This window comes from Sphaerisporangium perillae (assembly GCF_023276435.1).
In the GTDB taxonomy this organism is placed as follows: domain Bacteria; phylum Actinomycetota; class Actinomycetes; order Streptosporangiales; family Streptosporangiaceae; genus Sphaerisporangium; species Sphaerisporangium perillae.
In genome coordinates this window covers 56,490-114,160 of the sequence record NZ_JALLPO010000032.1, presented here as the reverse complement: position 1 = coordinate 114,160, position 57,671 = coordinate 56,490, and the positions used below count along the sequence as shown (strand labels likewise).

At 68.1% G+C, this 57,671-nt stretch carries 47 protein-coding genes and 2 pseudogenes; 15 read left to right on the top strand and 34 right to left on the bottom strand.

What is annotated here, in order from left to right; genetic code table 11:
* Nucleotides 1–523: 523 nt before the first annotated feature.
* From MYF83_RS43130 to MYF83_RS28855, 3 genes and pseudogenes are all read right to left on the bottom strand, one after another.
* Nucleotides 524–1,285, bottom strand: coding sequence for an RICIN domain-containing protein (locus MYF83_RS43130; RefSeq protein WP_279340196.1), 762 nt, complete (start codon nt 1,283–1,285; stop codon nt 524–526).
* A 63-nt stretch (nt 1,286–1,348) separates the two neighbouring features.
* A pseudogene (locus MYF83_RS43125) lies at nt 1,349–2,347 on the bottom strand (alpha-L-fucosidase); the annotation flags it as partial.
* 24 nt (nt 2,348–2,371) lie between these two features.
* Nucleotides 2,372–2,503: a twin-arginine translocation signal domain-containing protein gene (locus tag MYF83_RS28855; protein ID WP_248963878.1), complete on the bottom strand. Its 132-nt coding sequence runs from the start codon at nt 2,501–2,503 to the stop codon at nt 2,372–2,374.
* Between the two features lie 424 nt (nt 2,504–2,927).
* On the opposite strand from MYF83_RS28855, the gene MYF83_RS28850 reads away from it, so the two are divergent.
* Nucleotides 2,928–3,647, top strand: coding sequence for a FadR/GntR family transcriptional regulator (locus MYF83_RS28850; RefSeq protein WP_248963877.1), 720 nt, complete (start codon nt 2,928–2,930; stop codon nt 3,645–3,647).
* A 102-nt stretch (nt 3,648–3,749) separates the two neighbouring features.
* Here MYF83_RS28850 and MYF83_RS28845 read toward each other — a convergent pair whose 3' ends face one another.
* The 4 genes and pseudogenes from MYF83_RS28845 to MYF83_RS28830 all read right to left on the bottom strand — a co-directional run bounded on the left by MYF83_RS28845 (nt 3,750) and on the right by MYF83_RS28830 (nt 9,923).
* Nucleotides 3,750–5,528, bottom strand: coding sequence for a family 43 glycosylhydrolase (locus tag MYF83_RS28845; RefSeq protein ID WP_248963876.1), 1,779 nt, complete (start codon nt 5,526–5,528; stop codon nt 3,750–3,752).
* 381 nt (nt 5,529–5,909) lie between these two features.
* On the bottom strand, nt 5,910–6,275 hold the full coding sequence (locus tag MYF83_RS28840) for an RICIN domain-containing protein (RefSeq protein WP_248963886.1): 366 nt from the start codon (nt 6,273–6,275) through the stop codon (nt 5,910–5,912).
* Between the two features lie 117 nt (nt 6,276–6,392).
* Nucleotides 6,393–7,302: pseudogene (locus MYF83_RS28835) on the bottom strand (glycoside hydrolase family 10 protein); the annotation flags it as partial.
* A gap of 236 nt (nt 7,303–7,538) precedes the next feature.
* Complete coding sequence (locus MYF83_RS28830) at nt 7,539–9,923, bottom strand: ricin-type beta-trefoil lectin domain protein (RefSeq protein ID WP_248963875.1); 2,385 nt, start codon at nt 9,921–9,923, stop codon at nt 7,539–7,541.
* A gap of 1,090 nt (nt 9,924–11,013) precedes the next feature.
* On the opposite strand from MYF83_RS28830, the gene MYF83_RS28825 reads away from it, so the two are divergent.
* Nucleotides 11,014–13,014, top strand: a complete 2,001-nt coding sequence (locus MYF83_RS28825) for a lectin (protein WP_248963874.1) — start codon at nt 11,014–11,016, stop codon at nt 13,012–13,014.
* Between the two features lie 109 nt (nt 13,015–13,123).
* Nucleotides 13,124–14,722, top strand: a complete 1,599-nt coding sequence (locus MYF83_RS28820) for a lectin (protein ID WP_248963873.1) — start codon at nt 13,124–13,126, stop codon at nt 14,720–14,722.
* A gap of 197 nt (nt 14,723–14,919) precedes the next feature.
* On the opposite strand, the gene MYF83_RS28815 is transcribed toward MYF83_RS28820, so the two are convergent.
* Complete coding sequence (locus MYF83_RS28815; RefSeq protein WP_248963872.1) at nt 14,920–16,218, bottom strand: extracellular catalytic domain type 1 short-chain-length polyhydroxyalkanoate depolymerase; 1,299 nt, start codon at nt 16,216–16,218, stop codon at nt 14,920–14,922.
* Between the two features lie 260 nt (nt 16,219–16,478).
* On the opposite strand from MYF83_RS28815, the gene MYF83_RS28810 reads away from it, so the two are divergent.
* Nucleotides 16,479–16,949, top strand: coding sequence for a MarR family winged helix-turn-helix transcriptional regulator (locus MYF83_RS28810; RefSeq protein WP_248963871.1), 471 nt, complete (start codon nt 16,479–16,481; stop codon nt 16,947–16,949).
* Nucleotides 16,950–17,304: 355 nt separating this feature from the next.
* Here the strand turns inward: MYF83_RS28810 and MYF83_RS28805 are convergent, their stop codons facing one another.
* Entirely contained in the window at nt 17,305–18,333 is a 1,029-nt protein-coding gene (locus tag MYF83_RS28805; RefSeq protein ID WP_248963870.1) for a LacI family DNA-binding transcriptional regulator, read from the bottom strand.
* Nucleotides 18,334–18,533: 200 nt separating this feature from the next.
* Here MYF83_RS28805 and MYF83_RS28800 point away from each other — a divergent pair, with 200 nt between their 5' ends.
* From MYF83_RS28800 to MYF83_RS28785, 4 genes are read left to right on the top strand one after another with little or no spacing between them, the layout of a single operon-like run.
* On the top strand, nt 18,534–19,784 hold the full coding sequence (locus MYF83_RS28800) for a sugar ABC transporter substrate-binding protein (protein ID WP_248963869.1): 1,251 nt from the start codon (nt 18,534–18,536) through the stop codon (nt 19,782–19,784).
* A gap of 19 nt (nt 19,785–19,803) precedes the next feature.
* On the top strand, nt 19,804–20,769 hold the full coding sequence (locus MYF83_RS28795; RefSeq protein ID WP_248963868.1) for a carbohydrate ABC transporter permease: 966 nt from the start codon (nt 19,804–19,806) through the stop codon (nt 20,767–20,769).
* A complete protein-coding gene (locus tag MYF83_RS28790) occupies nt 20,766–21,584 on the top strand; it encodes a carbohydrate ABC transporter permease (RefSeq protein WP_248963867.1) in 819 nt (272 codons plus the stop codon). The genes MYF83_RS28795 and MYF83_RS28790 overlap by 4 nt, the downstream gene beginning before the upstream one ends.
* Nucleotides 21,585–21,616: 32 nt before the next feature.
* A complete protein-coding gene (locus MYF83_RS28785; protein WP_248963866.1) occupies nt 21,617–23,344 on the top strand; it encodes an amylo-alpha-1,6-glucosidase in 1,728 nt (575 codons plus the stop codon).
* Between the two features lie 80 nt (nt 23,345–23,424).
* Here MYF83_RS28785 and MYF83_RS28780 read toward each other — a convergent pair whose 3' ends face one another.
* From MYF83_RS28780 to MYF83_RS28725, 12 genes are all read right to left on the bottom strand, one after another.
* Nucleotides 23,425–23,613, bottom strand: coding sequence for an arabinofuranosidase catalytic domain-containing protein (locus MYF83_RS28780; protein ID WP_248963865.1), 189 nt, complete (start codon nt 23,611–23,613; stop codon nt 23,425–23,427).
* A gap of 175 nt (nt 23,614–23,788) precedes the next feature.
* A complete protein-coding gene (locus tag MYF83_RS28775; protein ID WP_248963864.1) occupies nt 23,789–25,672 on the bottom strand; it encodes an RICIN domain-containing protein in 1,884 nt (627 codons plus the stop codon).
* A 272-nt stretch (nt 25,673–25,944) separates the two neighbouring features.
* Nucleotides 25,945–27,384 (bottom strand): lectin, encoded by a 1,440-nt coding sequence (locus MYF83_RS28770; RefSeq protein ID WP_248963863.1) that lies wholly within the window; start codon nt 27,382–27,384, stop codon nt 25,945–25,947.
* Nucleotides 27,385–27,512: 128 nt separating this feature from the next.
* A complete protein-coding gene (locus MYF83_RS28765; protein ID WP_248963862.1) occupies nt 27,513–27,788 on the bottom strand; it encodes an RICIN domain-containing protein in 276 nt (91 codons plus the stop codon).
* A 920-nt stretch (nt 27,789–28,708) separates the two neighbouring features.
* On the bottom strand, nt 28,709–29,416 hold the full coding sequence (locus tag MYF83_RS28760; RefSeq protein WP_248963861.1) for a FadR/GntR family transcriptional regulator: 708 nt from the start codon (nt 29,414–29,416) through the stop codon (nt 28,709–28,711).
* A 145-nt stretch (nt 29,417–29,561) separates the two neighbouring features.
* Nucleotides 29,562–30,104 carry an RICIN domain-containing protein gene (locus MYF83_RS28755; protein WP_248963860.1) on the bottom strand — a complete coding sequence of 181 codons (543 nt, stop codon included), beginning with the start codon at nt 30,102–30,104 and terminating at the stop codon, nt 29,562–29,564.
* Nucleotides 30,105–30,500: 396 nt separating this feature from the next.
* Nucleotides 30,501–31,337: an SAM-dependent methyltransferase gene (locus MYF83_RS28750; RefSeq protein ID WP_248963859.1), complete on the bottom strand. Its 837-nt coding sequence runs from the start codon at nt 31,335–31,337 to the stop codon at nt 30,501–30,503.
* Between the two features lie 683 nt (nt 31,338–32,020).
* Nucleotides 32,021–34,852, bottom strand: coding sequence for an NEW3 domain-containing protein (locus MYF83_RS43930; protein WP_248963858.1), 2,832 nt, complete (start codon nt 34,850–34,852; stop codon nt 32,021–32,023).
* A 213-nt stretch (nt 34,853–35,065) separates the two neighbouring features.
* Nucleotides 35,066–36,247 carry a mandelate racemase/muconate lactonizing enzyme family protein gene (locus MYF83_RS28740; RefSeq protein WP_248963857.1) on the bottom strand — a complete coding sequence of 394 codons (1,182 nt, stop codon included), beginning with the start codon at nt 36,245–36,247 and terminating at the stop codon, nt 35,066–35,068.
* Nucleotide 36,248: 1 nt separating this feature from the next.
* Entirely contained in the window at nt 36,249–37,076 is an 828-nt protein-coding gene (locus tag MYF83_RS28735) for a carbohydrate ABC transporter permease (protein WP_248963856.1), read from the bottom strand.
* Entirely contained in the window at nt 37,076–37,903 is an 828-nt protein-coding gene (locus MYF83_RS28730; RefSeq protein ID WP_248963885.1) for a carbohydrate ABC transporter permease, read from the bottom strand. The genes MYF83_RS28735 and MYF83_RS28730 overlap by 1 nt, the downstream gene beginning before the upstream one ends.
* Before the next feature lie 166 nt (nt 37,904–38,069).
* On the bottom strand, nt 38,070–39,221 hold the full coding sequence (locus tag MYF83_RS28725) for an ABC transporter substrate-binding protein (protein WP_248963855.1): 1,152 nt from the start codon (nt 39,219–39,221) through the stop codon (nt 38,070–38,072).
* Between the two features lie 263 nt (nt 39,222–39,484).
* On the opposite strand from MYF83_RS28725, the gene MYF83_RS28720 reads away from it, so the two are divergent.
* The 6 genes from MYF83_RS28720 (at nt 39,485) to MYF83_RS28695 (ending at nt 43,931) form a co-directional block, all read left to right on the top strand.
* Nucleotides 39,485–40,255, top strand: coding sequence for a FadR/GntR family transcriptional regulator (locus MYF83_RS28720; RefSeq protein WP_248963854.1), 771 nt, complete (start codon nt 39,485–39,487; stop codon nt 40,253–40,255).
* Between the two features lie 325 nt (nt 40,256–40,580).
* Nucleotides 40,581–41,429, top strand: coding sequence for a fumarylacetoacetate hydrolase family protein (locus MYF83_RS28715; RefSeq protein WP_248963853.1), 849 nt, complete (start codon nt 40,581–40,583; stop codon nt 41,427–41,429).
* A gap of 82 nt (nt 41,430–41,511) precedes the next feature.
* The gene (locus MYF83_RS28710; RefSeq protein WP_248963852.1) at nt 41,512–41,769 is read left to right on the top strand and encodes an SDR family NAD(P)-dependent oxidoreductase; all 258 of its coding nucleotides are present in this window, start codon (nt 41,512–41,514) and stop codon (nt 41,767–41,769) included.
* On the top strand, nt 41,766–42,677 hold the full coding sequence (locus MYF83_RS28705; protein ID WP_248963851.1) for an aldo/keto reductase: 912 nt from the start codon (nt 41,766–41,768) through the stop codon (nt 42,675–42,677). The genes MYF83_RS28710 and MYF83_RS28705 overlap by 4 nt, the downstream gene beginning before the upstream one ends.
* Complete coding sequence (locus tag MYF83_RS28700; protein ID WP_248963850.1) at nt 42,667–43,080, top strand: lactate racemase domain-containing protein; 414 nt, start codon at nt 42,667–42,669, stop codon at nt 43,078–43,080. Before MYF83_RS28705 ends, MYF83_RS28700 begins: the two co-directional genes overlap by 11 nt.
* Nucleotides 43,077–43,931, top strand: a complete 855-nt coding sequence (locus tag MYF83_RS28695) for an amidohydrolase family protein (RefSeq protein WP_248963849.1) — start codon at nt 43,077–43,079, stop codon at nt 43,929–43,931. The genes MYF83_RS28700 and MYF83_RS28695 overlap by 4 nt, the downstream gene beginning before the upstream one ends.
* A 428-nt stretch (nt 43,932–44,359) precedes the next feature.
* Here MYF83_RS28695 and MYF83_RS28690 read toward each other — a convergent pair whose 3' ends face one another.
* From MYF83_RS28690 to MYF83_RS28660, 8 genes are all read right to left on the bottom strand, one after another.
* On the bottom strand, nt 44,360–44,749 hold the full coding sequence (locus MYF83_RS28690; RefSeq protein WP_248963848.1) for a GH39 family glycosyl hydrolase: 390 nt from the start codon (nt 44,747–44,749) through the stop codon (nt 44,360–44,362).
* Nucleotides 44,750–44,764: 15 nt separating this feature from the next.
* A complete protein-coding gene (locus MYF83_RS43115; protein WP_279340172.1) occupies nt 44,765–44,890 on the bottom strand; it encodes a hypothetical protein in 126 nt (41 codons plus the stop codon).
* A gap of 202 nt (nt 44,891–45,092) precedes the next feature.
* A complete protein-coding gene (locus MYF83_RS28685; RefSeq protein WP_248963847.1) occupies nt 45,093–45,821 on the bottom strand; it encodes an ABC transporter ATP-binding protein in 729 nt (242 codons plus the stop codon).
* A complete protein-coding gene (locus MYF83_RS28680; RefSeq protein ID WP_248963846.1) occupies nt 45,814–46,569 on the bottom strand; it encodes an ABC transporter ATP-binding protein in 756 nt (251 codons plus the stop codon). The genes MYF83_RS28685 and MYF83_RS28680 overlap by 8 nt, the downstream gene beginning before the upstream one ends.
* Nucleotides 46,566–47,888: an ABC transporter substrate-binding protein gene (locus tag MYF83_RS28675; RefSeq protein ID WP_248963845.1), complete on the bottom strand. Its 1,323-nt coding sequence runs from the start codon at nt 47,886–47,888 to the stop codon at nt 46,566–46,568. The genes MYF83_RS28680 and MYF83_RS28675 overlap by 4 nt, the downstream gene beginning before the upstream one ends.
* 2 nt (nt 47,889–47,890) lie before the next feature.
* Nucleotides 47,891–48,934: a branched-chain amino acid ABC transporter permease gene (locus MYF83_RS28670; protein ID WP_279340171.1), complete on the bottom strand. Its 1,044-nt coding sequence runs from the start codon at nt 48,932–48,934 to the stop codon at nt 47,891–47,893.
* An 11-nt stretch (nt 48,935–48,945) separates the two neighbouring features.
* A complete protein-coding gene (locus tag MYF83_RS28665) occupies nt 48,946–49,881 on the bottom strand; it encodes a branched-chain amino acid ABC transporter permease (protein ID WP_248963843.1) in 936 nt (311 codons plus the stop codon).
* Nucleotides 49,882–49,964: 83 nt separating this feature from the next.
* On the bottom strand, nt 49,965–51,077 hold the full coding sequence (locus MYF83_RS28660) for a Gfo/Idh/MocA family protein (protein WP_248963842.1): 1,113 nt from the start codon (nt 51,075–51,077) through the stop codon (nt 49,965–49,967).
* Between the two features lie 84 nt (nt 51,078–51,161).
* Between MYF83_RS28660 and MYF83_RS28655 the strand changes: the two genes are divergently transcribed.
* Nucleotides 51,162–52,328: a XylR family transcriptional regulator gene (locus tag MYF83_RS28655; RefSeq protein ID WP_248963841.1), complete on the top strand. Its 1,167-nt coding sequence runs from the start codon at nt 51,162–51,164 to the stop codon at nt 52,326–52,328.
* Between the two features lie 319 nt (nt 52,329–52,647).
* Here the strand turns inward: MYF83_RS28655 and MYF83_RS28650 are convergent, their stop codons facing one another.
* From MYF83_RS28650 to MYF83_RS28630, 5 genes are all read right to left on the bottom strand, one after another.
* Nucleotides 52,648–53,352, bottom strand: a complete 705-nt coding sequence (locus MYF83_RS28650; protein WP_248963840.1) for an ABC transporter ATP-binding protein — start codon at nt 53,350–53,352, stop codon at nt 52,648–52,650.
* On the bottom strand, nt 53,349–54,125 hold the full coding sequence (locus MYF83_RS28645; RefSeq protein ID WP_248963839.1) for an ABC transporter ATP-binding protein: 777 nt from the start codon (nt 54,123–54,125) through the stop codon (nt 53,349–53,351). The genes MYF83_RS28650 and MYF83_RS28645 overlap by 4 nt, the downstream gene beginning before the upstream one ends.
* Nucleotides 54,122–55,069: a branched-chain amino acid ABC transporter permease gene (locus MYF83_RS28640; RefSeq protein WP_248963838.1), complete on the bottom strand. Its 948-nt coding sequence runs from the start codon at nt 55,067–55,069 to the stop codon at nt 54,122–54,124. Before MYF83_RS28640 ends, MYF83_RS28645 begins: the two co-directional genes overlap by 4 nt.
* 177 nt (nt 55,070–55,246) lie before the next feature.
* Entirely contained in the window at nt 55,247–56,122 is an 876-nt protein-coding gene (locus tag MYF83_RS28635) for a branched-chain amino acid ABC transporter permease (protein WP_248963837.1), read from the bottom strand.
* 12 nt (nt 56,123–56,134) lie between these two features.
* Nucleotides 56,135–57,325, bottom strand: a complete 1,191-nt coding sequence (locus MYF83_RS28630; protein WP_248963836.1) for an ABC transporter substrate-binding protein — start codon at nt 57,323–57,325, stop codon at nt 56,135–56,137.
* Nucleotides 57,326–57,671 lie beyond the last annotated feature (346 nt).

Genomic DNA, 57,671 nt, shown 5'->3' with positions numbered 1-57,671 from the left:
TGGTCTGGGAATGCCAGACCAATGAGATGCGCCTCCACGGTGGACGTCGGCCCGTCCGGGCGTGTACGGCTGGTCGAGCGAAATTGTGTTTGCGCTAACATTCAACCGAGTGGCGAGTGCTCCTCTCGTGCGATTTGACCGGAGGTGACAGTGCAGCGGAGCAAATATGACCGCGACGAGATCTGTCAAGAATCGGCCTTTCTTCTCACGCCGTGCTCGCCCGCGACGATCCATTAATTCCACTTCCGACCAGGGAGGCGGTCGAGATCACCGCTGATGTCTCAGGTTGAAAATTTCACCGACGGACGGCTCGGCCTGGTGTCGGCCCTTGCGTCGAATCGATTCCGAGCGGACATGGGTTAGGGCATGCCTGCGGCGGTGGCCGCCGTCGCGGCGCGGGAAGGCGCGGTCGCGCATGGCAAGCTACGTCGTCGTCAGCTCCTGGCGGCCACGGTCGGTGGGGAGGTGTCCCTCTGGGGTCGGTCAGGCGAGGCCAGCAGTGATGCGGGCCGGGCGAAGCCGCTCAGACCGCGGTAATGGTCCACTGGTTGTTGGTGCTGGAGTTCGGTGTCCACAGCTGCACGGCGGAGCCGGCCGTGGTGATGCCGGCGCCGTCCAGGGCGGTGCCGGTGCCGCGGTTGATGATCTGGTAGCGGCCGTTGCCGAGGCTGTTGAGCCGCCACTGCTGGTTGTTGCCGCCGTTCCAGGTCGTCTGCGGGCAACTGGCGCCGTTGGCGGTGTTGCCCCAGCTGTCGGCGACCATACCGTTGGTGCGGTTGACGATGCGGTACCAGCCGCCGCCCAGGTCCACCAGCTGCCACTGCAGGTTGGTGCTGCCGTCGTAGTTCCACTGCTTGAGCGCCGACCCCGAAGCGACGTTCCCGCCACTGTCCAGGACCAGGTTGGTGGTCACGTTGGTGATCCGCACATAGCCGGTGGGGGTGGGGCCGGAGCCCAGGGCGGGGATCTGGCCGGAGAAGGTCAGTTTGACCACGTAGGCGGGGGCGCTGAACGGGGCGTTGGACGAGGGCATGGTGATGTGCAGGCCGGAGCCGTCCTGGGTGCGGGTGGGCAGGTTGGTGTACTGGCCGGCCGTGGAGCCCAGTAGCTGCACCGAGGCCAGGGTGCTCAGGTTGATCTGGTTCGAGCCCAGGGTGCCGATGTTCAGCGTGCCGCCCGGCCAGCCCAGCACGGTGGCGTACAGGATGGTGTTGTTCTTGCTGCGGGTGAACCGGATGTCGCGGTTGGTTCCGGGCCGCGGCGTGGTGAAGGAGCCGCCGCCCATCTGTGTCGGGCCTTCGCCGTAGGTCGCCCAGGCGCGGGTGGCGTAGATGGACTCGCCGAAGCGCTTGAGGTAGTCCCCGATGCCGAGCAGGATCGTCCGTTGCCCGGAGGGAATGGTGCCGTCGGCCATGGGGGCGATGTTGAGCAGCATGTTGCCGTTCTTGCTGACCCGGTCGATCAGCGAGTGCAGCATGGCCTCGAGCGAGTAGTAGCCGATGCCGATGGTGTAGCACCAGCTGGAGCTGGAGATGCTGTCGTCGGTCAGCCAGTAGGGGGTCTGGATGGCGGCCGGGCCGCCGCGCTCGTAGTCGACGACTTCGCCCCGGGTGTTGAACCCGTCTTTGTAGGTGGCGACGACGTCCTTGTTCCAGGCGACCGCCTGGTTGTAGTAGTACGACAGGAAGTTCAGCCGCTGCGACTCGGGGAGCTGGCTCAGGTTGAAGTCCTGCCAGATGACGTCGGGCTGATAGCCGTCGATGACCTCTTTGAGTTTGTCGTACCACAGCTGGTTCTCGGTGGTCCGGTCGAGCTGGCCGTACAGCTTCTTCAACGACGTCGTGGACTGCGCGGGCGCCCACTGGTAGAAGCCGGTGAAGTTGTAGGTGTGGTGCAGAGCCGTCAGGAGCTTGAGCCCCTTGGCGCGGATGGCGTCGGCGTGCAGCCGCAGCAGGTCGAGCTTGGGTCCGGTGGCGACGGAGTTCCACTCGTTCACCCTGCTGTTCCACATCGAGTAGCCGTCGTGGTGCTCGGCCACCGGCCCGGCGAACCTGGCCCCGGCGTCGGCGAACAGCTGCGCCCACTCGTTGGGGTCGAAGTTGCCGCCGGCGGACCTCAGCTTGGGGGCGAACTGCACCCAGTTGCCCGCCTTGTCGCGGGCGCCGTTGATGAAGTTGTGGTACGGCCACACCGAGGGATCGCCGTAGACGCTCTTGTGGTGGTTGTTCTCATTCGACCCGTTGTTGTACATATTGCGGGGGTACCACTCGTTGGCGAACGCAGGGACGCTGAACACTCCCCAGTGGTAGTAGATGCCGAACTTGGCGTCCTGGAACCACTCGGCAGCGGGCGGGTGCTGGTCGACCGACGCTCAGCTCGCGGTGTAGCTCTGCGGCCCGTCGGTGGCCCACGCGGTGCGCACCCCCAGCAGGCCGGCGGCCGCGACGCCTCCGGCCCCCGCGAGCAGTGTGCGGCGGCTGAACTGGAATGAGGACGAGGACATGGGGAACCTCTCGAGAGCTGGAGGAGCTCTTCCAGGTCGCACGGAATCCTGCGCCCGCACGCTGGGCGCGCAACCCATGCACGTCCACCGGCGCAGAACCCTTGGGTGTTGGCGAACGTGAAGAGACCTTCACAGTTTGGACATGGGATGTATTTGTAAGCCAGGCGCAGGGGAATGTCCAGACCTGTTGCCGGCCAATGTCGCGGAGACGGCCTGAGGCCGAGGCCGCCGGGGCGGTCCCCGAGTCCTCTCAGGACCTTATATCGCCACGTCAGACCTAGTTTTCTGGCCGCTTCCCCTTCTTTGATCCTTCTGCTGGGGATACCCTCGTGTCTGCTGAGTCTTTCATTCCTTCTTTCGAGACATGGGATGTCTGTACTCCGCTGGCTTCGACCGCGTGGCGGGGAGGTAGGAAGATTCGGTTATGTCTCTAACCGAGCAGGCGATCGAGCACATCAGGCAGCTGATCAAGGACGAGGCCCTTCCGCCAGGGGCGCGGCTGCCTTCGGAGCAGGATCTGGCCGCCGAACTGGGCCTGTCCCGCAACCTGCTGAGGGAGGCCGTCCGGTCGCTCATCACCACACGTGTCCTGGAGGTGCGCAGGGGCGACGGCACCTACGTCACGAGCCTCAAGCCGGAGCTGTTGCTGGAGGGGGTCGGCCTCGCCGTCGAGATGATGCGGGGTGACGACCTGCTGGAGGTCACCGAGGTGCGGCGCCTGTTGGAGCCGGTCGCGACCGGCCTCGCGGCCACGCGCATCTCCGCCGACCAGCTCCGGGAGGTCGAACACCACCTCAACGCGATGATCGACGCACAGGACGACGTCGAGGCGCTCAACCGCCATGACGACGACTTCCACCGTGCCGTGCTCGCGGCGACGGGGAACACGGCACTGTGCACCCTGCTCGCGGGCATCGCCGGCCGGACGCTGCGCGCCCGCGTGTGGCGCGGGTTAATCGACGACGACGCGGCCGGCCGCACGGTCAACGAGCACGTCGCCATCTACCGGGCGCTGGCGAGCCGCGACGCCCCTCTCGCCCAGGCCGCGGCGCTCATGCACGTGAGCACCACCGAGACCTGGCTGCGGGAGAACCTCGGCCGTCCGGCGTCCGGCCCGGCCTCCCGGGTGCGGGCCGGGTCGTGACGGCCCCCACCCGGGCGATCACGCCGCCTCGGCGTCACCCCGACCACGACGCGGGGTCGGTGATCGTGATGGAGCGGCGCGTGCGCGACGGTCTGCGTGGGACTACTGGAACGAGGCGTCATCGATGGAGAAGCCGTCGGTGCCCGCCGCCGTCTCGACGTAGAAGGTGGCGCCGGTCAGCGTCCCGCTCCACGACACGGTCGCCGTGCCGGTGAGCTGGGTCCAGCCGCCGGAGTTGACCGTCGTCGCCGGCGTCAGCTGGAGGTAGTTCGTCGTGCCGTTGGCCGTGACCGCCAGGGTCGCCTTCGCGCTCGGCGTACCGCTCTGCGACCGCACCCAGACGCTCGTCGTGTAGCTCTTGCCGTTGGTGAGCTTGGCGGTCACATCCTGGGTGGTGCCGTTCCACGACGCCGTGCGCCCGGTGATGGACAGCGCCCGCGCGCCGCCGTGCACGGCGCTGGTGTCTGACGACAGGGTTCCGCCGGACGCGCCCCAGCCCGTCGTGCCGCTCTCCATGTCGCCGTTGGTCAGCAGGTTCCCACCGGTACCTGTGCCCCCGTTGAACTGCCACCAGTTCACGTTGAACAGGGTGCCGCTCCCGCCGGTGTACTTGAAGTACAGGTCATGGGTTCCCGTCGCGCCGTTCACCGGGCAGGTGACCGTCGTCCACGTCTGCCAGCCTCCGGTGCCCGGGACCGTGCACGTCCCCACCAACGCGCCGTTGACGCCGTCCAGGTGGAGCTCGATCCGGCCGCCGCTGGTCGCCGAGGCCACCCGCGCGTTGAAGGACGTCGCGTCCGAACCGAAGGCGACGCCCTTGACCTTGACGTAGTCTCCGTTCTCGATCCACCCGACGTTCATGCCGCCCTCGCTGGAGGGTTCGGTCTCGACGCCGGACTCCCAGGCGACCGTCTCGGCCTCCTGGCGGACGTAGGGATTCAGGGTGCCCACCTGCGGCGCCCCGGTCGTGGTCATGTTGATCGTCGGGATGGTGCCGTCGGCGTTGTAGTTGAACTTCTCCACCGCGACCGAACGGGTGTAGCCACCACCGCCCGGCAGAGCGCCGTTGTGGTAGAAGAAGTAGGAGCCGCCGTTGAAGTCGATGACGCCGGGGTGGTTGGTGAAGCTGCTGCCCTGGGTGGGCATGACCGTGCCGCGGTAGGTCCACGGGCCGGTGGGGCCGGTGGCGGTGGAGTAGCCGATGAACTCAGAGCAGCACTTGGCGGCGAACACGTTGTAGTACAGGCCGCCCCGCTTGTAGACCCAGGGCCCCTCCTCGAACAGGGTCGGACGGTTGGCGTCCCCGGTACGGGTGCCGAACCCCGCGGTGGTCAGCGGGATCTGCGTCACGCTGCCGGAGTAGGAGATCATGTCGGTGTTCAGCTTCACGTACGACAGATGCGGATTGCCCCAATACAGATAGGCCTGCCCGTTGTCGTCGATGAACACCGTGGGATCGATCTCGCCGTTCTCCACCAGCGGATGGCCGATGGCGTCGGTGAACGGCCCGGTGGGACTGGTGGAGACCGCCACCCCGATGGCCATCCGCCCGGTCGACCGGTTGGTCGTCGGGACATACCAGTAGAACTTACCGTTCCGGTAAATGGCCTGGCCCGCCCACGCGTCCGACTTCGCCCAGCTGAAAGTGGCGACGCTGAGCGGAGAACCGTGATCGGTCCAGTTCACCATGTCCGCCGACGACCACACCCGCCAATCCTTCATCGTAAAGTACGTCGAACCGTCCTCGTCGTGCCCCGTGTAGAGGTACACCCGGCCGTTGTAGACCAGCGGAGCAGGGTCGGCGGTATAGATGGTCTGGATGATCGGATTGTCCGCCCGGGCCGTGCCCGGGATCATCGTCACAGCGCAGAGCAGTGCCATGACCAAAAGCACACCGCGCCTGGATATGACATCGAGCCGGAGGGGAGATGCGACTTTCATGATCACCTTCAGAATTGGGGCGGGCACATGTGCGACCGCCGTCTGGAGAGGGGTTCGCCGGTCTCGGGGATCCTGACGGAACCGATTCCTGCCACTGCCTGAGAAGAACGGGGACACCATTCACCGCTCGACTGTGAGCATTAACATGCTGTCGAAACGGCCTCCATCTGTGTCACTGAAGGATGTCGGGACTTCTCGCCGTGACTGCGGATGAAGGCCGCATCGTTCTTCTCCTCGGTAGTGCACCGGCGTCGGCCGCCGCCGGACTCGGGAACCTTTGCCAGGGGCGGTCGTGCGTCCCGGACGTAAGGCTGCGGTGTGTCAGGTGCGGGTCCAGCGTTGGTTGGTGCCGCCGCTGCAGGACCAGATCTGGAGCTTGGTGCCGTTGGCGGTGGTGTTGTTGGGTATGTCCAGGCACTTGTTCGCGCCGACCGCGGTGATGCTGCCGTCGGAGTTGAAGCGCCATTGCTGGTTGTTCTGGCCGTTGCAGTCCCAGATGATGACGCTGCTCCCGTCGGCGGTGCCGCGGTTGTTGACGTCCAGGCACTTGCCGCCGTAGACGCGCAGCTCGCCGGAGCTGGTCGGCGTCCATTGCTGGTTGGCCTGCCCGTTGCAGTCCCAGATCTGCGCCTGCGCGCCGTTGGCCTGCGAGGCGCCGGAGACGTCAAGACACCTGCCGGACGACACACTCTTGATCGCCCCGCCGCCGGAAGGTGGTGGGGTGGAGGTGCCGCCGTTCAGCGCGGTGAGGACGGCATCGTAGGCGGGTTTCTTGTTGTAGTTGCCGTCGAACAACAGTGGGGTGTCGCCACTGCGCCACGAGTACTTGTCGGTGATCCCCCAGACCGTGATGCCGGTGCAGCGGGCGACGGCCATGCAGACCTGGGTGACGCGGCGGTAGGCGTCGGCCTGGGTCGAACCGCCGCCGCCCACGTCAAGCTCGGTGATCTGGACGTCCACCCCCAGGGCGGCGAACTGGGCGATGTTCTGCTGGTAGTTGGCCGGCGGGTTTCCGAAGTGGGACTGCAGGCCGACGCAGTCGATCGGCACGCCCCGGGCCTTGAAGTCGCGGACCATGTTGTAGACGCCGCGGGTCTTGTTGGCGTCGGCGTCATCGATGTTGTAGTCGTTGTAGCAGAGCTTGGCGCCCGGGTCGGCGGCGCGTGCGGCGCGGAAGGCCTCTTCGATGAAGCCGTTGCCGAGTTTCGGTGAAGACCGAGCTGCGCAGGCTGCCGACCGCGCCGCCGTCGGCGAAGGCCTCGTTGACCACGTCCCAGGCGTAGATCTTGCCCTTGTAGTGGCCCATCACGCCGTTGATGTGGTTGGTCATCGCAGTGCGCAGGTCGCCGGCCGACAGGTTGCCCACCCAGCCGGGCAACTGCGCGTGCCACACCAGAGTGTGCCCGCGAACCCTCATGCCCTTGCTCTGGGCGTGGTTGGCGATCTGGTCGCCCGGTCCGAAGTTGAACGACCCGCGGGAGGGTTCAGTGGTGTCCCACTTCATCTCGTTCTCGGGGGTCACCGAGTTGAACTCCCGGTCCCACGTCGCCACGTACGTCGAATCGCCGAGATGGCCCGCCGCCACCGCGGCGCCGAAGTAGCGGCCGCTCTGTGCGGCCGCCGCGCCCAGGGTGCCCGCGGCGGCACCGGCGGAGGTGGGGACCGCCAGTGCCGTGGTCACGCCCAGGACACCGAGAGCGCCGGCGACCACCATCCGGCGGATGCCGCCGCCTGGTCGCCGGGCTTGGTCTGGGGGTACGGCGTTTTCGCGCATGACTAAGCCTTTTCTGCCGAAGCTGATGAGATCTGAGGAGTAAGGGAGAAGGCGCAGCTCCGCTGAACCCCACCTCCACGCGGCACGAGGAAGAGGGGATTCGTACGAAGATCAGTTGTTACCGCTCACGAAGCGAACTGGGCGCAGCTATGGCAGCGCGATTCGTCGGCGCGGTGTCAGGTGCGGGTCCACTTCTGGTTGGCGCCGCCGGTGCAGGTCCACAGCTCTACGAGCGTGCCGTTGGCGGTCGCCTCGCCGGTGACGTCCAGGCACAGGCCCGACTGCACGCCGGTGACCGTGCCGTCGGCGTTGAGGTTCCACTGCTGGTTGGCGCCACCGCCGCAGTCCCAGATGATGACCCTGGTGCCGGGAGCCGTGCCGCTGCCCTCGGCGTCCAGGCACTTGTTGCCGTACACCTGGAGCTGCTTGCCCGCGGTCAGGTTCCACTGCTGGTTGGCGCCGCCGTTGCAGTCCCAGATCGCCACCTGTGTGCCGTTGGCCTGTGACTGTGCGGGGACGTCCAGGCAGCGGCCTGACGCCGCGCTTCGCAGCACGTTGGACGGGCCGCCGCCCGGGCCGGGCGTGATGGACAGGTTGTCGAACTGCGCCGTCTCGGTCGCGCCGGTGCCGATGCCGACCTGGCCGGCGCCCCACATCGCGTCGGTGACCGTGCCCACCGTCGCGCCGTCGATCTTGGCAGTGATCGTGGAACCCGAGAAGCCCAGGGACAGCGTGTGCCAGCGGTTGGTGCCGAGCGCGGCCGCGGTGCCGCTGCGCAGTGTCGTGACGACGTTGGCGGCGGTGTTGCGCTGGATCGACCAGGCGCCGGCGTCGGTGACCTGCAAGTAGTAGGCGTTCTGCCCGGCCGGGCCGTAGTGCTGCGTGCCCCCGCGCCCGATGAGCTTGACGTAGCCCGCCTGCTCCAGCAGGACGTCGGAGGAGACGGTGTAATTGCTCCAGTTCACGTCGCCGAGCAGCGCGTACGGATCGTAGTCCCCGTCCCATGTGATCGGCATGCGCGGCGACATCTGGCGCACGCACCTGCCCGCACGGCCCGCACCGCAGGCGGTCACCTCGAAGGCCCCCTGCTGGTCCATCAGGTACTTGGCCTCCTTGCCGACCGCGTACCCGTCGTAGTCGTCCGAGTACGGGAGCGCCATCGACCCGGGCGCCGGGCTCGTGGCGGTGCCCTTGCCCTGGCCCGTCGTGGTCGTGACGGTGTATACGCGGCCGGGCTGGACGGTCAGCGAGTACGCGCCGCCCGAGGGTGTGATGTCACTTCCGCGTACCATGTGGTCGGCGGGATTGGCGGAGTTGAGGTCGGTGGACCACACGTGCACGGCCCCGGTGGGCAGACCGCCGGTGACGGTGAAGTTCAGGGTCTGGGCCGCGCTCGCGTCCACGGTCTCGATGATCGTGCTGTAGCCGGAGTTGTCGGGGGACTTCAGCGAGACATAGCTGCCGTTGGTGCGGACGCCGCCGATGTAACCGCTGGAGGAGTCCAGGTACCGCCAACCCGGCGCGGTGAACTGGGTGGTCTGCGCCATCGTCCAGGCGTTCTTGCCCACTGCGTAGTACCCCGACCACGGCTGGGGCGCGATGGCGACGCCCATCGTCGGCCACGGGATGTTCGGGGTGATGGCGGCGACGATCGGCCAGTTGAGGTAGGCGGTCATCTTGCCGTCGATGTAGTCGCGGTTGATGCCGCGCGCGAGGGCCTTGGCGCCGTCGTTGTAGTCGTCGGATCCGTTCTCGCTGGCCCACAGCTGCTTGCCGGAGTTGACCGCGTTGGTGGAACTGGGGCAGTTGGTCTGCGCGCTGCGATAGCCGCACACGTAGTGCGATCCGAAGATGTCCACGGCGTTGCGGAAAGCCGCGTTGTTCACCGCGTCGTCGGCCGCCCCCCAACTGGTGTCGTCGGCCACGATCTTGACGTTGCCGAAGCCGTTGGCGTCCAGGGCGGTGTTCAGGTTGATGTACCAGTTGAGGTCACGGCCCCGCTCGTTCCAGCCGCCGAGATAGTCGATGGTCAGCCCGTGGCTGTTCTTCGCGCACTTCAGCCAGTCGACCAAATAGTTGATCATGTCCTGTGACCAGAAGTTGCGGTTGCCGATCCAGCCCGGCGCGCCCCACGCGAGGCCGGCCAGCTTGACGTTCGGGTTGCGCGCCTTGGCCTGCTCCATCAGCCACCACTCGTAGCCCCGCCCGCAGTCCAGGTCGGCGGCGGTGTGCCGGTGGCTCGGCTCGGCGCCGCTGGTCGAGTTGGTGTCGCCGCCGATCTCCACCTTCAGGATCTGCACGGCCGCGCCGTAGCCGGGCTTGAACATGTAGTCCAGGATCTGCCCGCGCTGGGGCTCGGGGTAGTCGACGAGCAGACGGCTGTTGCCGCCGCCGCCGCTGATGGCGCCCACGCCGTCGAGCGTACGGCCGCCGGAGCCGCCGTTGATCGTGATCGCGACGGCGGCCTGCGCTGACGAGACACCGATCAGGGAGATCGCGGCCGTCAGCAGCGCGACCACAAGAGTCGAGGCGAACGCCTTGGTCCTTCTTCGCCGGCTCATGAAGCGGACTCCTTTCGATGCGGGTAGGTGATGGTCGACTGGCCTTTCACGCATGACGTGCCCCGGACCGGCGTCCAGATCAATGTGGTGGGACGGCTCCGTGGGGGAGGACGGCTCGGATCGCTCGCTTCGGAGAAGCGCAGGGCGAGGGGCGGCCGGCTGAAGGTGGCCGAGCTTGATCTGGGGGTATGGCGTTTTCGCCCATACCTGAGCCTCCAGTGCTGGGATTGATGCGAGACATGGGGGAGACCCGCGCGGTCCACGACGGGATCGTCGCCGACCCGTATCGCAGCCGGGGGCTCCTGCCGCTCACCACCGACCCCGGCAGGAGGAAGCCGCCTTGGGGACTCAGTGTGGAAACCACCACGAAACATGTCAAGACTGTCGACGAATCGGTTCGACGAGATTATCCGGGCTCCCGGCAGGCCTGTGCACTCGTGTGACTCGGTTCCGCACGTCGTCGGGCGAGTACACCGCCCGTCACGCCCCGCCACGAACGTATGAACGTTTCACACCTCGCCCCCTCGCGGAAGTGCGACCGCGGTCTGTTAGGGCTGATGACGCCCCATCGGCGGGTCGAAAGGCCATGGCGGACAAGAGACGGAGCCTTGACGGAGTCTGTCGCGTCGTATTTGCTCCGCCATACCACCACCTCAGCCGGTCCGAGTGAGAAAGGCGCCAGATTCGCCCTAAATTTGTTAGCGCTAACAATTAGGTGTCGCAGCCCAACGGGCCGAGCTCGCCGGGCGCCCACGACCACGAGTGAACAAGTGCCTGGACGTGCCCGGCAACGCCACCGCCAACGGTGCCAAGCCGGCCATCTGATCCTGCGACGGCGGCACAGACCAACGCTGGGCCCGCACCTGACACGCGACACATCTATGCCCGGGGACCGGCGGCCGCCTCCGGCGAAAGCCACGTCGTCCCATCAAGGTCCGCTCGTGCCGAATCCGTGCGGTCGCGCGGGCACGACCGCTTTCGCCAGTGTCTACTCCACCTCCAGGAGAAGAACATGCATTATTCCCCCCTTCGCCCGTCCGGCCGCTCGGACCGCCGGCGACGCTCACCGGTGGCTGTCGCAGCGTGCTTGGTGGCCGCGTTCGCGACGTTGCTCGCGACCGCGCTCACTTGGTCCGTGCCGGCCTCGGCGGCGGCGACGCCGCTGGTCGGTGCCGCTTCCGGACGCTGTTTGGACGTCAAGGGCAACGTTGACACGCTGGGTACCGCACTGGATATCTGGGACTGCAACGGTCTGGCCAACCAGGCGTTCGAGTTCACCTCCGCGGGCGAATTGCGGACGTTGAATGGCACGCGATGCGTCGACGCGTACAACAATCAGACCTCGCCCGGCACGCAGGTGATCATCTGGTCCTGTAACGGACAGGCCAACCAGAAGTGGCGGCAGAACTCCGACGGATCCATCGCCGGCTCGCAGTCGGGCCTGTGCCTGGATGTGAACCAAGCAGGCACCGCCAACGGCACCGCCGTCATCCTGTGGACCTGCAACGGGCAGGCCAACCAGAAGTGGAGCGGCACGACCGGCGGCCCGAGCCCGTCGCCGAGTCCCACCGGTGGACCATGGCCACCGTCGTCGCAGTTCTCCAATCCGGTGTTGTGGCAGGATCTGGCGGATCTGGACATCTTCCGGGTCGGAGATACGTACTACTACTCGGCTTCGACGATGCATTATTCGCCCGGGGCCCCGATCCTGCGTTCCTATGATCTGGTCAATTGGGAGTTCGCTGGTCACTCGGTGCCGAAGCTTGATTTCGGCTCTAAATATGACCTGAACGGTGGGCGTGGGTATGTGCGGGGGATCTGGGCGTCGTTCTTGAACTATCGCAAGAGCAACAAGACGTTCTACTGGGGCGGTTGTATCGACTTCGCCAAGACCTATATCTACACCGCCACCGCGGTGGACGGGCAATGGAGCAGGCACACCACGATCGACAACTGCTACTACGACGCCGGGCTGCTCGTCGACGACGACGACAAGATGTACGTCGCCTATGGCAACACCAATATCAGCGTGGCCGAGCTGTCGGCCGACGGACGCAGCCAGGTGCGCACCCAGCAGGTGTTCAGCACGCCGTCCAACATCGGCACCCTTGAGGGGTCACGCTTCTATAAGATCAACGGAAACTACTACATCTTCCTCACCCGCCCGGCCAACGGCCAGTACGTGCTGAAGTCGACCAGCGGCCCCTTCGGCCCCTACACCCTGCGCCAGGTGCTGCTCGACCTGCCCGGCCCGATCTCGGGAGGCGGAGTGCCGCACCAGGGCGGGCTGGTGCAGACCCAGAGCGGCGCCTGGTACTACATGGCCTTCGTCGACTCCTATCCCGGCGGCCGGGTTCCGGCGCTGGCCCCGGTCACCTGGACTTCAGACGGTTGGCCCGTCCTGCAGACCGTCAACGGGGCCTGGGGCACGTCGTACCCCTACCCCAACGTGCCCCGCCCGCCGCGCCAGGTGAAACCCCCCACCGGAGCCGACACCTTCGCCGGCACCACCCTCGGCCCGGAATGGGAATGGAACCACAATCCCGACACCACCAAATACTCGGTGAACAACGGCCTGCGCCTGCAGACCGCCACTGTCACGAACGATTTGTACTCCGCCCGCAACACGCTGACCCACCGCATCCAGGGACCCCGCTCCACCGCGACCATCAGCCTGGACTACACCGCCATGAACGATGGCGACCGGGCGGGGCTGGCCATGCTGCGCGACTCCTCGGCGTGGATCGGGGTCAAACGCGACGGCACCCTGACCAGAGTGGCCATGGTCAACAACCTCACCATGGACGGCAACTGGAACACCACCGGCACCGGAACCGAAGCGGCGAGCGCCCCTGTCTCCGGTGGCCGGATATGGCTGCGCGTCAACGCCGACATCCGTCCCGGCACCGGCCGGCAGGCCCGTTTCTCCTACAGCACTGACGGAGTCAACTTCACCGGCCTGGGCCCCGCATTCACTCTCAACAATGCCTGGCAGTTCTTCATGGGCTACCGCTACGCCATCCTCAACCACGCCACCAAAGCACTCGGAGGTGCCGTGACCATCAACCGATTCGACATGACCGTCCCCTGACCCGCCACCGGACCGCGTCCTACGAGCGAGGCAGAAGCACGCAGCATCACACGACATCATCCGCTCGATTGTCCGGATATCTCTCCGACCCCCCACGTAGAGGAATCAGATGCGAAGAGTTCTTGGATTGACACTGGCGGCGGTACTGGCCGCCGCGTCCATGGTCGCGATAGGCGGTGAGACGTCGCCGGTCGCCGCTCTGGACAACGGTCTGGCCCGCACTCCTCAGATGGGGTGGAACGACTGGAACAGCTTCGGCTGCAACGTCAATGACGGCCTGATCCGGCAGACCGCGGACGCCATGGTCTCCAGTGGCATGGCGGCGGCGGGGTACACCTACGTCAACATCGACGACTGCTGGTCCACCAGGAGCCGCAACGCCAACGGGGACCTGGTGCCGGACCCGCAGAAGTTCCCCAACGGCATCAAGGCCATGGCCGACTACGTCCATGGCAAAGGGCTGAAGCTCGGCATCTACTCCTCGGCCGGAACCACCACCTGTGCGGGCTACCCCGCCAGCCTGGGCAACGAGCGGCGGGACGCGGCCCTGTGGGCGTCCTGGGGGATCGACTATCTCAAGTACGACAACTGCGGCGACCACCAGGGCATGAACGGGCAGCAGCGGTACACGGCCATGCGGGACGCCCTGGCCGCCACTGGGCGTCCGATCGTGTACAGCTTGTGCAACTGGGGGCAGGAGAGCGTGTGGACCTGGGGGATGCCGGTGGGCAACTCCTGGCGCACGACGGGTGACATCGCGGCGAACTGGGGCTCGATCACCGGCATCCTGGACCAGCAGGTCGGGTTGGAGGCGTACTCGGGGCCGGGGGGCTGGAACGACCCCGACATGCTGGAAGTCGGCGTCGGCTCGCTGACGGGGACCGAGGGCCGGGCGCACTTCAGCCTGTGGTCGCTGCTGAACGCACCGCTCGTCGCCGGGAACGACATCCGCACGATGAGCGCCGACACCCGCACTATCCTCACCAACACCGAGGTCATCGCGGTGAACCAGAACTGGGGCGGCAGGCAGGGCCACAAGATCAGCGACGACGGGAACCTGGAGGTGTGGCGCAAGCCGATGTCCAACGGCTCGGTCGCGGTCGTGCTGCTCAACCGGGGTACCGCGACCTCGACGGTCTCCACCACCGCCTCCGCCCTGGGCCTGGGGTCGGCGTCCTTCTACTCGGTGCGCGACCTGTGGGCGCACACGACGTCCTCCTCGTCCGGGACGATCAGCGCGTCGGTGCCCGGGCACGGGGCGGCCATGTACGTCGTGAGCGGAGGGGGCACCCCCAGTCCCACCCCGACGCCCACTCCTCCCGGTACGGGGGCGATCAGAGGTGTGGGCTCGGGTAAGTGCCTGGATGTCACCGGCGCCTCGCAGGCCAACGGTACGCAGGCGCAGATCTGGGACTGCAATGGGCAGGCCAACCAGCAGTGGGCGCCGACCGGCTCCGGGGAGCTGCGCGTCTACGGCGGTAAGTGCCTGGATGTGTACAACCGGGGCACCGCCGACGGCACGAACGTGATCATCTGGGACTGCAACGGGCAGTCCAACCAGCAGTGGCGGTTCAACGCCGACGGCACCATCACCGCCGTCGGCGCGAACAAGTGCCTGGACGTGCCCGACAACGCCACCGCCAACGGCACCAAGCTCGTCATCTGGTCCTGTAACGGCGGGACCAACCAACGCTGGACCCGCAGCTGAGACACCCATGACCACCTTCGCCGGGGGCGGCCGTCCGCCCCCGGCGAAGGCCATCACCTGGGTCGGCGTCGCGACGCGGCCTCAGCGGATCCACGCAGCGGGAGCCGCGATGGCGCGAGCCCTGGCCGTTAGGTGAGCTCGCGTCACCGCGACGCGGCGGCACTGTCGGCAGCCGTCACTGAAGGCCGTTTCCGCCGTTACGTGATGGCGCAGATGGTGCCGTTGAGGGTGAACTGGCTGGGCGCCGTGTTGGTACCGCTGTAGCCGGCCTGGAAGCCGAAGCTGGTGCCGGCTCCGGGGGCGATAGTGCCGTTGTAGCTCACGTTGCGTGCGGTGACCTGCGCTCCCGACTGGGTCACGGTGGCGTTCCAAGCGTTGCCGACCTGCTGGTTGCCCGGCCAGGTCCACGTCACGGTCCAGCCGTTGATGGCGGTCGCACCGCGGTTGGTGATCGTGACGTCGGCGGTGAATCCGTTGTTCCAGGTGTTAGCGGTGTAGATGACCCTGCACGGAGCACCCGTCGGGGTGACGGTGGGGGTTGGAGAGGGGGAGACGGTCGGGCCCGGGGACGGCGAGGCGCCGGTGAGGCCGAAGAACTGGATGGCGACCGCGGCCATGCCACTCGCGGGCAGGCTGTGGCCGGCGCCCTGGATGCTGTACGCCTCGACCTTCACAGACCCGGACGCGTCGGCGTAACGGCGCAGGTTCCAGCCGGCCTGCGGGGTGGTGGTACTGGTCGGCGTCTGGCTCAGGCCGTGCACGTTCGTCCACTGCTTGACCTCCTCCTCCAGCTCGGAGTAGGCGACGACGGTGTCGTTGGTGCCGTGCCACAGCTGCATCCGCGGCCACGGCCCCCGGTAGCTCGGGTTCGCGTTGCGCACCAAGTCGCCCCACTGCTGCGCGGTCTTGCCGACGCACGGGGCGGAGTTGCCGCCCGGCTGGTAGGCGGCCTCGTTGGGGAAGCAGGTGAACGGCACGCCCATGAACGCCGCGCCCGCCTTGAACACCTCCGGATACAGGGCGAGCATGGCGTTGGTCATCATGGCGCCCGAGGAACTGCCCGTCGCGAACACCCGGTTCGGGTCCCCGTGGTACTGCTGCTCGGTGTAGGTGACCATGGACATGAGCGACACCGGGTCGGTCTGGCCGCCGCGCATCTTCGAGGCGTCGGACCAGTTGTCGAAACAGTTGGCCTTCTTCGACGCCGACGGGAAGATCGCGACGAAGCCGTACCGGTCGGCCAGCGACGGGAACTCGCTGGAGGAGGAGAAGCTCGGCCCCGAGCCGCCGCACGGGTGCATGGCGAGCACGATCGGCGGGTTCGGCTGCACGTTGTTCGGCACGTACACGTACATGCGAAGGTTGCCGGGGTTGGCGCCGAAGTTCGTCACCTCGGTCAGGGTGGCCGCGGCGGCGTGATGCGGGGACACCAGCGCGACGGCGGCGTACAGCAGCGCTGCGCAGGCACTGGCAAGTAAGGCGGTCAATCGTTTCATCCGCTCTCCTCTGCTGGGTGTGCGGGCTTCTCCTCTGCTCGATGGCACGGGGCCGCGGCGCCGAGGAATGCCGGAGGGTCGGGCTCGGCGGTTGCAAAGTAGGCGTAGTCAGGATCGGTGGTCAAGGTGACGCCTGTAGCGGACACGCCGACCAGGCCCTGGGGCGGCGCCTTTGGGCTGGTTATCAAGCTACTTGTTATCAAGTGCCTTGATTTCGGTCGCGAAACTTACATTCAGTGGCCGCACGGTATGGTCTTTCGGTGACCGCCCGCCGTCCTCCCCGGAAGTCTGAACCGGCCGCGCCCGCACCGCGCCTGAGCTACCTGGTGTTCCGGCTGGAGCGTCGCATCCGGGCCCGCCTGGACGAGGCGCTCGCCCAGCACGGCGTCACCACCCCCGCCTACATGGTGCTCAGCGAGCTGCGGATGCGCGACGGGTTGTCATCGGCGGAACTCGCCCGCATCGCCTTCGTCACGCCGCAGGCGATGCACCTCGTCATACGCGACCTGGAGCAGCGTGAGCTGATCCGTCGCGATCCGCACCCGGACGGCGGCCGGGTGTTGTGCGCCCGACTCACCCGCGAGGGCCTGTCCCTGTTGAAGCACTGCGATCGCTCGCTCGACGCCATCGAGACGGCAATGCTCGCCGAGGTCGACGACGCGACGGGCAAGACGCTGGTGGAGGGGCTGACGATGTGTGCCCGAGCGCTGCGTCCCGACGCGGACGCGTGAACCCTTCACCCGGTCGGCCGGGTCAGGTGGCAGCCGGGAACGGACGCGTGGGTGCACCGCTGTAGCGGTGCACCCCCGAGGTGCCGCCCCCTAATGGCTCACGCTGAAGTCGCTGAAGCTGAAGTGACCTGTGACGCCGGAGGCGTGCGAGGTGGCGATCAGCGCCGCGTTCTGGGTTCCGGCGATGCCGGGCGGGGTGACGGTCGGCCCGACCTTGGTCCAGTCGGCGTCCGGTCGTCCCTCCAGGCGTGCGGGCGGAGCGGCAGGCGCTTGCGGGGTGGAGGGGGATGGAGTGACGGCTCGGCGAGGTCGTGACGGAGAGTCACGCGGCTGTGCCGCCGCCCCTCCGCGGTCGTCAGGAGGGCGAGGAGTTGCGGGGCCGCGCGGGTGCGGTGGTCCCGCGGAGGGAGATGGGCGGGGCGAGGAGGAGATCGCGGTGCGGGGTGGCGGGATCGGCGATGCGCTCGATGAGCAGCTCGACGGCGTGCGCGCCGAGCTCGTCGGCGGGCACGTCGGCGGCGGTGAGCGGAGGGTGCAGATTCTCGGCCAGGTGCCGTGCGGCTACCCCGGCGATGGAGAAGTCCCGCGGCACGGCCAGTCCCGCGTGCTCGATCGCGCGGTACAGGCCTGGCGTGGCGGCCTCGTTGACGGTGGCGATGGCGGTCAGTCCAGGATGCTCCTCCAGCAGCCGCTCGACGCAGGACACTCCGGATTGGGCGTCGTCGGCGCAGCATGTCTGCACGCCTTCCAGGCCGCGTTCGGCGATCGCGCGCGTGAAGCCGGCCTGGGCCCGGTGGCCGGGGCCGTACCCGGCGGCCACCAGTTCGGCGGAGCGGTTGACCAGGGCGATGCGGTGGTGGCCCAGATCGGCCAGGTGGTGAACGCATTTGTAGATCAGGATGTCGCTGTCGATGTCGACCCAGGTCATGTCCTCTGGGTGACGGGTGCGGCCAATCGTGACGAACGGCAGTCCGGTCTGCCGCAGGCGGGTGACGCGGTCGTCCTCCAGCCGGATCTCCATCAGGATGACACCGTCCACGCGCCTGCCGCCGATCACGCGCTCGAAGGAACGGTCGTGCTCGCCGCCCGAGGGTGACAGCAGGACGTCCAGGTCGGCGCGGCCGGCGGCGTCGACGACGCTGGCGACGAAGCCGAGCTGCACGTCGGTCAGGCGCCGGCTGGCTGGGGGGATGACCAGGGCGATGGTGCGGGTCCTGCCCTCCTTGAGCGCCTTGGCGGTCGCGTTGGGACGGTAGCCGAGCTCGTCGATGACCGCCTGGATGCGCTGCCGGGTCTCCTGCGACACCGGACGCTTGCCGCTCAAGGCGTACGAGACGGTGCTGCGGGACACGCCCGACCGCCTGGCGATCTCCCCGATGTTCACCCGGTGCTCCTCACGTGGTCGAACCGATACGCACCATCGTAGTTCGGTCGTTCGTGGGGAAGAGCCGGCCTGCGCGGTTTTCGTTGGTCCCATTGACGTGCGCGACACCCGGGCCTATGTTGGTCGAACCGATTCGACAAGGGATCGTGAAACAGCCGCGTAACGTATCGGCGGAGGTCAGGATGATGAGATCAGCGGCAATGAGCCGGCGTGCGGCCGGCCTCAGTCTGGCAGCCGTGGCGGCCGCAGGTGGCCTGGTCGCGTGCTCCTCATCGTCCGGCGGCAGCGGAGCCCCGGCGAGCGAGAGCCAGGCCGCCGCCGGCGGGAACTACACCATCTGGGATCCCTATCCCCAGCACGACAAGAGCTCCGAGTGGGTCAAGCTGCTGGAGACCTGCGGCACCCAGGCGGGTGTCACCGTCGAGCGCGCCGCCTACGACACCAGCGACCTGACGAACAAGGCGCTGCTGGCCGCGCAGCAGGGCAACGCGCCGGACGTGCTCATCGTCGACAACCCGGTGGTGTCCACGCTGGCGGAGGCCGGAGTCCTGACGACGACCGAGGAGAACAAGCTCGACACCTCGGCCATCGCGCCGAACCTGCTGGCCGCGGGGCAGAGCCAGGGCAGGACCTACGGCGTTCCCATCGGCGCCAACACCCTGGCCCTCTACTACAACAAGGAAGTGCTCAAGAAGAGCGGGGTGGACATCGCCTCGGTCAAGGACTGGGCGTCGTTGACCGGCGCACTGGAGAAGGTCAAGGCGTCGGGCAAGAAGGGCATCACGTTCTCCGCGATCGGCACCGAGGAGGGCAGCTTCCAGTTCCTGCCCTGGTTCTGGGGGTCCGGCGCCCAGCTCACCAAGCTGGACTCCCCGGAGGGGGTTTCGGCGGTGGCGCTGTGGACCGACTGGCTGAAGAAGGGGTACGCCCCCAACTCGGTCATCAACAACACCCAGACCACCAGCTGGCAGGAGTTCGCCGGTGGAGAGTACGCCTTCGCCGAGAACGGCACATGGCAGCTGGCCAATGCCGAGAAGGTCGGCTTCGACTACGGCATCATCCCGATCCCCGGCAAGAACGGCGGAACGGCGCCGGCGCCGACGGGCGGCGAGTTCGTCGGCATCCCGGTGCAGAAGGACACCGCCCGCTACGCGACCTCCCAGAAGCTGGTCGCCTGCCTGACCAACACCGGCAACTCGCTCACCACGACGACCACCCTGTCCTACGTCGCGCCCACCGAGGAGGTGCAAACCAAGCAGGTGGCCCAGAACCCGGGTCTGAAGGTGTGGGTGGAGGCGGTCAAGGCCGCCAAGGGGCGGACCAGCGACGACCTCGGCACCAAGTATCCGAGGATCTCCGAGCCGATGTGGGGCGCGGTGCAGGCGGCGCTGAGCGGGTCGAAGAGCCCGCAAGAGGCGATGACGGGCGCGCAGGCCGCGGCGGCGCAGTAGGCATCCGGACGACGCGAGCATGAATCGAGTGACACAGGCGCCGGCCCCCGCCGCCGACCGGCCCGCACCGGCGGCGGGCGGAGGCCGGCGGGCGGCATCGCGCCCCCGGTCCGGCCAGTGGGCGGCATGGGCCTTCCTGGCGCCGGTGGTCGTCTACCTGCTGGTGTTCTACGCCTACCCGTTGTACCGCAACGTCGAGCTGAGCCTGCGGCACTACACGGTGCGCTCCTTCGTCCAGGGGGACGCGCCCTTCACCGGGTTCGCAAACTACGCCGAGGTCCTCGGCGACGCGACATTCGGGCCCGCCCTGTGGCACACGGCGGTGTTCACGCTGGTTTCGCTGGCCTTCCAGTTCACCATCGGGCTCGCCCTGGCCATGTTCTTCCTCAAGAACTTCCGGTTGTCGGCCGTCCTGCGGGCGCTGTTCCTGGTGCCGTGGCTGCTGCCGCTGATCGTGTCGTCGTCCACCTGGTCGTGGATGTTCAACAGCGACTCCGGGGTCGTCAACGCCGTGCTCGGCGCGTTCGGCGCCGAACCGGTCCACTGGCTGACCTCGCCCGACTGGTCGCTGTGGTCGGTCACCATCGCCAACATCTGGATCGGCGTTCCGTTCAATCTGGTGGTGCTGTACTCGGGTCTCCAGGCCATCGACCCGGCCATACACGAGGCGGCCGCGCTGGACGGGGCGGCCGGCTGGCAGCGGTTCTGGAAGGTGACCTTCCCCCTGCTGCGCCCGGTGTCGGCGGTCACGCTGCTGCTGGGGCTGGTCTACACGCTGAAGGTGTTCGACATCATCTGGATCATGACCAGGGGCGGGCCGAGCGGTTCCTCCACCACCTTCGCCACCTGGTCCTACCGACTGGGGTTCGGCAACCTGCTGCCGGCGTTCGGCCCCGGGGCGGCGGTCGGCAACCTGCTGATCGTGATGGCCCTGTTCTTCGGGCTCGTCTACATCCGTGTGCAGCGAAAGCAGAGCCTCTCATGACGGACGCGCGCAGGTGGGGGAAGACCGCGATCGGGCTGGTGCTGACCGGCGTGATGCTGTTCCCCGTCTACTGGATGATCAACGTGTCCTTCACGCGAGAGCAGGACATGCGCAAGAGCCCGCCTTCCTGGTTCCCCGTCAAGGGCACCCTGGAGGGCTATCGGGCCGCCCTCGACCAGCAGTTGCCCTACCTGGGGATCAGCCTGGTCGTGGGCCTGGGCACGGTGGCGCTGACCCTGCTGGTCGCGACACCCGCCGCCTACTCGCTGGCGAAGCTGCGCCCACGCGGCGGCGGGACGCTGAGCTTCGTCCTGCTGATCGCGCAGATGATCCCGGGGATCATCATGGCGATGGGGTTCTACGCCATCTTCCTCAACGTCGGCATGCTCAACACGGTCACGGGACTGATCGTGGCCGACTCCACACTGGCCGCGCCGTTCGCGGTGCTGATCCTCACCACGTTCATGTCCGGCATCCCTGAGGAGCTCATGCAGGCGGCACGGGTGGACGGCGCCGGAACCGTGCGGACCTTCTGGTCGATCATCGTGCCGGTCAGCCGCAACTCCATCATCACGGTGTCGCTGTTCGCGTTCCTGTGGGCCTGGTCGGACTTCGTCTTCGCGAGCACGTTGGACCAAGGCGGCGCGTTCCAGCCGATCACGCTCGGCATCTACCACTACATCGGCAACAACAACCAGCAGTGGAACGCCATCATGGCCACCGCCGTGATCGCCTCCATACCCACGGCCGTCCTGCTCGTCATCGCGCAGCGCTACGTCGCCGCGGGTGTCACCGCGGGCGCGGTGAAGAGCTGACCGGCCTCCTCTTCCAGAAGGGCTCTCACTTCATGACCGTCGCCGCCGGGCCGGTGTTCTCCCCGCAGGAGATCCCGTTCAGCTTCCGCGGATCCTGGTTCGGCTTCTCCGCGGTGATCGCCGAGAAGACCTACGCGCAGGACGTCCATCTGGTGTCGCACCAGACGGGCATGCATCCGATCCTGCGGCTGATCCCGACCGTGAAGGGCGCCCGCGCAGAGACGGCCGTCACCGCCGCGCCGCACCGGCTCACCTGGACCTGCGACGCCGGACGGATCGACGTCGCCTACGAGAGCCCGGACACGGTGCGGGTGCGCGGCCTTGGCCTCGGGCTGCGCCTGCTGGCGGCCGACGCGGTCCTGACGCCGTTCAGCGGCCCGTACTTCTACCAGGATCCCGGCGACGGCTCATGGGTCTTCACCGTCTACCAGACCGGCCGCCGCTACCGCGTCACGCTTCTCGAGGGACGCGTCGCCGAATACCTCGGCGCGCAGGTTCTGGGCACGGCCGTGCGCGGCGTCGTGATGCCCGGCGACGACGAACCGTGGGAGATCGCCATCGAGGAGTACGAGGCCGCCCGCGCCCCCTACACGCGGGGGAACGGCTTCGAGCAGGTGGTCTCGGCCGCGCAGGCCGAGTTCGAGGCTTTCCGCGACGCCGTGGGGCCCTGGCGCAGTGATCGGACCCCGGCCGCGGAGCTTGCCGCCTACGTCCTGTGGTCGGCCACCGTGCGTCCGGCGGGGTTCCTCAGCCGCCCGGCGGTGCTGATGTCCAAGCACTGGATGGACAAGGTGTGGAGCTGGGACCACTGCTTCAACGCCATCGCCCTCGCGGACGGCCTGCCGGACCTGGCGTGGGACCAGTTTCACATAGTGTTCGACCACCAGGACGCCGCCGGCGCGCTGCCCGACTCCGTCACGCACTCCGAGATCCTCTACAACTTCGTCAAGCCGCCCATCCACGGTTGGGCCCTGCGGCATCTGGATCCGTCGCACGAACACGAACCGGCCGAGGTCTATCGCCGGCTGGAGCGGTGGACGTCCTTCTGGCTGACCCACCGGCGTGTCCCTGGTCACGAGCTCGCCCACTACCAGCATGGCAACGACAGCGGCTGGGACAATGCCACCACCTTCGATTCCGAGCGCGTCGTCGAGACCGCCGACCTGGCCGCCTTTCTCATCCTCCAGATGCGCGAGCTCGCCCGTCTGGCCGCCGGGCTCGCCTGGCCCGCGGACTCGGCTCACTGGTCGCGGGCGGCCGACCGTATGCGCGACGCGCTGCTCGCCGAGCTGTGGAGCGTCGACCGGTTCGTCGCCCGGAGCGCGCATTCGAGACGCACGTGGTCCAGCTCCAGCCTGCTCGACCTGATGCCGATCGTGCTGGGGGAGGAACTGCCCGAAGCGGTCCGCGCGTCGCTGGCGAGCGGCATCGAGACGCACCTGACGGCGTTCGGGCTCGCCACGGAGCTGACGACCTCCCCGCACTACCAGGACGACGGCTACTGGCGCGGGCCCATCTGGGCGCCCTCCACCGTCCTGATCGAGGACGGGCTTCGCCGCGCCGGATACGCGGAGCTGGCCGACGAGATCAGCGCGCGCTTCCGCACCCTGTGCGAGAAGTCGGGGTTCGCGGAGAACTTCGACGCCCGCAGCGGCGCGGGCCTCCGCGACCGCGCCTATACCTGGACGGCCAGCGCGTATCTCATCCTCGCCGCCGCCCACGAGCGCCGGGAGGGAAGGGTGACGGTGCCTTCCTCCTGAGATGGGCGCGGTCTCCGGAAAATCGAATCGATTCGTAAGGAACGGGCCCGGCGGTGAGAAGGATCTCGCCGCCGGGCCTTTCACGGCCGTCGTCGCCGCCGCACAGGCCGGCGCGGGTACAGCGGGCCGTTGTAGGTGCCGTACAGCGCTCGGGTGGTGCTGTGCGCCGCCACACACGGCGTGCCGCCCGCGGCGTAGATGTCACACGGCAGTGACGCCGCGGCCTGGGCGGCACCGCCGCCGACCAGGCAGGCGGCGGTGGCGATCAACGCGCTCGCACCGGCCGCGAGCGCCCTTCTCAGGCTTGCGAGGGGCTTGATTCCTCCTTCCGTCGGACCGCGTCTCCGGATGTGCGGGGTCGTCTTGTGCATCCAGCCGCGGCCCGTCCAAGAACAGGACTCCGTGCGGGCCCTAGTGATCCTCGTGGGTCACCGGGTCACCGGGTCAGCTCCTGGTCCATTTCTGGCTGCTCGTGCCGGTGCAGGACCACAGCTGCACCTTGGTTCCGTTCCCGGTCCCGAAGTTGCTCGCCTCGACGCACAGGCCGGACTGCACACCGGTGATGGTGCCGTCGCCGTTGACGTTCCACTGCTGGTTGGTCTGGCCGTTGCAGTCCCAGATGATCACCTGGGTGCCGTTGGTGGTGCCCTGCCCGTTGGCGTCCAGGCACTTGTTGCCGTATACCTGCAGTTGCTTGGAGGAGGTCAGGGTCCACTGCTGGTTGTTGCCGGTGCCGCAGTCCCAGAGCTGGAGCTGGGTGCCGTTGGTGGTGGTCGCGTTCGGGACGTCCAGGCACCGGCCGGCGTTGACGTTGCGGAACACCGACGTCGACCCGTTGCCGGGGTCGGAGGACGGGGGCAGCAGCGTGATGGTGTAGGAGTCGTCGATGGCGGTGTGCGGCAGGTTGACCGTCGTGCCGTTGCTGGACAGGGTCACCACGGAGTTCTGGACGGTGACCGGGCCCGTGACGGCGCCGCCGCCGTTGTAGGGGATGCGCTCGGCGAGGACTCTCACCTGGTTGTTCTGGACGATGCCGCTCGTGGTGTCCAGGCGCCGCAGGTTGACGGCGATGTTGCCGGTCGTGGTGCCGCCGCCGACGAGGATCTTGGCCGTGCCGGCTGCCTTGGTGGCGAAGGCGTCGTAGTTGGCGCTGGGGGTGACGGAGGCGATCTGGCCGGTCTGCGAGCCGTAGAAGCGATAGGCCCACCATTCGCCCTTCGGCTGGTACTGGCCGGAGGAGTTGCGGATGAGCAGGTTGCCGAGGTCGTTGTGCAGGTTTCCTCCGCCCGCCCAGTTGGCGCGCAGGCCGTCGGCGCCGGCCCTTTCCAGGCGTGCGATGTACCAGGATCCGTCGGCGGGGTTCTGCTCGTTGGACGCCCCGTACTCGTTGATCTGGTACGGGCGCGCGTGCGGGATGCCGCGGGAGTTCAACGTGGTGTCGGCCGCCGCCACGTTGGCCACCGGGTCGCCGGGAAGGGAGTGCCAGCTGATGATGTCGGGCACCACGTTGTTGGCCTTGACGTAGTCCAGGTACTGGTTCCAGAACGCGTGGGTGGTGGAGGGCACGCACGCGCAGCTCGGCCCGACGATGAGCTGCGACGGGAACGCGGCCCTGATGCGCTGGTAGGCGCGCTTCCACATCTCGAGGTACTGGGACTGGGGGCGGTTCCAGAACAGCGTGATGTTGGGCTCGTTCCACAGGTCCCACTGCACCGGGGCGCCCGTCGCCCGCACGTCGTTGATCAGGCGGGTGAGGAAGTTGTCGTAGTCGGTCCAGTCGCCGTTGTCGCCGGGGAAGCGCGAGATCGGGTAGCCGTCGGCGCCCCACAGGTCGTGGACGAGCAGGACGAACTCCCCACCCAGCGACCGGGTGCGGAGGAGTTGGGCGCGGGTGGCGTTCCACCGGCGGTCGTACTTGCCCGACACCCAGCCGCCCGGGCTGTCGAGCTGTGCCCCACCGGCCCGCATGTACCGGAACTTCACGTCGGTGAAGAAGTGGTCCGGCGGGCCCGACGCGTCCTCGGTCATGCCGTAGATCCAACCGGAGGCCCGGTAGGTCGGAGAGCCGCCGCCGGCGGAGAAGTCGACGGTGATGGACTGGTCCGCGGCCTGGGCCGGCGTGGCGGCCGTCACGATGGGTCCGGCGACCAGCGCGGCGACGGCGAGGAAGGCGGCGATCCCGCGGCGGCTTCCGCGCCGCCTGCCGGGAGTGGCGTCGGCATGTGACTCCTCGGCCACGGGGGGGTGGGACGAGTGGACGGGAGGCGCCGGTAGCGGTGGTGTGGCACGCCACAGGCGGGCTCGGCGGACGATGTCGCCGACGTTCATCTCGGACTCCTTCACTAGGGGGTGCTGTGCGCCCATGTGAGCGGCTCGGCTCCATGAGCGGGAGGCGTTTCATCCCAGGATGTCCTGCGTCGAATCGATTCGAACGCAGCCTAGGTCTCGGCCACAAGTGATGTCAATGGCGTGTCATGGACGTGAAGGCGCGGTTGCCCGGGCGTGTTTCTCCGCGCCCCCGCGGCCGGGGCGCCGGGCCGGGCAGGGCCGGGGCCCCCGGCGTTCGCGCCGCCCGCGTGGTGGGGGAGCGGGCCGGGAGGTCAGCGGTAGCCGGCGGCGATGATGTTGGCCTGCACCGCGTTCTCGGTGGCGTCGGACGGGTAGCCCGCGACCATGGCTCCTTCGTAGAAGGTGCCCGCGCTGAGGTTGGCGCCGCCGTCCGGCTTGCAGCAGTCACCACCGCTGCCCAGGATGATGGCGCCCTGCTTCTTCATGGGGTTGTATCCCGGGGGAAGCGCTCCGTCGTAGAGGGTGTACAGGCCGCCGGACTGGGCGTTGCTTCCCTTGATCGCGAACCTGGTCGTGCCGTTGTTCTTCAGCGTCGCGGTGACGAACTTGTGGGGGAAGGCCCGCTGGTTGGGGTTCCAGCTCTGGCTGCCGCCGGGGAACAGCCCCCATTCGAGATCGGCCTGGACCCAGGGGCCGGTGCCGGAGCAGCCGCCGAACCAGCACTGGGTGCTGAAGTTGATCGCGTCCATGGCCCCGGCGGCGTCGGCTTTGCGGGTCGTCTCGCTGTTGCCGTAGTCGAAGCAGCAGCCGCCGTTGACGTGCGTTCCGCTGGTCACCATGTACATGCCTTCGGGCGCGGTGCCGGTCGGGACGCCGGTCAGGTGGCCGTCCCTCCAGTAGCTGTTACCGGGGTTGATGTACAGCGAGTAGGCCTTGTTCCCGCTGACCGTCAGCGACTCCGACGTCGCGGTCGCGGGCCTGCTCTGGGGCGAGCCGGGGACCACGCCCGATCCCTGGTACCACAGGTCGTTGCCTCTGCCGGACTGGTCGTAGACGACCGTGATGACGCACGAGGTGCCGGCGCAGAAGGAGTCCTGGGCCGCGGCGTTGGCGGAGCCGCCCGCGGCCGGCACGCCGATGTTCCTGGTCGTGTTGTCCGATGAGCGCCTGACCTGGTACAGGTTCCCGCTGTAGGAACCGTAGAGCGCCCGCGTCGTGCTGTGCGCGGCCACGCACGGCGTACCGCCCGAAGCGTAGATGTCACACGGGCGCGCGCCGGGCGGCGGGGGCGTGGGTGTGGGCGTCGGCGACGTCGACGAGCTCCACTTCTGGTTGGCCTGTCCGTTGCAGGTCCACAGGATGACGGGGGTGCCGTTGGCGGTGCCGGCCTGGTTGACGTCCAGGCACAGGCCCGACTGCGTGCCGGTGATGGAGCCGTCGGCGTTCTGCCGCCACTTCTGGTTGGCCTGTCCGTTGCACGACCAGATGATCACCTGCGTGCCGGGCGAGGTCTGGTTGCCGTACGCGTCCACGCATCGCGTGCCGTTGAACGTCCGCAGCTCACCCGCGGAGGTGAACTCGAACGCCTGGTTGGCCTGGCCGCTGCAGTCCCAGATGTCCAGCGCGGTGCCCGGCGCGCCGGCGTCGCCCTTGACGTCGAGACACCGCCCCGACGCCGCGCTGACCAGCGCCGCCGCCGCCGACGCCGGTAGCGTCCAGGTCAACGTGATCGCCAGCACCGTGGTCAGCACTGCCGCCACACAGGCGGCGATGCGAGCCGGCGAGCGCCCTCCACGAGCTGTACAGCCTGGTATCGGATCGGATGAAGGCCGCATTGTTTCTCCTTCTGAGGTGGACCGGTCGGCTTGCCGCCGTGTATTCAGGTGTGGGTCCAGCGCTGGTTGGTTCCGCCGTTGCACGACCAGACGGCCAGCTTGGTGCCGTTGGTGGTGGCGTTGTCCGGCACGTCCAGGCACTTGTTGGCGCCGACCGCGGTGATGGTGCCGTCGGCGTTGAACCGCCACTGCTGGTTGGGCTGCCCGTTGCAGTCCCAGATGATCAGGTCGCCGCCGTCGGCGAAGGCCTCGTTGACCGGCCGCTCTGCGCCGCCGCCTCCATGCGTCGATGGGATCTGGTGGGAAAGGGGAACACGCAAGGAACACCTGAGCGACCGACGGGGCCGGCCCATCGCCGCACCGTGGCAACACCGCGGCACCACTGGTGTCACCGACGGCGGCCCCTGCCACCCACCACCGGCCCCGGCAGGAGATGGCCGCCTTGGGGATTCAGTGTGGAAACCTCGGCGTAACATGTCAAGACCACTGACGAATCGGTTCGATCGGGTGATCGGGTGTCCGGTGAGCCTCTCGCGCTGATGGGAAACCCATCGCGCACCTCATCCTGCGAGTGGCGGCTCGGCCGCGTCGTGTCGCGGCTGGATGAAAGTTGCATCACACCGCACCGGACGCGCGCGCGATACCCCTGATCAGAGTGGGGGCGATCTGCCGTCGCCGGCGAACCCGCGGCGCGGACCCTTGACGGAACCTCGCCGCGTCGTGTTTGCTCCGCTGCAACACCACCACCGCCAAGCCGACGACGGAGAGGGGCGCTGAACCCGAAGATCGAATGTTAGCGTTCACATTCTCGCCCTCGGTATCCGGCTGAAGACGGGCTCGGGGCGGTGGGCCGACCTCGCCACCTTCCCGGCGAGGGGTGCCTTATGAGGGGGCCTTCGGCGCGACGGGTCCGACTCATCGCACCGGAGGCGGGTACCGGATGGACCCGTCACCCCTCAGGCAGGCACCGGATGTCCGGCCATGTGTGTCCCTCCCGGACGCCCCGCGCCGGATTCCGGGCCGTGCCGGTACGGGAGAACCCCCCTCCATGGCCGGTGACGGGATCCGGCCGCACCACGTCCGACCGATTGTTCTCGCTGACAACGAATCGGTTCGGAATCTCCTCTCCTCGAACCGCGAGCGGTGGAGCGGTCCTGTCCTTCTCGGACGAACTCCCGGGATTCATCCGCAGCCTGGTCTCGGCGGTGCTCCCGTGCAGGAGACGTTCGGCTCGACGTGCTCAAACATGGGACGCGCCGTCGAGGCGCAAGCTTGCGAGGCTGTCCTCGACGCCGAGGACGTGTATGGCGGCGTGCAGGCGGGCCCGTTCGGCGTCCCGCGCCAGCAGAGCCCGATGGATGGCGCGGTGCTCTCTCAGGGTGCGCTGGACCGCCTCGGGGTCGCTCATGCCCCGCCAGATCCTGGCCCGTACGGTGGGGCCGAACATGTTCTCGACGACGGCGGCGAGCACGGCGTTACCGCAGTGGGAAACGATCAGGCAGTGGAAGTCCTGGTCGAGGGCGACCAACTTGCCGTGGTCGATCGTGCTCTCGGCGGCGAGCCGTTCGGCCTCGTCGAGCAGGTCGCCGAGCCGCGCCAGGTCGGCGTCGGAAATGCGTGCGGCCGCGAGCGCCGTCGCCTCCGGCTCCAGGATCCGGCGCACGTGCATGAACTCCCCGGCCCCGACCTCCCGGTGGAGCTCGGCGGCGAAGCTCATGCCGTCGAGCAGCAAACCGGGGGAGAGGCTCGTCACGTAGGTGCCGTCGCCCTGGCGCGTCTGCAGGATCCTCATGGCGATCAGCGCGCGCACGGCCTCGCGCAGCGTGTTACGAGCGACGCCCAGCTGTTCCGCCAGGTCCTTCTCGACCGGAAGCTGTTGTCCTGGACGAAGCTCGCCATCAAGGATCATCTGCTTGATGGTCTCGATCGCGGTCTCGATGACGCCCATGTCAGCCTCCTCAGCGGTGGCCATCAGAGTAGCGGCGCCCGAGCGCTGACTCCCGGTGTGGCCACAGAGGTCCGGACGAGCGTCACCGCGGCGAGTCACCGGCCTCGGCGGCGATGGCCGCGAGGCCGGTGACCGGCTCTTAGTCTCAGCTACGGGACCACTTCTGGTTGGTCCCGCCGTTGCACGTCCAAAGGACGATGGGGGTGCCGTTGGCGGTGCCGGCCCCGTTGGCGTCCGGGCACAGGCCGGACTGGACGCTGGTCACCGAACCGTCGACGTTGAGGTTCCACTGCTGGTTGGGCTGCCCGTTGCAGTCCCAGATGATCGCTCTGGTCCCTCCGCTCTCGGCGTCCAGGCACTTGCTGCCGTACACCTGGAGCTGCTTGGCCGAGGTGAGCGTCCACTGCTGGTTGGCGCCGCCGTTGCAGTCCCACAGCGTCACCTGGGTGCCGTTGGTCTGGGTCTGGCTGGGCACGTCGATGCAGCGGCTGGAGGCTTGGCCGCGCAGCACGCCGCTGGTGCCGCCGCCGCCGACGCCGTCGAAGGTACGGCCGCCGGAGCCGCCGTTGATGGTGATCCCGACAGCCGCCTGCGCTGACGAGACGCCGATCAGCGACATCGTGGCCGTCAGCAGCGCGACCACAAGAGTCGAGACAAGGCGCGCCTTGGTTCTTCCACGCCGGCTCATGAAGGGAGCTCCTTTCGAGCAGATACGCGGGCGGTGACCGCAGTGAGGAGGTCGCGCCGGAGAGACTGACGGGATTGTGTGACCGGCGGTCCGATGCGGTCGGCCGCGTGCGTCACGGTGCGCGGGTCTCGGTGGAGCTGCATATGTCCTCCCGGACATGCGGAACCGAGGGGTCGATAGACGTCCTAGCCGGAACCGGCGGTGGCGAGGCCTGGCAGCGGAGCTCGATTCAGTGCCGATAGACCCGACCTTTTATGGTGGCGTCTGGGTGAACTGACCCCTGGAGACTGTTCTGAGCAGCTACTTGGTAAGCTCCCTTTCGGGGTTCGAGGTTTTCTCTGAGATATCACCCGATGTTTGGAAGATATCGGAGTCCGTCAAGCCTTGGTCTTCCAGTCAGGGCTTGATGGCGACGCCGCCGTACGCCCAGGCGTGACGGTCACCTGGAATCGCGTCCTGCACCTCGTCCGGCCGCCATCGCACCACCTCGACCATGCCCGGATCGATCATCTGCCAGCCCTGGCAGAGCCGCACCACCTCGGCGTGCGTGCGGGGCACCATGGGCGCGGTGCTGTTGTCATAGGGCTTGGTGAAGTCCTCCTTGCGTACCTGGGGGGCGAAGTCGAGCGTGATGTGCGACAGCAGCAGGTGGCTGCCCGACGGAACGGCGGCCTTGAACTGCTCGACGATTCCGTAGGGGTCCTCTTCGTCGGTGATGAAGTGCAAGACGCCCGCCATGATGACGGCCACCGGACGGCTGAAGTCGATCACTTTCTGGACGTCGGGGTCGGAGAGGATCATCTCCGGCTGCCGGAGATCGGCCTCGATCACCCTGGTCGTCCCGGTGGGGCTGCCGGTCAGGAGGGCGCGGCCGTGGAGCAGGACGATCGGGTCGTTGTCCACGTAGACCACCCGAGCCTTGGGGTTGGCCTTCTGTGCGACCTGGTGGGTGTTGCCCTGGGTGGGGATGCCGGTGCCGATGTCGAGGAACTGGTCGATTCCGGCCTCGGCGGCGAGGTGGTGCACTGCCCGGCGGAGGAAGGCGCGGTGGGCCCGGACACCGGCACGTGTGCCCGGCGAGACCTTGACGAGTTGCTCGGCAGCCTCACGGTCAGCCGCGTAGTTGTCCTTGCCGCCCAGCAGGTAGTCGTATATCCGGGCCGGGTGCGCGACCGTGGTGTTGATCCGAGTCAAAGCCTGGTTCGTCGGCGGGGGCACCGTCAAATCTGGCATCTGTGCTCCTCACCCTTCCTACGTTTCATCGGCTCTCCTTCTTGATCGTCGCGACCGCCGTCGCAGGGCTTGTGTGACCTCAAGTATTCATCGGACATGGGATGTCCCTTTATAGGTCGATTGACATAAATATCGGACCTATCCATGGAATCCCGAAAAGCAGGCATTCTTCCTTGCGCGACTCGCATTTTCGCACAGACGTGCTCCACATCCACGAGCAAAAGATCGAGAGACATCACATGTCCGGCCATAGGACTCAGGTCAGCAGGGGGAATTGGTCAGGGGCGGGTCCAGCGTTGGTTGGCTCCGCCGCGGCGGCCGTCGCGGCGTCCGCGACAGCCCATCCGGCCGACATCGCCAGAATCACCAGCTGCGCGGCGACGACCAGCCGGCTGAATGGTCGCCTGGCTCTGCCCAGGGGTATGGCGTTCGCGCCCATGCCGAAGCCTCCAGTGCTAGATCGATGAGAGATGTGGGAGACCCGGGCGTGCCACGACCAGCTTGTCGCCGGACCGCGTCACAGCCGGGAGCTCCTGCCGCTCACCACCGACTCCGGCAGGAGGAAGCCGCCTTGGAGACTCAGTGTGGAAACCACCACGAAACATGTCAAGACCGTCAGCGAATCGGTTCGATCCACGCCGGCTAGTGCACCGCTGTGGCGGTGCACCCACGAGGTGCCCTCCCTACTTGCTCACGCTGAAGTCGCTGAAGCTGAACTGACCTGTCACGCCGGAGGCGTGCGAGGTGGCGATCAGCCCCGCGTCCTGGGTTCCGGCGATGCCGGGCAGGGTGGCGGTCGGGCCGACCTTGGTCCAGTCGGCGCCGTTGGTGGAGTAGTAGCCGCTGACCTCGTCGCCGGAGCGGACGAGGCGGACCCAGGCCGGCGGTTTGATCGCCGCGCCCCCGCTGAACGAGTCGAGGTAACCGTTGCCGTTGGAGTCCCACTGGAAGGCGACGCCGTTGCCGGGGGTGACGACCATGACGGCGTACCCGGGCGAGGAGGCGGTGGCGGTGAGGTCGTTGCGGATGACCACACCTGCCTTGGCCCAGGAGTTGGTGTTGTCCATCTGGGTGACCCGTGCGGTCACGGTGGCCGTGGTTGCGACCGTGTTGTCCTGGTAGAGGGCGCCGTACTCGTCGAACGACCCGCCGGCGTCCTGCCAGATGTCGGTTCCGGAGGTCAGGATGGCATATGCGCCTCCGGCCTCGGCGAACTGGCTCGGCACCGAGCCGTGCCCCTTCAGGGACGTCAGCGGGTTGAGCGCGGTCACCGTCACCGACCTGTTCATGGCGTACCCGGTCTTGCCGGCCCGGAAGCTCAACGACGCCGTGACCGGCGCGCGGCTGACCGGGGTCGCGAACGAGGCGGGCGCCGTGATCTTCCACGACACGGTGGCCGAGGCGCCGGGGGAGAGCCCGGGCTTCAGCGGCTTGCCGGTGCGGACGGCCTGCCAGCCCTCGGGGACGGTGATCGAGGCGCTCAGATCGGCGGCCCGGCCGTCGCCGATGTTCTCCACCGTGGCGGTGATCGTGCTCGAACCACCGGCGCTCACACTGGCGGGGTCGGCCGTGAGGTAGGCGCCGAGCGGGGGCCGCTGCGGGTCAGGAGAGCCCCGATACGGGCCGGTCGGACCCGCGTTGTAGATCACCCGAGCGGCCTCTATTGGGACGTTGCCTCCGGAGATGGTGACGTTGCCGTGGGTGACATTGCCGCGCTGACCGTTGACGATGCCGGTGATGGCTGGGTTGGTCGCGTAGTTCTCGATCAGAGTGAGGTCGCCGGTGTGGTTGCCGTTCTGGTTGTTGGCGTGCGCCCACTGCGCGGCGGTGTTGACGAACACGTTGTGGCTCGCGCTCAGGTAACGCGAGCCCTCGTCGAAGTACAGGCCGAGCTGTCCGCTGTTCTCGCAGTAGTTCTCGTCGATGGTGCTGCGGGGTATCGCCGAGAGCGTGTAGATACAGCCGGCGTCGAACATCGTCTGGACGACGTTGCGCACGTGGTTGCCGACGATGTGGACGTCGCTCAGGGTCGTCGGCGTGTCGTAGATCGGCTGGAAGTCGTAGAGCCCCCGGTTGAGGTACTCGGGGCTGCCTCCGGGATCATTGGCGCCCCAGCCGTACCCAAGCCCGATGCCGGTGTACGGCATGTCGGAGACGTAGTTGTGCGCGATGGTCAGACGGGTGATATAGCTGGCGAAGATCGCGTCCTGGTCCAGGTATTCGCGCGCGGTCGAGTAGATGCGGTTGTCGCGGAGTTCGATGTCGCTGTTGACCATGCGGGGGTCGGACGGATGGTGCGCGTCGGGGCGTACGCCGCCGACCATGATGCCACCGCCGGAGCTGGCGGTGAACGTGCTCCCCACGACCGAGACGTTGCGCGCGCCCAGCCCCACCCCGGTGGCGTGGGCATTGGCGTCGTTGCCGATGCCGAGACCGATGGAACCGAGGTTCACGAACGTGTCGCCGACGAAGCCGACGCCGTCGGCCGCCGACACCTGCACCGCCGCGGCGGCCTGCGCCCAGCCGTTGCGTGATCCCTCGAATCCCTTGCAGCCCGAAGCGCACGAGGTGAACGCGTCGGCCGGCCGGTGCGGCTGGACGCCGCTGATGAACACGCCGGTCTGCTGGTTGGCGTATCCGTCGGAGGTGCCGGGGTGCAGCCACGTGGTGCCGGTGAAGGTCAGGCCCTCGAACCGCAGGTTGCGGGCGGGCTCGTCGTAGGTGCCGCCGACCTGCAGCAGCGACTCCAGCCGCGGCAACTCGACGCGCGCACGCGACAGATCCTGCCCGGCGAGCGGCTTGTAGTAGAGCGTTCGGGCGCTCGGGTCCAGGTACCACTCACCGGGCTCGTCCAGGAATCTCCTGGAGTTCAGCAAGGAGTAGGTCGGCGTGCGGAACGGAGCCTGGACGGTGTCGTAGCCGTAGGTGTTGTTGTCCCAGGCCGGCTGCTGCATGACGACCGTGGAGCCGGAGATGCTCTGCACCGGCGCGAACCGGTTGGTGAACGAGAGCATGGCCTGGAAGTCGATGCGTTTCTGGTCGGGCAGCGTGGCCAGGTAGGCGAGGTTCGGGTTGTTGATGGTGAAACCGGTCGCGTTCAGGGTGATGTCGCTGCGTGCCAGCTTGATCCGTGCCCGCTGGGCCAGGACCCCGTCGACGTAGAGCTGCCGGCTGTCGAATCCGGTGCCGACCTGGGCCTTGTAGACGCCCGTCGCGGCGTCGTCCGGCTCCCAGCCGGTGACGGGCGTGGCGCCGCTCAGCACGGGCCTGGCTTCGCGTGCTGCCTTCCAGGTCACGGTGTGCCCGTTGCGGCCGGAGTCGGCGGCGTCGAACCGCAGCGGCGAGGTCAGCCGGTAGGTGCCGTCGAGGAGCTCGACGGTGACGTCGCGCTTGCCCTCGGCTGCCGCCGCACGCGCCCTTCGTTGCGCTTCACCCAGGGTCGCCAACGGCCGGTCGGCACTACCCGGACCATTGTCATCGGCGTTCTTCGTTCCGGCGGGCGCGACTACGATCACTCGACCTCCTCGGATCTCCGCCCAGGCGGCGGCCGGCGCGATGAGCAGTCCGCTTGTCATCAATAAGGCGGCCAATGCCGCTGCCGATGTTCGTCTGTGCAGCACGAGTGACGGACGCACTTGTGTTCCCTTCTTCCGGCACAGGATGCGGCATGGACGGTCAGCGTCGAACGGTGTGAGTCACTTGGTCGTCCGATCGCGTAGGTCCACGATTCAGGGGGCGGGCCGGCGCTGGTGCGCGGCACCGTGATGGGCCACCGCCAGCAGCCGCCGGCCGGCGTGCTCCGGCCGGACGTGGGGGCCGTTGGCCGGCACGGCGTCCGATCGGCGGGTGAACGCCGTGATCGCGTCCTCGTCGATCGTGATGCCCAGGCCCGGGGAGTTCCCGAGGACGAACGCGCCGTCCTCGACGTGCAGGTCGAGGGCCACTCCGAGTGGCGGCTGTAGATCCTGCAGTTCGCTGGCCATGTGGTTGGGTACCGACGTCGCGGCGTGCAGCAGGCCTGCGGGGGTGGTGCCGATCGGGCTGACCGGCAGGTCGTAGGCGTGGGCCAATGCGGATACCCGGAGGAAATGGGAGACTCCCCAGACGGCGGCCGTCTGAACGATGTCGACGGCTCCCGCGGCCAGCAGCGGGCGGTACTGTTCGAGCCCGGTGAGGTTCTCCCCGGTGGCGACCGAGGCGCGGATTCCGCGGCCGACGATGGCCAGGCCCTCGGCGTCCCACCGCCGGACGGGCTCCTCGATCCAGGTCAGGTCCAGGGTGCGCTCGAGCTCGCAGACGTGCCGGACCGCCTGCTTGCGCGTCCAGGCTTCGTTCACGTCGAGCATCAGGCCCGGTCGCGATCCGTGCGCGGCCTCGGTCAGGACCTCCCGTACCAGTGTCAGACGGTGCAGGTCGCGTTCGATGTCCAGGCCACCCTTGAGCTTGGCCGCCCGCAGGCCGCGCTGGGCGTAGACCTGGTAGGTCGAGACGAGCTCTTCGTCGGTCAGGCCGATGTCCAGGCCCGAGGCGTAGGCGGGGACTCGCCGGTCGCGGCCGCCCAGCAGGCGCCAGAGCGGTTCACCGGCCGCTTGTGCCTTGATGTCCCACAGGGCGGTGTCGAATGCGCCGATGGTTCCGAACACGGCGCCGGCGTGGCCCGCCTTGAAGGTCTGCCGCAGCATGCGGTCGTACAGAGCCGTCACGCCGCGCGGGTCCTGGCCTTCGATGGCGGCGAAGATGGTGTCGAGTTCCACGTGCGGCCCGAGGCCGACGCCGGTGATCCCCTCGTCGGTGTCCACCATGATGATCGGCACCGAGACGACGCCGTCGGTGAAGACGCCGTTGGCGTCACCGACCGGGCGGCCCCATTCCTGGACCGTCGTGAGAGTCCGATACCCCGAGATCCGCATGTCAGCCCTTCGTGGAGCCGGCGGTGACACCGTCGGCGATCTGACGCTGGAGGAAGAGATAGAGCAGCAGGACGGGTATCGCGGCGATCAGGACTCCTGAGGCGAAGGTGGGGATGTCGTCGGAGTACTGTCCGCGCAACGAGGTGACCCCGACCATGAGGGTGCGATGCTCGGCCGACGGCATCATCACCAAAGAGATGAGCACGTCGTTCCAGCAGAACAAGGTGTCGAGGATGCCGACCGACAACAGGGCCGGAGCACCCAGCGGGATCATGATCCGCCGGTAGACGCCGTAGGTCGTGTTCCCGTCGATCCTGGCCGCGTGGACGATCTCCGCCGGGATAGTCCGGTAATGGCTGGTCATCAGAAAGATGGTGAACGGAAGGAACTGTGCGACGTAGGCCAGGATCAGCCCCGGATAGGTGTCGATGAGACCGGTGTCCGCCATGACCCGGGCGAGCGGCACCATGATCACCTGAAACGGGATCAACAGCGCCGCGAGGCAGCCCAGGAAGAGCACCTTGGAGCCGCGGAACCGTAGCTGGCTCAGAGCGAAGCCGGCCATCGACCCGAAGAGCAGCAGGAGCAGGACCGAGAACGCCACCACGATGACCGAGTTGGCGAAGTACCGTGCCATGCCGACGCTGTTCCACGCCGCGGAGATGTTGTCCACCTGCAGGGAACTCGCGGGGGAGAACCGGTCGAGGATGTACTCCCGCCGGGTCTTCATGGCGACGTTGGTGGTGAACACCAGGGGATAGATCGTCGCGAGGGCGAGAGCCGCCATCGGAACGGCGGCCGCCCATCTGCCTAGGCGCTTGCCGGGCATCAGTCCTCCCTTCCCGCGCGGCGCAGCACGCTCATCTGCGCGAGCCCCACCACGAGCATGATGAGGAACAGGACCGTCGAGGCGGCCGAGGCGAGCGCCGGACGGTTCATCTGTCCCTGCTGGGTCCAGATGTAGAACTCCGGCAGATAGGTCGATCCCTCCGGGCCGCCGGCGGTCATGACGTAGAGCAGGCCGAACATGGACGTCAGCATCCCGATCATGGTGGTCACGAAGACGAACTGGATGGTGCGGGACAGGCCGGGGATGATCACATGCCAGATGGTCTGGGGAAGCGACGCGCCGTCCACCCGGGCGGCGTCCAGGAGCGCGGAGTCCAGGGTGGAGAATCCGGCGAGGAACACCACCAGGGCCATTCCGAACGTCGCCCAGATGTGCACGCCGACGACCGTGAACATGGCCACGCCGGGATCGCCGAGCCAGTCGACCGGGCCGAGGCCGATCGTCCCGAGCAGGGTGTTCAACGGGCCGTCGAAGGCGAGGATCAGGTTGAAGATGGCGCCGACGATCACTGGCGAGAGCACGGCCGGGAAGAAGTAGACGCTGCGGTAGACCCGATTGCCCGGCACCCGCAGGTAGATGAACGTCGCGAGCAGGCCCGGGATGGCCACCGCCACGGGAAGCAGCACCACCAGCAGCCCGACGTTCCCCAGCGCGGTGCGGAACAACGGGTCGCTGAGCAGTTCGACGTAGTTGTCGAAGCCGACCGCCGTCCCGTTGCGGTCGCCGTCGCCCGTGAAGGAGAAGTTGACGCCCAGGAGCAGCGGCCACAACCGCAGCACCACGATGATCAGTACGGCCGGTGCCACCAGGACCAAGGGCGCGAAGCGTTCGGCCAGCGTCCCCGAACGGGAAGTGCGTCGCGAGTGCGTCCCGATACCGTCGCGGCGTGCTCGCTGCTCGAACTTTGCTTCGTCGGTCCGGCCGGTGTCAGCCGGGCGGACCGACGGTGATGAACGTCCAACCGGCACGCGATCAGCCCGCCCGATCGGAAGCGGCCAGCTGCTTCACCGCCTCATCGACGCTCGCCGATCCGCTCAGGACCTTCTGGGACAGTCGTCCCATCAGATCCACGGTCTTGGACGACAGCGCGACATGCAGGGCGGGCTTGCCGGACTTGAGCTGCGAGACGATGGTGCTGACGGCCGGGGGAGCCTGCGACACGTCGATCGTCGTGTCGGAGGCGATCGCGCCCGCCCCGGTGTAGAAGGCGTTCAACGCGTCGGTCGACGTGAGAGACCGCACCAGGTCGGCGGCCGACTTCGGGTCCTTGGTCCACTTCGCGACCGCGTAGCCGATGCCTCCGTCGTACGGAAGGCTCGGTTCGGCTCCGGCGGTGACGACCGGGGCCTGCATGACGCCGACCTTGTCGCCCAGGAACTCGCCGAAGTCCTTCCAGTGCCCCACGTCCGACATCAGGCCGATGATGTGGGCCGCCTTACCCGCGTCGAAGACCGAGAAAGCGTCGTTGAACATCGCGGTCGAGTTGGCTCCGTCGTTGTTGAGACCGTTGTCGTTGACCTCCTTCCACAGCTTGAAGACCTGCTTCACGTCGGGGGAGGCCCAGTCCCGCTTGCCGGCGATCCAGTCGTCGTACTCCTTGGGCGTGAGGATGCCCGAGCCGAGGCCCGAGAGCCAGAACTGGATCCCGATGCCCTCCTTGTTGCCGAGCGCGAAGCACTTGGCGCCGGCCTTCTTGATGGCGGCGCAGTCGCTCATCAACTCGTCCCACGTCTTGGGCGGCTTCTCCGGGTCGAGCCCCGCCTTCTCGTAGAGCGCCTTGTTGTAGTAGATCGGATGGCCCTGCAAGGTCACCGGCGCGGCGTAGACCTTGCCGTCCTTGCCGAACGCGTCCCAGCCCGCCAGCCGCTGCTTGTCCTCGGCCACGTACTCGTCCAGCGGAAGGAGCGCGTCCACGCGGTCGCGGATCTGACCGCCTCCGTTGAAGAGCATGACGTCGGGGCCCTTGCCCGACTGGATGGCCGCGCCGAGCAGGGTGTAGTACTGGTCGAACGGCTGGGCCACGAACTCGACGGTGACGTCGGGATGCTTCTTGGCGAAGTCGGCCTTGGCCTTCTCGACGTAGGAAGCCACGTTCTTGTCGCCGGACTTCCAGTCCCAGACCACGAGCTTGCTCTTCGAGGCCCCAGAGCTCGAGGCCCCGGAGGAGGATCCCGTCGGTGCGGCGCTTCCGCAGCCGGCCAGAGCCAATCCCGAGATCAGGGCGACCGACCATAATGTTCGCTGCTTCATTGCTGTTCTCTCTCCAGAGGGCGGCCAGCCTCCCCGGCCGTCTGTCGCGAAACGTAACTCGTATGACGTCTGACGTCAATACGCATGACGTATACTGGCGCGGTGGCGCTGCCCTCGGCGGGTCACCGGAGGGGGATATGACGGCATCTCAGGAATCGCCCGGCAGCGTCCCGGTGCCACCGGCATGGGTGCGACGACCGGCCAGCCTGGCCAAGGCGGTGACAGCGGAACTCGTGGAGCGCATCGTCCGCGGGGTGCACCCGTCGGGCACGCCGCTCCCTCCCGAGCCCGCGCTGTGCGAGACCTTCTCGGTGAGCCGGACCGTCGTCCGCGAGGCCGTGAAGATCCTCCAGGAGAAGGGGCTCGTCCAGGTTCGACAGGGGGCGGGCACCATGGTGACTCCGCCGACAATGTGGGACATGCTCGACGAGCTCGTCCTCGCGGCGACCATCGCCGAGGACGAGAGCCTGGCGATACTCGACGACCTCGTCGTCACGCGCCGCATCCTGGAGTCCGACATGGCCAACCTCGCCGCCCGCGTGGCGGACGAGGACACCATCGAGCGGATGCGCGAGCTGGTCGATCGCATGGACCAGCTAGTGGACGACCCCGGCACCTACGCCGACCACGACCGCGCCTTCCACGACACGATCATGCAGGCGTCCGGGAACCGCATCGCTCGGGGCGTGGTGCGGTCGCTGGAGAGCCAGGTGATCAATACCGCCCGGTACATGGGCAGGACCAAGCGGGCCTTGTGCGTGGCGTCGAACCTCGGCCATCGCCGCATCTACGAGCGCATCGCCGCCCACGACCCCGACGGCGCCGCCGAAGCGATGTTCACGCACATCACCGAAGCCTGGCTCGTCCGCCGCAGCGCACCCGGCGCCCCCGTGCGTCTGGAACGTTAGAGCCCTCGCGCTTCCTGCCCGATGACCGGCCAACCCGGCCCGCGGGCACGGGCGGCCGGCCGCAGGGCGGTCTCCTTTTCGGTGTCTGCGGGCGCGGGCGGCCATGGCGTCCCGGCGCCCAGGATGTGCGCGGCGGCGGAGAGGCGGGCCACATATGCGTCGATTGACCCGATGAATATGCCTCGGACAGTATGGTCCGTGCTTCGTGGGGGTCAAGCAGGCTAGTTGGAAGGGCAACTTGCGGATCTTGCTTTACTTCAACCCGATGAATCTGCCAAGCTCCCACACCACCGACATCTGTGCACCAAGTGGAGGAAGGCAGACCGTGAAGCTATTGCGTGTGGGACCGGCGGGTGGCGAGCGGCCGTGTGTGCTCGGGCCGGATGGCCGGGTGCTGGATCTGTCGTCGTTGACGGCGGACATCGACGATGCATTCCTGGCGGGGGGAGGCGTGGAGCGGGTGCGTTCGGCCTTGGCGGAGGGGCGGCTGCCGGAGGCCGGGCCGTATGAGCGGGTCGGCGCGCCGGTGGCCAGACCAGGGAAGATCGTCTGTATCGGGTTGAACTACTCCGACCACGCGGAGGAGGCCGGGGCTCCGAGCCCTCCCGAGCCGGTGGTCTTCATGAAGGCGTCCAACACGCTCGTCGGCCCCGACGACGAGGTGCTGGTGCCGCGTCGCAGTGTGAAGACCGACTACGAGGTCGAGCTGGCGGTGATCCTCGGCCGTACGGCCCGCTACCTGGCCTCGCCGCAGGAGGCGGCGGACGTGATCGCCGGATACGCGATCGCCAACGACGTCTCCGAGCGTGAGTTCCAGAACGAGCGTGGTGGCCAGTGGGACAAGGGCAAGTCGTGCGAGACGTTCAACCCACTGGGTCCCTGGCTGGTCACGGCCGACGAGGTCGGTGATCCGCAGGCGTTGGGGCTGCGGCTGTGGGTCAACGGGGAGCTGCGTCAGAACGGCAACACCAAGAACCAGATCTTCAGCGTGCATCACGTGATCTGGTACCTCAGCCAGTTCATGGTGCTGGAGCCCGGCGACGTGGTGAACACCGGCACCCCGGCGGGCGTGGCGCTCGGCCGCGGCGCGGACGCCTACCTGCGGGAGGGCGACGTGGTGGAGGTCGAGATCGACGGCCTGGGCCGCCAGCGCCAGCGGATGGGCCACGCGTGAGAGCGGGCGAGAAACATCACGCACGGTGGGACGCCAAGGTGAACGGGCGCCGTCCCGAGAACGAATCCGCACAGGAGGAACGATGAGCGAGCCGGCGGGCAAGGGCGGCGGCGAGTTCGACGGGGCGGTGGCCGTGGTCACCGGTGGCGCCTCGGGCATCGGCCAGGCGGTCGCCGAGGAACTGGCCGCGCGTGGCGCCCGGGTCGCGGTCCTAGATCTCAAGGACACCGAGTTCGTCTGCGACGTGACCGACGACGCGACCGTGCGGCGCGCGATCACCGGCATCGAGCCCGTGGACGGTGGCATGGCCGGCCTGCGCCTGAGGCCGGTGTCGTCGTGAAGGTCGACCTCGGGCTGTACGGGCTCGGCACCGCGCCGCTCGGCGGGCTGTTCGCGCCGGTGAGCGAGGAGCAGGCGCAGGAGGCGCTCGCCGCCGCGTGGGAGGCGGGGATCCGGTACTTCGACACCGCGCCGCACTACGGCGCCGGTCTCGCCGAGGAGCGCCTCGGACGCTTCCTGCGCGGCCTGCCACAGAACGCCGGGGAGGTGGTCGTCTCCACGAAGGTGGGCCGCGTCCTGGTGCCCGGTCAGGGTGAGGACGATGGCTTCCCCGGTCGGAGCGGCCACGTGCGGGTGCGGGATTACAGTCGCGACGGCGTCCTGCGCTCGCTGGAGGACAGCTTGGCGCGCACTGGGTCGAATCGGTTCGACCTGGTGTTCATCCACGACCCGGACGACCACTGGGAGCAGGCCGCGTCCGAGGCGTACCCGGCGCTGGCCGAGCTGCGCGACCAGAATGTCATCGGCGCGATCGGCGCCGGGATGAACCAGGCCGAGATGCTCACCCGCTTCGTCCGGGAGACCGACGTCGACGCGGTCCTCGTCGCGGGGCGCTATACGCTGCTCGACCGGTCCGCCGCCGTCGAACTGCTGCCGGCGTGCGAGCGGCGCGGCGTCGCCGTCATCGCGGGCGGGGTGTTCAACAGCGGCGTCCTGGCCGGCGGGACGACCTACGACTACGACGCGGCCCCGCCCGAGGTGCTCGCGCGGGCGCGTGAGCTGGGGCAGGTCTGCTCGAGGTACGGCGTGCCGCTGCCGGCGGCCGCGCTGCGGTTCCCGCACCGGCATCCGGCCGTCACCACCGTCCTGATCGGCGCGCGCAGCGCGGCCGAGGTCCGCGAGGACCTCGATCTGGCGGCCGCCGACGTGCCGGAGGAACTCTGGAAGGAGCTGGATCATGCGGGTTGACCTCGCCTACGGCGCGGGCGGGCTCGTCGTGGACCTGCCGGACGACCGGACCACGGTGATCACACCGGTCGCCCGGCCGGCCGCTCCGGACGAGGCGGCCGAGCTGCGGCGGGCCCTGCGCGAACCCATCGCGGGGCCGCCGCTGCGCGAGCGGGTGCGTCCCGGTCAGACCGTGGCGATCTCGGCCTGCGACGGCACCAGGCCGCAGCCGAGGCACCTCATGATCCCGGCGATCCTGGCCGAACTGGACGGGGTGACCGACCTGGACGACATCGTGGTCCTGGTCGCCACCGGCACCCACCGCGGCAACACCGGCGCCGAGCACGACGACCTGGCCGAGCTCGCCGCGACCACCGGCAGGCCACTGAGAGAACTGGCACGAGAGGCCCTCGACGCACTATGACCCGCATTGACGCGCATCACCACATATGGGATCTGTCCCGGCGCCCGCAGACCTGGCTCCACCCTCCGGAGATGGCCCCCATCCGCCAGGACTTCACCCTTGCCGACCACGCCTCCGAGGCGGCGCGAGCGGGCATCGGCCGCTCCGTGCTCGTGCAGGTCCTGGGCGACGCCCAGGAGACGCGCGAGTTCCTCGCGCTGGCGGAGAAGTCGGACACCGTCGCGGCGGTGGTGGGCTGGGCCGACCTGACCCGGCCCGATCTCGCCGACGAACTCGCCGCGCTGGCCGCCTCGCCCGGCGGACAGCTGCTGCGCGGAATACGGCACCTCGTCCAGGGCGAACCCGATCCTCGCTGGCTCGCCCGGGACGAGGTCCGCGAAGGGCTGGGACGGGTGGCGGCGGCCGGGCTCACCTACGACCTGCTCGTCGCGCCTCATCAGCTGCCCGCCGCGATCGAGACCGTGCGCGTCGTTCCCGAGCTGGGCTTCGTCCTGGACCACCTGGCCAAACCGTCGATCGCGTCCGAAAAGCTCGAACCGTGGGCCGGTCTGATCCGCGAGCTCGCCGCGGAGCCCAACGTGACGGCCAAGCTGTCCGGCCTGATCACCGAAGCGGCCTGGGACGACTGGGACGCCGAAGCCCTGCGGCCGTACGTCGACTTCGCGCTCGACGCGTTCGGCCCCGGACGTCTCATGTTCGGCTCCGACTGGCCGGTCTGCCTCCTCGCGGGCTCCCTGCCCGCCTGGACCGAGACCGCGGAGGCGTTGCTCACGGACGCCGGACTGTCGTCCGACGAGCGCGACGCGGTCTTCCACGGAACGGCGACACGGGTCTATCGCCTGACGAGGTGAGCTAGGTCGTCCGCGACGCCGGCCCCGAGGACGCGCCGGAGGGGGAGGAGACGGACGGCCCCTTCAGGCGCCCGGCGCCGCGACGGACTCGCGGGTGCGGACCGGCATCGGGACGCGGTGGACCTCCGTCCCCCACTCATCCGAGGTTGCCGTCGGCCGCATTTCATTGCTGCGCCGGCTCACGATCGGTCCTGCGCGCGACCTGCGGGCCTGGCCTGCCGCGACAGCGCCCCCGGCGCCTTCACCGAACGGTTCACGATCCTGCGGACCCGGCACCAGGGCAAGCCGGGTCTGATCAACGCAGCATCCAGGTGCCTCTACGATTACATCACCGAGGACATAGGCGATACCTCGGCAAAGGTCGTCTTGCGATCATGGCAACTGCCTCAACGACATCACCGCCCACGGCTCGAGTTCGACATCGAGGGTCAGCACGCCGGTGTCGGGAGTTCGCGCTCCGCGCACCAGGCGATGAAGTCCTCGATCCACACCGGGCGCCAGTCGAGCGCGTCCACGTCGGCCGCGGTGGCCGTCTCGCGCATCGCGGAGCGGTCCCCGACTTCGCCCTTATAGCGGTCGTCGGGCACGAAGACGCTGGTTGCGGGCCCGCCTACCTTCAGGGCGGAATCGATCTTCTTGATCGCCGTCACGGTCTGCTGGTAGAGCTCGAAGTACTCCGTTTTCGTCCCGGTCCAGAAGTGGGGAACCAGGTTCGGCTCGTTCCACACTTCGAATCGCCACTCCCGCACCTCGGCGAGGCCGTACCGGTCGATCCAGTGCTCGACCGACTTCGTGACCAGCTCGACCCAGCGGGCCATGCCTCAGTTCGCCGGCTACTGATCGAACGCATTCCTCAACCCTCTGATCTGGACGGCGTAGGCGACGGCGATCGTGATCGCCGCCATGACGAGCGCGAGTGCTGCCGCATAGCCCTGCTGCGACCCGGTGAACGCCAGCACCCCGGAATTCGGTGTCGTTGTCAGCACCGGTGCTGAGGGGCGAGCGCGATTTTGCGGTCGAAATCCGATTACTGGCAGGAGGGCGGGGCGCGGTAGCTCGCCACGGACGCTGTCATAAAGCGCGCCGGGCCGGCCGGTGAACTCGGGGCAGGCTCGCCGTGAACGAGATCTCACGCTGCCGCGACAGCAGTCTCCGCAGTGGTCAAGCGGTGGCGTGTCGGCTGATGCCCAGGTACCGGTGTCGCAGTTCGGCGTCGTCGAGCAGGCACTGCGAGGCGAGGCGGGCCGCGATGCGGCCGTTGGCCACGACGACCAGCTCAGGGGCCAGGGCGGCGGCGACCTTGAGGTTTTGTTCCACGACGAGGATGTCCATGCCGGTGCCGGACAGCGTCAGGCATGCCTCGACGAGGTGCTCGACGATGACCGGCGCGAGGCCCTCGGACGGTTCGTCCATGATGAGTAGCCGGGGCTGGGTCACCAGGGCGCGGCCGATGGCGAGCATCTGCTGTTCGCCGCCGGACAGCGCCGTGCTGGGGAACCTGCGTCGTTCGGCCAGGCGGGGAAACAGTTCGTAGACGCGCCTGACGGTCCACTCGCCTCGTCGGACGGCGACCTGGAGATTTTCCTCCACGCTCAGCGAACGGAACAGCCGTCGCCCCTGCGGGACGTAGCCGACGCCCAGCCGGGCCGTCAGGTGCGGCGCCTGCCGGGTGACGTCCCTTCCGTAGATCCGCAGCTGCCCGGTGACCCGGCCGCGCGGTGTCGCCGCCAGGATGCCGGTGACCGCTTCGCACAGTGTCGTCTTGCCCATGCCGTTGCGGCCCACCACGGCCAGTCGGCCGGTGGTGAATTCCAGAGTGAGGTCCTGCAGGACATGGGCGCTCCCGCGCCACCCCTGCAAGGTCCTGATCGACAGCGCCGGTTCACCCATGAGCGGTTCCCAGATAGAGGTCCTGCACGAGTCGGCTGCTGACGACATCCTCTGGTGTGCCCTCGGCCACGACCCTCCCGTCCGCCATGACGGTGACCGAGTCGGTGACTGCCAGGGCGACGTTCATGTCGTGCTCGATCAGCAATAGCGTCAGGTCCGGGTCGAGCCGCAGTAGAAGATCGGTGAGCATCTGGCGTTCGGAAGGTGAGAGCCCGGCCGCCGGTTCGTCGAGTACCAGCAGCCGGGGCTCGCACGCGAGGGCCATCGCCAGCTCCAACTGGCGTTTGCCGCCGTGGGAGAGGGCTCCCGCGGGCTTGCCCATCTGCTCCACCAGACCCAGTTCGACAGCGAGTCGGCACGCGCGTTCATGCCGGGCGCGTGAGCGCCGCCCGCCGGGCAGCGCACGCCACAGGCCGCCATCGGCTCCGATCAGGGCGAGCTCGATGTTGGTTTCGACCGGCAGGCCGGAGAACACCTTGGACTGCTGATAGGTGCGGGCCAGCCCGTGCCGGACGCGGCGCCTCCCCGGCTCCCGTGAGACGTCCGCGCCGAACAGCGTGATGGAGCCGCTCGTCAGGGGCAGGGCGCCGGAGATCAGATTGACCAGCGTGGTCTTGCCCGCCCCGTTGGGTCCCAGCAAGGCGCGTCGTGCCCCACGGGGCAGATGCATGTCAACCCCGTCCACGGCGAGCAGGCCGCCGAACCTGCGGCTGACACCCCGCAAGGTGAGCGATGCGGTGTCGTTCACGGGCAGCTTGGGTGGTCGCGGTCGTTGGCGGGCTGGGCGACGAATGCGGCCCGGTCGAGTCCGAGGGTCTGGTTGACGTCTGGAATCGTCTGGATGAGTGCCGATTGGCCGTCGCGCACCTGGAACAGGTAGTTGTTCGCGATCGCCTGGCGGTTCTGATCCAGCCTCACCGGCCCGATGGGGGTGTCCAGGGTGAGCTTGGCCAGCGCGGCGTTCAGCGCCTTGTGCCCGTCGTCCACCTTTCCCTTCACCTCGGTCAACGCCTTCAGCAGGGCGGTCATCTCGATGTAGTAGCCGATGTCGAAGAGCCCCGGGGGACCGGCCTGCGGGAAGGTCGCCTTCAGCTTTGCGGCGTAGTCCCGATATTGCACGGTGTCGAGGGCGGCCACCGGGCCTGCGGAGACGATACCGTCCGCACGCTTTCCCAGTCCGTTGATGACCGCGCCGTCCACTGTGATGGAGCCGCCGACGATGGGGGTTCCCTTGAGCGACGACTCGTCGAGTTGCTTGACGAAGTTCAACGCGTCGGTGCCGCCGAGCGCGACGTAGAGGGCATCGATGTCCTTCGGGATGGACGAGATGAAGGACGAGAAGTCCTTGGTGCCCAACGGCACCCACACCTTCTTGGGGACGTGACCCCCGGCCCCGCAGAATGGCGTCATGAACCCGCCGACCTGGTCGTATGGGAAGGAGTAGTCCTCGGCGACGGTGACCACGCGCTTGTAATGCAGGGTGTTCACCGTGTACGCGCCGAGGCCCGCCATCCACTGGGTTCCGTCGGTGGTGAAACGGAAGAAGTTCGCCGCCGGGTCGCGCAGCGTCGTGTTCTGGGCGGCGGACGTCCCGTTGACGAAGGTGACCTCGGGGTGCTGCTTGGCGTAGCCCTTGACGGCGAGCCCCTCATCCCCTCCCAGCGGGCCCACGAGGATGTCCACGCCGTCCTTCTCGACGAGCCGGCGCGCGGCTGCCAGGGCCACGTCGGGCGTGGCGTCGGATGACTCGACGACGAGCTCGACCTTCTGCCCGCCGATGGTCAGCCCGGTCATCCCGTCACGGTAGCCGGTACCCGAGCGTTGGGCCCCGGCGTCCAGCAGTGCGAGCTTGGCTCCGTCGTTGGCCGCCTGGCCCAGAGCCGCGAACGGTCCATCCAGGGTGGAGAGCAGTCCGATCTTGAGCACGCCGTCGCCCGCGGCCCCGCTGCCGTTCGCCGCCCCCGCGATGCCGCCACCACCGCTGTCCTTGCCACCGGTGGACGCGCCGCAACCGCTGACGGCAAGGGCGATAGCGGTCAGCGCGGGCAGCACCATTCTGTGTAACATGATCATTTCTCCCCATTCACGGGTCTGGCGGTGGTGCGTGGCGGAGCCGAGGAGAGCAGGGCACGCTGGAGCGACCGGGCCGTTGCGGTGAACAGTCCCGGGACGCCGTTGGGCGAGACCAGGACCACGGCGATGTACACCAGGCCGATGACGCTGTTGTAGTAGTTCGTGATGTTGCTGACGTAGGCCGTGAGCGCGGTGAAGAGCAGGGCGCCGAGCCACGCTCCCTCCAGTCGGATGACGCCACCGAGCACCGCGACGACGAGGATGTTGACGGTGCGGGTGATGTCGAGTGAGCCGGGGGAGATCTGCCCGTTGAACCAAACCGACAGCACTCCGCCTACGGACGCGACGGCTCCCGCCGCGGTGAATCCGATGACGCGGACCGCCGTCGTGCTCATCCCCAGCGCCTCGACGCGTTCCGGGCAGTCGCGGTCGGCTTGCAGGGCCAGTCCCAGCGGCGATCGACTGAAGGTGTACAGGCCCACGAGCGCCGCGACGGAGAGCGCGAGCGTGAACCAGTAGAAGTTGAGCGGATCGCTCAGCGGGACCGGGCCGAGATCGGGCACCCTCACGCCGTTGATCCCGCTGAAGCCGAAGGTGAAAGGCCTGTACTGCAGCGCGAAGTAGTAGAGGAAGACGCCGACCGCGAGGGTCAGCATGATGAAGTAGACACCGCGGGCTCGCGACGAGATCATCCCTACGACGAACGCCAGCGCGACCGCGACGAGCACCCCGATACCGGCGGCGGCCCACGGGTTCAAGCCCCGAATGGCGCTCAGGTTCGCCGTCACGTAGCCCGCTGTCCCGTACAGCCCCGTCTGGGCGAGGGAGACCATGCCGGCGAACCTGACAAGGAAGACCAGACTCGCGGCGACCATCGCCATCCAGAGCGATTGGATGACAATCTGTACGAACACGAAGGAAGAGGTGACGTACGGAATCGCCGCTGCGATCACCACGACGATAACCGCTGCGACGGTCCTGGCGCGAGGCGCGCGCCATGGCCGACGGAGGGTCGCCTGATCGCCTCGCCCCGCGGTCATGTCCGATGCCATCACTCGGCACCGCCGAGAACGCCGCGAGGACGCACCGCCAGGATCACGATCATCACCCCGAAGGTGACGAGCACCGAATAGGTGGGCAGGTGAACCTGCGCGAAGGCTTGGACCAAGCCGACAACGACGGACCCGACCACGGCCCCCGGCACGCTGCCCAGCCCGCCGACGATGACGACGAGCAGCGAGACGAGCAGGTATCTCGCGTCCTCGCCCTGGGAAAGGGAAAGGTAGGAACCGCCCGCCACTCCCGCCAGTCCGGCCATCAACGATCCGAGACCGAACACGAAGCTCAGGACCAGCGGCACGTTGACCCCGGACGTGGCGAGAATCAGCGGGTCGTCCACCCCGGCGCGGATCGTCATGCCGAGGCGCGTTCGATGCAACAGGACCCACAGGCCGAAGCCCACTAGCAGCGCCAGGCCCAGCAATGCCAGGCGGAACCGCGAATAGATCAGGCCGTGCACCTCGATCGTGGAGCCGAGAAATGGGGGAATCGTGATGTCCAAGGATGAACCGCCCCATACCGCCAGCGTCATATCGGCGACGACGACCGAGAGACCGATCGTCACCAGGGACTCGCGGAGCGGATCCCCGCCCACCAGGCGCAGGACGGTCAGCTGGAACAACAGGCCCAGTAGGGCCACAGCCACCGCGGCGCCCGCAAGGGCGAGGAACCAGTTGCCGGTCGCCTCGCGCAGGGAGTAGCCGACGTATCCGCCGGCGAGATAGAAGCTGCCATGGGCGAGGTTGGTGACGCGGAGCAGCCCGAAAATCAGGGTGAAACCGCTGGCGACGAGGAAGTAGAGTCCGGCGGTGGTCAGTCCGTCCAGTACCGTCGTCACGAACACGGCGGGAGCGGCGACCAGCTCGCGCACCGTCAGTGCGAGTACGGCGATCCCGCCCGCAGTCCACAGGACGCGGCCGCGGGACACGGCGGGAAACCGGGATGTGGGGGGTGCGGCTCCGACGGCCATCTGGATCCCTTCGAGAACCGAGCCGGTTGGATGGCGGGCGTTCAGCCCATGTCACGCGCGAAGTCCGGGATATCGACCCGGGCGCCGCCGGTCATGGCGGAGTGATGGGCGCAGATCCCGACCGTGGTCCAGTTGGCAGCCGTTACGGCGTCGATCCGGGACGGGCGTTTCTCCACGATGCTGCGGACGAACTCATGCACCAGGTGTGGATGGGAGCCCCCATGTCCAGCGCCCTGGACGAACGAGAGGTGCTCGTTCTCGGCGCTGTACACGCCGCGCGTCGTAAACGGCGCGATCTCCGCGGGCAGCAGGTGCGCGAAGTCGGGGATTGCGACCTCGCGAGGTTCCTCGCCGATGTGGAGTATGTGGCCTGAGCCCTGAGTCTGCTCCCATTCGAAGGTCGCGCGGTCTCCGAACACGGTGAAGTTCTCGACGTACTCGTGGGCCGTCTCGAAGAGCGACCGCGAGACCTCCGCCGCGACCGGGGAGTCGCGGAGTGTCAGCAACGCGCTCTCCACCGCGAACGGTGAGCCGTAGTGCCTGGTCAGTTCCCCCGAGATGCGGCCCGATCCCAGGCACACCACGCTCTCCGCCAGGGTGCCCGCCAGCGCGAGGAGGGGGCTCACGGCATGGGTGGCGTAGTGCATGGGCGGCAGACCCTCCCAGTACCCCGGCCAGCCGGCCATCTCTTGGTAGTGGGCGCCGCGCAGGAATTGGATGCGGCCGATGGTCCCGTCGTCGACGAGGGAACGCACGTACAGGAACTCCCGCGAGTAGACGACGGTCTCCATCATCATGTAGGTCAGACCGGTCCTGCGGACGGCGCGGACGATGGAACGGCACTCGTCCAGCGAGGTTGCCATGGGAACGGTGCACGCGACGTGCTTCCCGGCGGCCAACGCCTTGATCGTTTGTTCGGCGTGGTCGGGGATCGGCGTGTTGATGTGAACGGCGTCGATGCTTCGGTCGGCGAGCATCGCGTCGAAGCTGGTATAGCGGCCGGGAACACCGAACGCGTCGGCGACCTCGTGAAGTTTGTCCTCGGTGCGTTGGCACACGGCGACAAGTTCGGTGTCGGGGTGGGCCTGGTAGATGGGGATGAACTCGCTCCCGAAGCCGAGCCCGGCGATGGCGATCCGTACCTTCTGCGGCATCGTTGATCCTCCTGGACTCGGAGGCTATGAGCGCCGTGGCGGCCCCTCAATGAGATATCTCGCATCTTTCATTAGATTTCTTTCATGAGTGTCATCCCCGGCGGACGCGCCGTCGCCCTTCTCGTGGAGACGTCGAACGCCTACGCGCGCGGCCTGCTGGCGGGCGTCAGGGAGTATGTCCTCGCGCATCCGGGATGGTCGATCTACCTCGCCGAACACAGCCGTGACGAGACCGACTTCACGTGGCTCGAAGGGTGGCGCGGCGACGGAGTGCTCGCCCGCATCGAGAACATCGAGGCCGCGGAGTTCATCCGCCACCTCGGGCTGCCGGCGGTCGATCTCAGTGCCTGGCGTTTCGTACCGGAGATTCCGGGCGTCGAAACCGATGACGTGACAATCGCCCGCTGGGCGTTCGGGCACTTCGCGGAGCGCGGCCTGACGAACTTCGCCTACTGCGGCGACGCGCGCTTCGCGTGGTCCCTGAACCGTGCGGCCGCCTTCGCCGAGCAGGTGAGCGCGCACGGGAGCGAACCGCACACCCTCGGGATCGAGCAATCGGGGACGCGCGTGCGTGACCGCGATCGTCTCGCCGAATGGCTGCGCGCGCTTCCCAAGCCCGTCGGTGTCTTCGCGTGCTACGACATCGCCGGCCGAGAGGTGCTTGAGGCGTGCAAGATCGCCAACCTGCCCGTGCCCGACGCCGTGGCCGTCATCGGCGTCGACAACGACGAGATCATCGGCAGCCTGACCGCACCGCCGCTGTCGAGTATTCAGCCCGACACGATCCGCACGGGATATTTCGCCGCCCAGCTGCTCGATCAGCTGATGACCGGCATCAGCGTCGAGCCCGCGATGCATCTCATCAAGCCACTGCGCGTCGTGGCGCGCCAGTCGTCGGACATCTTCGCGGTGGACGATCCGCTTGTCGCGGAAGCACTACGGTTCATCCGCGATCATTCAGACCAGAATCTGGACGTCGGCGCCGTGCTCCAGTGCGTCGGCCTGTCCCGCCGAGCGTTGGACCTGCGCTTCGACCGAGTCGTCGGCCGGACCGTCCACGGCGAGATCATGCGCGTGCGGATGGCGCGCGTCGCCGAATTGCTGTCCGTGACCGACTGGACCCTGCCGCAGATCGCGGGACGGCTCAACTTCAGCCACTCGGAGTACATGAGCGTCGCGTTCAAGCGCTTCACCGGCAAGTCACCAGGTGAGTACCGACGCACTGTCCGCGGAGGCATTCGAACCTACTGAGGAGCCGGCCCGAGGGCCGGGGCCGACCGTGGCGAGAACAGCCCCGAGGCGTTACGCGCCGCGATCCGCCGGGCGGGCACCGACCCGAAGGTAGTACTGGAGGCGACGTACGGGTGGTACTGGGCCACCGGCACCCTGCAGGCGGCCGGCGCCGAGGTACCTCAAAGTCGCCCGCGGCCACATCACCAAGCAGGGCTCGCCGATTCTGCGCTGGGCGCTGATCGAAGCCGTCCAACGCGTCCCCGAAACCTCCGTCACCGGCCGCATTCCGCAACGCCCGCCACGCGCACGTCTTGCTCTACGCCCAGTACGCTCGCGATCAGCCGACGCCGAGAAGCGCGTGTGCCCGCGCGCGATCGGCGCGGAACTCGGAGGTCGAACTCCGGTGCACGATCTGTCCCTTCTGCATGACCGCCACCTCGTCGGCGAGGCGGAAGGCCAGGTGGAGATCCTGCTCTACGAGCAAGGCCGCGATGCCCTCGCCGCGCAGGCCCTCAAGCAGGTCGGCGACATGATCCACGACAGCAGGCGCAAGGCCGTCGGACGGCTCGTCCAGCAGGAGCAGGCGTGGAGCGCGCAGCAGCGCCCGGCCGATCGCGAGCATCTGCTGTTCGCCGCCGGACAGTTGGTCGCCGCGGTTGGCGCGGCGCTCGGCGAGGTGGGGCATCAGCTGGTAGATCCGCTCCACCGTCCATGCCTGGTGCCCGCGACCGGCCGCGATACGCAGGTTCTCTTCCACCGTGAGGGGTGCGAAGACGCGACGGCCCTGCGGGACGATGGCGACGCCGCTACGCGCGACGGTGTGCGCGGCGGCGCCGGCTATTTCGCGGTCGCCGAGACGGACACTGCCGGAGTAGGGCCTGAGCAGGCCCATGATGGTGTGAATGAGCGTGGTCTTGCCGGCGCCATTACGGCCGAGCAGCGCCACGACTCCGTTGGCCGGTACGGTCAGGTCGACGCCGTCGAGCACGGTGGTGCCGGCGTAGCCCGCGCGCAGCTCGCGCACGGTGAGCACGTCCGTCATCGGGGGCCTCCGTTGAAGAGGTCGTCGGTTCGGGCCGAGCCCAAGTAAGCGCTCCGCACCGCGTTGTCGGCCCTGACCTGTTCGGGCGCTCCGGATGCCAGGACTCGTCCCAGGTGCAGGACGGTCACGCGGTCAGCCAGGCGGAACACCACGTCCAGGTCGTGCTCGACGATCAGCAGGGTCAAGTCGTCCGGCAGCCGTTCGACGAGGTCCGCGAAGCGTTCGGTCTCGGCGGCGGACATGCCTGCGGTGGGCTCATCGAACATCACGAGGCTCGGCTGCGAGGCCAGCACCATCGCGACCTCGAGTTGCCTGCGCTCGCCATGGGACAGTGCGGCTGCGTCGTCTGCCGCTCGTCCGATCAGCCCGACCGATTCAAGATGCCGGCGAGCCCTGGTCTCGGTACGGCCGAAGCGTCGCGCTGCTCTATCGAACCGGTACGCCACGCGGTCGACGCGCTGGACGGCGAGTGCGACGTTGTCCAGCACTGAACAGTTCAGGAAAAGGCTGGAGTGCTGATACGTGCGCAGCAGGCCACGCCGAGCCCGTTCGGATTCCGACAGGGCCGTGATGTCCTGACCATCGAACAGCACGCTCCCGCCGGTGGCCGGCAGTGTCCCGGCCACGGTCGCAAACAGCGTCGACTTGCCGGCACCGTTCGGCCCGATGAGGGCGTGCCGCTCACCGGGCAGCACCGACAAATCCACACCGTCGACGGCCCGCAGAGAACCATAGGCGTGAGTGAGGCCGCGCAGTTCCAATACAGGCGTCATGAGCGGCTTTCCCTCCGATGGCGGATCCCGGCCACGCCGCGCGGAAGCAGGAAGACGACGGCCACGAAGACCAGACCCAGCACCAGCGGACCGTGCCCGCCGATGGAGGCCGACAGGTTGTCACGTACGAGCAGCACCAGCGCCGCGCCAAGGCAGGGGCCCCACAGACTTCCCGCTCCACCGATGACCACACTGAGGAGGGCGAGCGCGGCGACCTCGAAACCCAGGTCCCCGGGTGAGACGAAGCGGCCCTGTGCCGCCCACAGCGCCCCGCCGGCTCCGGCGATGGCCCCGGCCAGACAGAAGACGCTGTATCTGGCGAGCGCTGGACGGTAGCCCAGTGCCCGCATCCGGGACTCGTTGTCGCGGACGCCGCGCAGTGTCCGCCCGTACGGGGACCGGGTGATGAGCGTTACGGCGGCGAACACGGTGATCGCCGCCGCCAGGACCCACCAGTAGACGAACCCGGCGGGGAGCAGTGGCGGGCCGCCGAACAAAGTGATCGGCGGCATGCCGGCCAGGCCGTTGCTGGCGCCGACGGCGGGCCAGGTGGCGGCCACCTGATGCAGCGATTCGCCGATCGCCAGGGTGAGCATGAGGAAGACGATGCCGCGGGCGCGGACTGCGACCCACCCGGTGGCCGCGGCGGCTATCAGGCCCACCGCCGTCCCGGCCAGGGCCTGCGCCATCGCGTCCGACGTGATGTGCAGACCGACGAGCACGGCCGTGTAGGCACCGGCACCGAAGTACGCCGCCTGGCCCAGTGTGGGCAGACCCGTGATGCCGGTCAGCAGGTCGACGCCAAGCACCAGCACCGCGAAGGCGAGCATCCGGGTCATCGTCGTCACCGCGTACGGCCCGAGCGCCAGCGGGGCCGCCACCAGCAGCGTGATGACCGCGACGGCGATCAGGGTGGTGCGGCGGGTAGCTGCGGCGCGGTTCATGATCGGGATGTCAACGCGGCCACCGACATTCTCGCTGCCGGGCCGGCAGAGAGGTGAAACGCCTGTGGAGCTGGTGTAGACCTCAAAGAAGAGTCCTCTCTGGCGGGCGACCGGCGGCGAAGCAGGAAACCTGACCCGTGAGGGTCGCAATCCCCCTCGTTCACGAGGGGGAGGAGGTCAAGTACGCACCGCCGTCCGGGGTGGAAGTAGACCGGCCGGGCGCAGCAGGAGCACCAGGGCCATCGCCACGAAGATCAGAAATGAGGCGTATTCCGGCAGGAGCGAGGTGCCCAGAGCCTGTACCTGCCCGATCAGTACGGCGCCGAGCAGCGCGCCGCGGACCGAGCCCAGGCCGCCGATCACGACCACGACCAGCGCGAGCAGTAGCACCTTCTCGTCGAGACCGGGCTGGGCGCCCAGGATGGGGCCGGCCAGGACCCCGCCCGCTGCGGCCAGCGCGGCGCCCGCGGCGAAGACCCCGGTCAGGACCAGGCCGGTGTTGATGCCGAGTGCTGACACCATGGCGCGGTCGGCGACCGTTGCGCGGATCAGCGAGCCGAACCTGCTGCGTTCGATCAGCAGGTAGACCGCCACTGCCAGCACGGCCCCGAATCCGATCACCAGCAGCCGGTAGGCCGGGTAGGTCTCGCCGAGCACCGGGACACCGCCGTCGAACGGCGCGGGCGCGGCGATGGCATGCACTTCCTCGCCGAATGCCACCGACAGCAATTCGGCGACCACCAGGGAGACGCCGAGCGTGAGCAGGGCCTGGTCGAGGTGGCCGGGGGTGGCCCGCGTCAGCCCGGCCAGTACGCCGCCGAGAATCGCCCCGACAGCCGCCGCGGCCAGCACCGCCAGGACGAACGTCCCCATGCCCACGTCGTCTCCGGGGAGCAGGGCGACCGCGAGATACGCGCCGGCCAGGTAGATCGCGCCGTGCGCGAGATTTAGCACGTCCATCATGCCGAACACCAAAGACAGGCCCAGCGCGATCGCGAACAGCAGCGAGCCCATCGCCAGCCCGTTGAGCACGCTCACCAGATAGGCGGCCATGTGCGGATTCGCTCAGCTCAGGTCGCCGACGACGGCGTTGACGAAGGTGTCGCCACTGCCGGCACGGACTTCACGCAGGTAGTACTGCTGCTGGGCGTCGTGGTCGGCGTCGAAGCTCCACCGGCCGCGGGGGCTGTCGATGGGGCCGACGCCGGTCAGCGCCGTGGCCAGTTTTTCGCCGCCTGACGCCTTGGCGAGTGCCTTGTCCAGCACGGCCGCAGTGTCGTAGGCCTGCACGGCGTACACCGTCGGCGACTTGCTGTACGCCTTGCTGTAGGCGGCCACGAACTCGGTATTGCGTGGGGTGTTCAGTTCGGTGGAGTAGTGCAGGGAGGTCTTCACGCCGACGGCGGCCTTGCCTTGGGCGGCCAGCGCGCCGCCCTCGGTCAGAAAGCCGGTGCCGTACAGTGGGATGCGGTCGGCCAGCCCGAACTGCTGGTACTGCTTGACGAAGCTGACCGCCTCGGCGCCGGCGTAGAAGGCGAACACGGCCTTGGCGCCGGAGGTACGGATCTTCGACAGGAAGGGCTGGTAGTCCTGGGTCTTGCCGAACGGGGAGTACTCCTCCCCGGCGACCTTGCCGCCCGCCGCCACGAAGGTCTTGCGGAACCCGGCGACCATCTCCCGCCCGGCGGCATAATCGGCGGCGATGAGATAGACCGGCCCACTGGCCTCTTTGACGACGGTGGGCCCGAGCGCGCCCGCGACCTTGCCGTTGGCAAAGCTGGTACGCCAGACGTAGAGGGACTTGCGCGCGCCGGTGATGTCATCGGCGCCGGCGTTGGCCACCAGTAACGGGACCTTGGACTCGTCGAAGAAGTCGCGTAAGCCCAGAGCGGTGGCGGAGTTGACCACACCGGCAACCGCGGAGACGTGGTCCTGGTTCACCAGCTTCTGCGCGGCGGGCACGCCGGTCTGCGGGCCTTCGCCCTCGTCGGCCGTGACGACGTCGACCGTATGCCCGCCGAGCTTGCCGCCGTGCTGGTCGAGGTAGAGCTTGAAGCCGTCGCGCATGTCCTGGCCGAGCTGCGCGTAGACGCCCGATAGCGGCACCAGTAGGCCGATCTTGACCGGGCCGCTGGACTGGGTGTCCCCGGACTGGCTCAGGCTGGAACCACCACAGCCCGACAGCGCCAGGATGCCCGTCACGAGCGCGGCGACGGCGGCGGCCGGTCGCATGGAACGGAAGGCGCGAACACTCATGGCGACTCCTTGAAGACGAGGTGGGCATAGGATCTACATTCACATGTCGTAGCGTCAATAGACTGTAATGAATTAAAACCTTTTGCGACGGTTTACGTCGTTAATGTCAGCAGCAACCCGGCATTACGGTCATATCAAGAGCGACAACGCTCGTGTGCGTCGAAAGGCAATCGTGGATAAATGACGCGATCGCCCCGGCCGCGTGGATGACGCGATCGCCCCGGCCGCGTGGATGACGCGATCGCCCCGGCCGCGTGGATGACGAGGCGGAGTTCCGCAGGCGGCGCGGGGCTCCCTTAGGCGCCCGCGACAGGCGTGGATCGGAGGGCGCCGTCCGGTCGCGGGC

What these genes read in the sequence shown, in the direction of transcription:
- MYF83_RS28660 (WP_248963842.1), bottom strand. Translation starts at nt 51,077, where the DNA reads ATGCCGCAGAAGGTACGGATCGCCATCGCCGGGCTCGGCTTCGGGAGC.
- MYF83_RS28640 (WP_248963838.1), bottom strand. Translation starts at nt 55,069, where the DNA reads ATGAACCGCGCCGCAGCTACCCGCCGCACCACCCTGATCGCCGTCGCG.
- MYF83_RS28635 (WP_248963837.1), bottom strand. Translation starts at nt 56,122, where the DNA reads ATGGCCGCCTATCTGGTGAGCGTGCTCAACGGGCTGGCGATGGGCTCG.
- MYF83_RS28790 (WP_248963867.1), top strand. Translation starts at nt 20,766, where the DNA reads ATGACGGACGCGCGCAGGTGGGGGAAGACCGCGATCGGGCTGGTGCTG.
- MYF83_RS28675 (WP_248963845.1), bottom strand. Translation starts at nt 47,888, where the DNA reads ATGTTACACAGAATGGTGCTGCCCGCGCTGACCGCTATCGCCCTTGCC.
- MYF83_RS28645 (WP_248963839.1), bottom strand. Translation starts at nt 54,125, where the DNA reads ATGACGCCTGTATTGGAACTGCGCGGCCTCACTCACGCCTATGGTTCT.
- MYF83_RS28670 (WP_279340171.1), bottom strand. Translation starts at nt 48,934, where the DNA reads ATGACCGCGGGGCGAGGCGATCAGGCGACCCTCCGTCGGCCATGGCGC.
- MYF83_RS28845 (WP_248963876.1), bottom strand. Translation starts at nt 5,528, where the DNA reads ATGGCACTGCTCTGCGCTGTGACGATGATCCCGGGCACGGCCCGGGCG.
- MYF83_RS28755 (WP_248963860.1), bottom strand. Translation starts at nt 30,104, where the DNA reads ATGAGCCGGCGTGGAAGAACCAAGGCGCGCCTTGTCTCGACTCTTGTG.
- MYF83_RS28685 (WP_248963847.1), bottom strand. Translation starts at nt 45,821, where the DNA reads ATGGGTGAACCGGCGCTGTCGATCAGGACCTTGCAGGGGTGGCGCGGG.
- MYF83_RS28750 (WP_248963859.1), bottom strand. Translation starts at nt 31,337, where the DNA reads ATGCCAGATTTGACGGTGCCCCCGCCGACGAACCAGGCTTTGACTCGG.
- MYF83_RS28795 (WP_248963868.1), top strand. Translation starts at nt 19,804, where the DNA reads ATGAATCGAGTGACACAGGCGCCGGCCCCCGCCGCCGACCGGCCCGCA.
- MYF83_RS28820 (WP_248963873.1), top strand. Translation starts at nt 13,124, where the DNA reads ATGCGAAGAGTTCTTGGATTGACACTGGCGGCGGTACTGGCCGCCGCG.
- MYF83_RS28775 (WP_248963864.1), bottom strand. Translation starts at nt 25,672, where the DNA reads ATGAACGTCGGCGACATCGTCCGCCGAGCCCGCCTGTGGCGTGCCACA.
- MYF83_RS28855 (WP_248963878.1), bottom strand. Translation starts at nt 2,503, where the DNA reads ATGTCCTCGTCCTCATTCCAGTTCAGCCGCCGCACACTGCTCGCGGGG.
- MYF83_RS28785 (WP_248963866.1), top strand. Translation starts at nt 21,617, where the DNA reads ATGACCGTCGCCGCCGGGCCGGTGTTCTCCCCGCAGGAGATCCCGTTC.
- MYF83_RS28815 (WP_248963872.1), bottom strand. Translation starts at nt 16,218, where the DNA reads ATGAAACGATTGACCGCCTTACTTGCCAGTGCCTGCGCAGCGCTGCTG.
- MYF83_RS28830 (WP_248963875.1), bottom strand. Translation starts at nt 9,923, where the DNA reads ATGAGCCGGCGAAGAAGGACCAAGGCGTTCGCCTCGACTCTTGTGGTC.
- MYF83_RS28800 (WP_248963869.1), top strand. Translation starts at nt 18,534, where the DNA reads ATGAGCCGGCGTGCGGCCGGCCTCAGTCTGGCAGCCGTGGCGGCCGCA.
- MYF83_RS28710 (WP_248963852.1), top strand. Translation starts at nt 41,512, where the DNA reads ATGAGCGAGCCGGCGGGCAAGGGCGGCGGCGAGTTCGACGGGGCGGTG.
- MYF83_RS28850 (WP_248963877.1), top strand. Translation starts at nt 2,928, where the DNA reads ATGTCTCTAACCGAGCAGGCGATCGAGCACATCAGGCAGCTGATCAAG.
- MYF83_RS28760 (WP_248963861.1), bottom strand. Translation starts at nt 29,416, where the DNA reads ATGGGCGTCATCGAGACCGCGATCGAGACCATCAAGCAGATGATCCTT.
- MYF83_RS28655 (WP_248963841.1), top strand. Translation starts at nt 51,162, where the DNA reads ATGAGTGTCATCCCCGGCGGACGCGCCGTCGCCCTTCTCGTGGAGACG.
- MYF83_RS28630 (WP_248963836.1), bottom strand. Translation starts at nt 57,325, where the DNA reads ATGAGTGTTCGCGCCTTCCGTTCCATGCGACCGGCCGCCGCCGTCGCC.
- MYF83_RS28740 (WP_248963857.1), bottom strand. Translation starts at nt 36,247, where the DNA reads ATGCGGATCTCGGGGTATCGGACTCTCACGACGGTCCAGGAATGGGGC.
- MYF83_RS28735 (WP_248963856.1), bottom strand. Translation starts at nt 37,076, where the DNA reads ATGCCCGGCAAGCGCCTAGGCAGATGGGCGGCCGCCGTTCCGATGGCG.
- MYF83_RS28650 (WP_248963840.1), bottom strand. Translation starts at nt 53,352, where the DNA reads ATGACGGACGTGCTCACCGTGCGCGAGCTGCGCGCGGGCTACGCCGGC.
- MYF83_RS28720 (WP_248963854.1), top strand. Translation starts at nt 39,485, where the DNA reads ATGACGGCATCTCAGGAATCGCCCGGCAGCGTCCCGGTGCCACCGGCA.
- MYF83_RS43130 (WP_279340196.1), bottom strand. Translation starts at nt 1,285, where the DNA reads ATGGGCGGCGGCTCCTTCACCACGCCGCGGCCCGGAACCAACCGCGAC.
- MYF83_RS28695 (WP_248963849.1), top strand. Translation starts at nt 43,077, where the DNA reads ATGACCCGCATTGACGCGCATCACCACATATGGGATCTGTCCCGGCGC.
- MYF83_RS28690 (WP_248963848.1), bottom strand. Translation starts at nt 44,749, where the DNA reads ATGGCCCGCTGGGTCGAGCTGGTCACGAAGTCGGTCGAGCACTGGATC.
- MYF83_RS28700 (WP_248963850.1), top strand. Translation starts at nt 42,667, where the DNA reads ATGCGGGTTGACCTCGCCTACGGCGCGGGCGGGCTCGTCGTGGACCTG.